The organism is Deinococcus sp. Leaf326 (assembly GCF_001424185.1).
Taxonomy (GTDB): domain Bacteria; phylum Deinococcota; class Deinococci; order Deinococcales; family Deinococcaceae; genus Deinococcus.
The window spans coordinates 1-53,864 of record NZ_LMOM01000002.1; the positions used below are offsets into that span (position 1 = coordinate 1).

The 53,864-nt window shown below is 65.4% G+C and carries 66 protein-coding genes (1 of these 66 running past the window's edge); 12 read left to right on the forward strand and 54 right to left on the reverse strand.

The genetic code is table 11. The features are described from left to right. From ASF71_RS24470 to ASF71_RS22280, 4 genes are all read left to right on the forward strand, one after another. Positions 1-237 (forward strand): hypothetical protein (locus ASF71_RS24470; RefSeq protein WP_162243075.1); only part of this gene is annotated, 237 nt, incomplete at its 5' end. Between the two features lie 285 nt (positions 238-522). Then, positions 523-819, forward strand: a complete 297-nt coding sequence (locus ASF71_RS22270) for a type II toxin-antitoxin system RelE/ParE family toxin (protein WP_082505493.1) — start codon at positions 523-525, stop codon at positions 817-819. Then, positions 819-1,928: a helix-turn-helix domain-containing protein gene (locus tag ASF71_RS22275; RefSeq protein WP_082505495.1), complete on the forward strand. Its 1,110-nt coding sequence runs from the start codon at positions 819-821 to the stop codon at positions 1,926-1,928. Before ASF71_RS22270 ends, ASF71_RS22275 begins: the two co-directional genes overlap by 1 nt. Positions 1,929-1,931: 3 nt before the next feature. Continuing rightward, positions 1,932-4,058, forward strand: a complete 2,127-nt coding sequence (locus ASF71_RS22280; RefSeq protein ID WP_082505521.1) for a DEAD/DEAH box helicase — start codon at positions 1,932-1,934, stop codon at positions 4,056-4,058. A 91-nt stretch (positions 4,059-4,149) separates the two neighbouring features. Here the strand turns inward: ASF71_RS22280 and ASF71_RS03805 are convergent, their stop codons facing one another. Beyond that, positions 4,150-4,881, reverse strand: a complete 732-nt coding sequence (locus ASF71_RS03805; RefSeq protein ID WP_056295250.1) for a transposase — start codon at positions 4,879-4,881, stop codon at positions 4,150-4,152. 394 nt (positions 4,882-5,275) lie between these two features. Between ASF71_RS03805 and ASF71_RS03810 the strand changes: the two genes are divergently transcribed. Then, positions 5,276-5,620, forward strand: a complete 345-nt coding sequence (locus ASF71_RS03810) for a hypothetical protein (protein WP_056295253.1) — start codon at positions 5,276-5,278, stop codon at positions 5,618-5,620. Between the two features lie 64 nt (positions 5,621-5,684). Here ASF71_RS03810 and ASF71_RS03815 read toward each other — a convergent pair whose 3' ends face one another. From ASF71_RS03815 to ASF71_RS03830, 4 genes are read right to left on the reverse strand one after another with little or no spacing between them, the layout of a single operon-like run. Continuing rightward, positions 5,685-5,981 carry an HU family DNA-binding protein gene (locus ASF71_RS03815; protein WP_082505497.1) on the reverse strand — a complete coding sequence of 99 codons (297 nt, stop codon included), beginning with the start codon at positions 5,979-5,981 and terminating at the stop codon, positions 5,685-5,687. A gap of 53 nt (positions 5,982-6,034) precedes the next feature. Continuing rightward, positions 6,035-6,382 carry a hypothetical protein gene (locus ASF71_RS03820; RefSeq protein WP_056295257.1) on the reverse strand — a complete coding sequence of 116 codons (348 nt, stop codon included), beginning with the start codon at positions 6,380-6,382 and terminating at the stop codon, positions 6,035-6,037. Between the two features lie 14 nt (positions 6,383-6,396). Continuing rightward, positions 6,397-6,702 carry a hypothetical protein gene (locus tag ASF71_RS03825; RefSeq protein WP_082505499.1) on the reverse strand — a complete coding sequence of 102 codons (306 nt, stop codon included), beginning with the start codon at positions 6,700-6,702 and terminating at the stop codon, positions 6,397-6,399. 11 nt (positions 6,703-6,713) lie between these two features. Continuing rightward, entirely contained in the window at positions 6,714-6,914 is a 201-nt protein-coding gene (locus tag ASF71_RS03830) for a hypothetical protein (protein ID WP_056295264.1), read from the reverse strand. Positions 6,915-6,931: 17 nt separating this feature from the next. Between ASF71_RS03830 and ASF71_RS03835 the strand changes: the two genes are divergently transcribed. Together ASF71_RS03835 and ASF71_RS03840 are read left to right on the forward strand one after the other, a co-directional pair. Next, positions 6,932-7,693: a ZIP family metal transporter gene (locus ASF71_RS03835; protein WP_056295266.1), complete on the forward strand. Its 762-nt coding sequence runs from the start codon at positions 6,932-6,934 to the stop codon at positions 7,691-7,693. Positions 7,694-7,805: 112 nt separating this feature from the next. Beyond that, entirely contained in the window at positions 7,806-8,075 is a 270-nt protein-coding gene (locus ASF71_RS03840) for a hypothetical protein (RefSeq protein WP_235514120.1), read from the forward strand. A gap of 63 nt (positions 8,076-8,138) precedes the next feature. On the opposite strand, the gene ASF71_RS03845 is transcribed toward ASF71_RS03840, so the two are convergent. The 3 genes from ASF71_RS03845 to ASF71_RS03855 form a co-directional block, all read right to left on the reverse strand. Next, complete coding sequence (locus ASF71_RS03845) at positions 8,139-9,071, reverse strand: NAD(P)/FAD-dependent oxidoreductase (RefSeq protein WP_056295272.1); 933 nt, start codon at positions 9,069-9,071, stop codon at positions 8,139-8,141. Positions 9,072-10,135: 1,064 nt separating this feature from the next. Continuing rightward, positions 10,136-10,588, reverse strand: a complete 453-nt coding sequence (locus tag ASF71_RS03850) for a hypothetical protein (RefSeq protein ID WP_056295276.1) — start codon at positions 10,586-10,588, stop codon at positions 10,136-10,138. Between the two features lie 109 nt (positions 10,589-10,697). Next, positions 10,698-10,946, reverse strand: a complete 249-nt coding sequence (locus ASF71_RS03855; RefSeq protein ID WP_162243076.1) for an FAD-dependent oxidoreductase — start codon at positions 10,944-10,946, stop codon at positions 10,698-10,700. 280 nt (positions 10,947-11,226) lie between these two features. On the opposite strand from ASF71_RS03855, the gene ASF71_RS23415 reads away from it, so the two are divergent. Continuing rightward, the gene (locus tag ASF71_RS23415; protein ID WP_156372588.1) at positions 11,227-12,066 is read left to right on the forward strand and encodes a hypothetical protein; all 840 of its coding nucleotides are present in this window, start codon (positions 11,227-11,229) and stop codon (positions 12,064-12,066) included. Positions 12,067-12,434: 368 nt separating this feature from the next. Here ASF71_RS23415 and ASF71_RS03860 read toward each other — a convergent pair whose 3' ends face one another. Continuing rightward, entirely contained in the window at positions 12,435-13,367 is a 933-nt protein-coding gene (locus ASF71_RS03860; RefSeq protein WP_056295284.1) for an NAD(P)/FAD-dependent oxidoreductase, read from the reverse strand. A gap of 111 nt (positions 13,368-13,478) precedes the next feature. Between ASF71_RS03860 and ASF71_RS25640 the strand changes: the two genes are divergently transcribed. Next, positions 13,479-13,658, forward strand: coding sequence for a type II toxin-antitoxin system HicA family toxin (locus ASF71_RS25640; protein ID WP_082505501.1), 180 nt, complete (start codon positions 13,479-13,481; stop codon positions 13,656-13,658). 64 nt (positions 13,659-13,722) lie between these two features. Continuing rightward, positions 13,723-14,502, forward strand: coding sequence for a helix-turn-helix domain-containing protein (locus tag ASF71_RS03865; protein WP_056295289.1), 780 nt, complete (start codon positions 13,723-13,725; stop codon positions 14,500-14,502). 114 nt (positions 14,503-14,616) lie between these two features. Here the strand turns inward: ASF71_RS03865 and ASF71_RS03870 are convergent, their stop codons facing one another. From ASF71_RS03870 to ASF71_RS03955, 19 genes are all read right to left on the reverse strand, one after another. Then, positions 14,617-14,928 carry a hypothetical protein gene (locus ASF71_RS03870; protein WP_056295292.1) on the reverse strand — a complete coding sequence of 104 codons (312 nt, stop codon included), beginning with the start codon at positions 14,926-14,928 and terminating at the stop codon, positions 14,617-14,619. A 48-nt stretch (positions 14,929-14,976) separates the two neighbouring features. Further along, complete coding sequence (locus ASF71_RS03875) at positions 14,977-15,531, reverse strand: hypothetical protein (RefSeq protein WP_056295293.1); 555 nt, start codon at positions 15,529-15,531, stop codon at positions 14,977-14,979. A gap of 188 nt (positions 15,532-15,719) precedes the next feature. Further along, positions 15,720-16,340 carry a hypothetical protein gene (locus ASF71_RS03880; RefSeq protein ID WP_056295297.1) on the reverse strand — a complete coding sequence of 207 codons (621 nt, stop codon included), beginning with the start codon at positions 16,338-16,340 and terminating at the stop codon, positions 15,720-15,722. Then, the gene (locus ASF71_RS03885; protein WP_056295301.1) at positions 16,341-17,087 is read right to left on the reverse strand and encodes a hypothetical protein; all 747 of its coding nucleotides are present in this window, start codon (positions 17,085-17,087) and stop codon (positions 16,341-16,343) included. Then, positions 17,084-17,383: a hypothetical protein gene (locus tag ASF71_RS03890; protein WP_056295306.1), complete on the reverse strand. Its 300-nt coding sequence runs from the start codon at positions 17,381-17,383 to the stop codon at positions 17,084-17,086. Before ASF71_RS03890 ends, ASF71_RS03885 begins: the two co-directional genes overlap by 4 nt. Then, the gene (locus ASF71_RS03895; RefSeq protein WP_056295310.1) at positions 17,373-17,888 is read right to left on the reverse strand and encodes a hypothetical protein; all 516 of its coding nucleotides are present in this window, start codon (positions 17,886-17,888) and stop codon (positions 17,373-17,375) included. Before ASF71_RS03895 ends, ASF71_RS03890 begins: the two co-directional genes overlap by 11 nt. Next, on the reverse strand, positions 17,875-18,285 hold the full coding sequence (locus ASF71_RS03900; protein WP_056295313.1) for a hypothetical protein: 411 nt from the start codon (positions 18,283-18,285) through the stop codon (positions 17,875-17,877). The genes ASF71_RS03895 and ASF71_RS03900 overlap by 14 nt, the downstream gene beginning before the upstream one ends. A gap of 96 nt (positions 18,286-18,381) precedes the next feature. Further along, entirely contained in the window at positions 18,382-18,579 is a 198-nt protein-coding gene (locus ASF71_RS23420; RefSeq protein ID WP_156372589.1) for a hypothetical protein, read from the reverse strand. Beyond that, on the reverse strand, positions 18,557-18,895 hold the full coding sequence (locus ASF71_RS03905; protein ID WP_162243077.1) for an XkdW family protein: 339 nt from the start codon (positions 18,893-18,895) through the stop codon (positions 18,557-18,559). Before ASF71_RS03905 ends, ASF71_RS23420 begins: the two co-directional genes overlap by 23 nt. An 11-nt stretch (positions 18,896-18,906) precedes the next feature. Beyond that, entirely contained in the window at positions 18,907-19,977 is a 1,071-nt protein-coding gene (locus ASF71_RS03910; protein WP_056295320.1) for a hypothetical protein, read from the reverse strand. Continuing rightward, positions 19,977-20,420, reverse strand: coding sequence for a hypothetical protein (locus ASF71_RS03915; protein ID WP_056295323.1), 444 nt, complete (start codon positions 20,418-20,420; stop codon positions 19,977-19,979). Before ASF71_RS03915 ends, ASF71_RS03910 begins: the two co-directional genes overlap by 1 nt. A 72-nt stretch (positions 20,421-20,492) precedes the next feature. Continuing rightward, positions 20,493-21,098: a hypothetical protein gene (locus ASF71_RS03920; protein ID WP_056295326.1), complete on the reverse strand. Its 606-nt coding sequence runs from the start codon at positions 21,096-21,098 to the stop codon at positions 20,493-20,495. 8 nt (positions 21,099-21,106) lie between these two features. Further along, the gene (locus tag ASF71_RS03925; RefSeq protein ID WP_056295329.1) at positions 21,107-23,014 is read right to left on the reverse strand and encodes a hypothetical protein; all 1,908 of its coding nucleotides are present in this window, start codon (positions 23,012-23,014) and stop codon (positions 21,107-21,109) included. Continuing rightward, the gene (locus ASF71_RS03930; RefSeq protein ID WP_156372590.1) at positions 23,011-23,262 is read right to left on the reverse strand and encodes a hypothetical protein; all 252 of its coding nucleotides are present in this window, start codon (positions 23,260-23,262) and stop codon (positions 23,011-23,013) included. Before ASF71_RS03930 ends, ASF71_RS03925 begins: the two co-directional genes overlap by 4 nt. Positions 23,263-23,324: 62 nt before the next feature. Continuing rightward, entirely contained in the window at positions 23,325-23,516 is a 192-nt protein-coding gene (locus ASF71_RS03935) for a hypothetical protein (protein ID WP_056295335.1), read from the reverse strand. Next, positions 23,509-25,737, reverse strand: coding sequence for a hypothetical protein (locus ASF71_RS03940; protein ID WP_056295336.1), 2,229 nt, complete (start codon positions 25,735-25,737; stop codon positions 23,509-23,511). Before ASF71_RS03940 ends, ASF71_RS03935 begins: the two co-directional genes overlap by 8 nt. A gap of 3 nt (positions 25,738-25,740) precedes the next feature. After that, on the reverse strand, positions 25,741-26,106 hold the full coding sequence (locus ASF71_RS03945; protein WP_056295339.1) for a hypothetical protein: 366 nt from the start codon (positions 26,104-26,106) through the stop codon (positions 25,741-25,743). Then, positions 26,106-26,501 carry a hypothetical protein gene (locus ASF71_RS03950; protein WP_056295344.1) on the reverse strand — a complete coding sequence of 132 codons (396 nt, stop codon included), beginning with the start codon at positions 26,499-26,501 and terminating at the stop codon, positions 26,106-26,108. The genes ASF71_RS03945 and ASF71_RS03950 overlap by 1 nt, the downstream gene beginning before the upstream one ends. Beyond that, entirely contained in the window at positions 26,501-32,914 is a 6,414-nt protein-coding gene (locus tag ASF71_RS03955) for a hypothetical protein (RefSeq protein ID WP_056295347.1), read from the reverse strand. The genes ASF71_RS03950 and ASF71_RS03955 overlap by 1 nt, the downstream gene beginning before the upstream one ends. 40 nt (positions 32,915-32,954) lie before the next feature. Here ASF71_RS03955 and ASF71_RS23425 point away from each other — a divergent pair, with 40 nt between their 5' ends. Next, positions 32,955-33,326, forward strand: a complete 372-nt coding sequence (locus ASF71_RS23425; protein ID WP_156372591.1) for a hypothetical protein — start codon at positions 32,955-32,957, stop codon at positions 33,324-33,326. Here the strand turns inward: ASF71_RS23425 and ASF71_RS03960 are convergent. From ASF71_RS03960 to ASF71_RS04055, 22 genes are all read right to left on the reverse strand, one after another. After that, the gene (locus ASF71_RS03960) at positions 33,323-33,799 is read right to left on the reverse strand and encodes an HK97 gp10 family phage protein (protein WP_156372592.1); all 477 of its coding nucleotides are present in this window, start codon (positions 33,797-33,799) and stop codon (positions 33,323-33,325) included. The genes ASF71_RS23425 and ASF71_RS03960 overlap by 4 nt on opposite strands. Before the next feature lie 8 nt (positions 33,800-33,807). Then, positions 33,808-34,032: a hypothetical protein gene (locus ASF71_RS23430; protein ID WP_156372593.1), complete on the reverse strand. Its 225-nt coding sequence runs from the start codon at positions 34,030-34,032 to the stop codon at positions 33,808-33,810. A gap of 116 nt (positions 34,033-34,148) precedes the next feature. Then, entirely contained in the window at positions 34,149-34,532 is a 384-nt protein-coding gene (locus ASF71_RS03965; protein WP_056295354.1) for a hypothetical protein, read from the reverse strand. A gap of 59 nt (positions 34,533-34,591) precedes the next feature. Next, positions 34,592-35,419, reverse strand: coding sequence for a hypothetical protein (locus ASF71_RS03970; RefSeq protein WP_056295357.1), 828 nt, complete (start codon positions 35,417-35,419; stop codon positions 34,592-34,594). A gap of 6 nt (positions 35,420-35,425) precedes the next feature. Then, the gene (locus tag ASF71_RS03975; protein ID WP_056295361.1) at positions 35,426-35,896 is read right to left on the reverse strand and encodes a hypothetical protein; all 471 of its coding nucleotides are present in this window, start codon (positions 35,894-35,896) and stop codon (positions 35,426-35,428) included. Continuing rightward, the gene (locus ASF71_RS23435) at positions 35,860-36,036 is read right to left on the reverse strand and encodes a hypothetical protein (RefSeq protein WP_156372595.1); all 177 of its coding nucleotides are present in this window, start codon (positions 36,034-36,036) and stop codon (positions 35,860-35,862) included. The genes ASF71_RS03975 and ASF71_RS23435 overlap by 37 nt, the downstream gene beginning before the upstream one ends. Beyond that, the gene (locus ASF71_RS03980) at positions 36,036-36,422 is read right to left on the reverse strand and encodes a hypothetical protein (protein WP_056295365.1); all 387 of its coding nucleotides are present in this window, start codon (positions 36,420-36,422) and stop codon (positions 36,036-36,038) included. Before ASF71_RS03980 ends, ASF71_RS23435 begins: the two co-directional genes overlap by 1 nt. Continuing rightward, positions 36,415-36,822: a hypothetical protein gene (locus ASF71_RS03985; RefSeq protein WP_056295367.1), complete on the reverse strand. Its 408-nt coding sequence runs from the start codon at positions 36,820-36,822 to the stop codon at positions 36,415-36,417. The genes ASF71_RS03980 and ASF71_RS03985 overlap by 8 nt, the downstream gene beginning before the upstream one ends. Before the next feature lie 6 nt (positions 36,823-36,828). Next, a complete protein-coding gene (locus ASF71_RS03990) occupies positions 36,829-37,629 on the reverse strand; it encodes a hypothetical protein (protein WP_056295370.1) in 801 nt (266 codons plus the stop codon). Between the two features lie 58 nt (positions 37,630-37,687). Further along, positions 37,688-38,917 carry a hypothetical protein gene (locus tag ASF71_RS03995; protein ID WP_056295372.1) on the reverse strand — a complete coding sequence of 410 codons (1,230 nt, stop codon included), beginning with the start codon at positions 38,915-38,917 and terminating at the stop codon, positions 37,688-37,690. Positions 38,918-38,990: 73 nt separating this feature from the next. Then, entirely contained in the window at positions 38,991-39,389 is a 399-nt protein-coding gene (locus ASF71_RS04000) for a hypothetical protein (protein WP_056295375.1), read from the reverse strand. 112 nt (positions 39,390-39,501) lie between these two features. Beyond that, positions 39,502-41,016, reverse strand: a complete 1,515-nt coding sequence (locus tag ASF71_RS04005; protein ID WP_056295377.1) for a hypothetical protein — start codon at positions 41,014-41,016, stop codon at positions 39,502-39,504. Positions 41,017-41,024: 8 nt separating this feature from the next. Beyond that, positions 41,025-42,182, reverse strand: coding sequence for a hypothetical protein (locus ASF71_RS04010; RefSeq protein WP_056295381.1), 1,158 nt, complete (start codon positions 42,180-42,182; stop codon positions 41,025-41,027). A 103-nt stretch (positions 42,183-42,285) separates the two neighbouring features. Continuing rightward, entirely contained in the window at positions 42,286-42,627 is a 342-nt protein-coding gene (locus ASF71_RS04015; RefSeq protein ID WP_056295384.1) for a hypothetical protein, read from the reverse strand. Next, on the reverse strand, positions 42,624-44,039 hold the full coding sequence (locus ASF71_RS04020; protein ID WP_056295388.1) for a hypothetical protein: 1,416 nt from the start codon (positions 44,037-44,039) through the stop codon (positions 42,624-42,626). Before ASF71_RS04020 ends, ASF71_RS04015 begins: the two co-directional genes overlap by 4 nt. Positions 44,040-44,132: 93 nt before the next feature. Beyond that, the gene (terL, locus tag ASF71_RS04025; protein ID WP_056295391.1) at positions 44,133-45,683 is read right to left on the reverse strand and encodes a phage terminase large subunit; all 1,551 of its coding nucleotides are present in this window, start codon (positions 45,681-45,683) and stop codon (positions 44,133-44,135) included. 13 nt (positions 45,684-45,696) lie between these two features. Continuing rightward, a complete protein-coding gene (locus tag ASF71_RS04030; protein ID WP_056295397.1) occupies positions 45,697-46,278 on the reverse strand; it encodes a hypothetical protein in 582 nt (193 codons plus the stop codon). Positions 46,279-46,402: 124 nt separating this feature from the next. After that, entirely contained in the window at positions 46,403-46,864 is a 462-nt protein-coding gene (locus ASF71_RS04035) for a hypothetical protein (protein WP_056295400.1), read from the reverse strand. A 256-nt stretch (positions 46,865-47,120) separates the two neighbouring features. Next, positions 47,121-47,504 (reverse strand): hypothetical protein, encoded by a 384-nt coding sequence (locus tag ASF71_RS04040; RefSeq protein WP_056295404.1) that lies wholly within the window; start codon positions 47,502-47,504, stop codon positions 47,121-47,123. A gap of 17 nt (positions 47,505-47,521) precedes the next feature. Then, on the reverse strand, positions 47,522-48,595 hold the full coding sequence (locus tag ASF71_RS04045; protein ID WP_082505505.1) for a DNA cytosine methyltransferase: 1,074 nt from the start codon (positions 48,593-48,595) through the stop codon (positions 47,522-47,524). After that, positions 48,592-49,170: a hypothetical protein gene (locus ASF71_RS04050; RefSeq protein ID WP_056295416.1), complete on the reverse strand. Its 579-nt coding sequence runs from the start codon at positions 49,168-49,170 to the stop codon at positions 48,592-48,594. The genes ASF71_RS04045 and ASF71_RS04050 overlap by 4 nt, the downstream gene beginning before the upstream one ends. Next, positions 49,167-50,555, reverse strand: a complete 1,389-nt coding sequence (locus tag ASF71_RS04055; protein ID WP_082505507.1) for a DNA modification methylase — start codon at positions 50,553-50,555, stop codon at positions 49,167-49,169. Before ASF71_RS04055 ends, ASF71_RS04050 begins: the two co-directional genes overlap by 4 nt. A gap of 216 nt (positions 50,556-50,771) precedes the next feature. Between ASF71_RS04055 and ASF71_RS04060 the strand changes: the two genes are divergently transcribed. Further along, positions 50,772-51,710 (forward strand): hypothetical protein, encoded by a 939-nt coding sequence (locus ASF71_RS04060; protein ID WP_156372596.1) that lies wholly within the window; start codon positions 50,772-50,774, stop codon positions 51,708-51,710. A 72-nt stretch (positions 51,711-51,782) separates the two neighbouring features. Here the strand turns inward: ASF71_RS04060 and ASF71_RS04065 are convergent, their stop codons facing one another. The 4 genes in view from ASF71_RS04065 to ASF71_RS04080 are tightly spaced (each overlapping or abutting the next) and all read right to left on the reverse strand, a layout consistent with a single transcriptional unit that may run on beyond the window. After that, on the reverse strand, positions 51,783-52,928 hold the full coding sequence (locus ASF71_RS04065; protein ID WP_056295425.1) for a hypothetical protein: 1,146 nt from the start codon (positions 52,926-52,928) through the stop codon (positions 51,783-51,785). Next, positions 52,925-53,446 carry a hypothetical protein gene (locus ASF71_RS04070; protein WP_056295428.1) on the reverse strand — a complete coding sequence of 174 codons (522 nt, stop codon included), beginning with the start codon at positions 53,444-53,446 and terminating at the stop codon, positions 52,925-52,927. The genes ASF71_RS04065 and ASF71_RS04070 overlap by 4 nt, the downstream gene beginning before the upstream one ends. Further along, the gene (locus tag ASF71_RS04075) at positions 53,446-53,685 is read right to left on the reverse strand and encodes a hypothetical protein (RefSeq protein WP_056295432.1); all 240 of its coding nucleotides are present in this window, start codon (positions 53,683-53,685) and stop codon (positions 53,446-53,448) included. The genes ASF71_RS04070 and ASF71_RS04075 overlap by 1 nt, the downstream gene beginning before the upstream one ends. Continuing rightward, positions 53,682-53,864, reverse strand: partial view of a hypothetical protein gene (locus tag ASF71_RS04080; RefSeq protein WP_156372597.1) — the 3' portion only. Its footprint extends 162 nt past the window's final position; 183 of the gene's 345 nt are visible here — the last part of the coding sequence; its start codon lies beyond the right edge, outside the window — the gene reads right to left on this strand; its stop codon occupies positions 53,682-53,684. The genes ASF71_RS04075 and ASF71_RS04080 overlap by 4 nt, the downstream gene beginning before the upstream one ends.

Consider the following 53,864-nt stretch of genomic DNA (forward strand, 5'->3'; position numbering starts at 1 on the left):
ACCCGCAGTCTCCATGACGTCTTCCCTGAGTGGGGCCCGGACCCGGAGGACCTGGCCGAGATTCGGGAGCTGCTCGATCTGGCCGCCGAGTGGCCGGTGGGGACCTCGRTGCGGATCGTGCACGGCAACTAYGAACTGGAGGGGCCTCGGGGCACCCGGTCGATGGCGGCCGGCCTGCTGGCCCCCGTGACGACGGCCATGCTGCGCGCCCTCGCGCCGGCCGAAGCCCTGGGCTGACCCCCACCGCCCCGCTGCCCCGCTCCGCTCTGCCGGGTGCGGGGTTTTTCCTGTCCTGTACACACAATCCGCATGTCTGAGACACACCTGTTTGCCCGCGAACAGAGCGAACATGAACACCAAGAAGGGTAACTTTTCTATGAGAAAAATTAAAAATTTAATCGGGGGAGCGGATGGGCTGCCTCGCATCAGATTAGTGGTAGGCTTTTCCTATCGGCGATTCACCCATAGTGTGAATTTATAACTTACAGAAGGGGCTATGCATGATCAAATGGAGGCAAGCAGGTGCATATTCAGTACCGCAGACCGAAGATCGAGGCGTTAGTGGAAACGCGTGCGGGAGCCGCAAAGTACCCTCCCGAAATAGTTGACCGCTTATTTGAAGTTCTGGACGTAATCGCAGCAGCTTCGGAGGAAAAGCAACTCTACCAGTTCAAAGGTCTCAGATATGAGCTACTCAGGGGCAAAAGGAAGGGTGAAGCATCAATGAGATTAAATGACCAGTGGCGTCTGATCGTTGCTGTTCACGAAGACTCAGAGGGATTTTTTGCAGAAATCATTGACATTGAGGACTATCACTGATGGATAAAATGAATAAAACTGTACCGACTAGAAAGCCGTCTATAGAAAGAGCAGTAGTCAATCATCCTGGGTCAATTATAGCTTTTGAGTTGGATGCCCGTGGGTGGACTCAAAAAGATCTTGCTGCCATTGTTCAGCGGCCCGCACAGGCAATAAACGAAATTATCAATGGAAAAAAGAGAATTACCGCCGAGACAGCCTACGCTTTAGCCAGTGCACTTGGAATTAATGAGGAGATTTGGCTAAGACTAGAGTCAAACTATCAACTCTATATAAGCCGACAGAATGTTAAGCAACATGAAATTGCAAGACGTAGCGCGCTGTTTTCTTTCGCTCCTATCTTAGAAATGATACGACGTGGTTGGCTAAAAAATATTGATAATAAAACAGAAACTTTGGAAAGCTCCATAGAAGAGTTCTATGGATCTAAGATTCCCCAACTCTCGCCATACCTGCCCCAACTAAGATTTAGACTTTCTGAAAATCGTACTCCAGAAGAGTACGCCAAACTCGCATGGGTAATCCAAGTTTACCATCTTGCGAAAAAGGACAAAGTTGCTCAATTTAATTTAAATAATTTGGATAAATTGATCGAAGATCTTCTCGAATTGACCAAACATCCAAAGCAAGTTACTATGGTTAAGCCTAAATTAGAGGAATATGGTATTCATTTCATTTTACTTGAACATCTTTCTAAAAGTTATATTGATGGAGCAACTTTCTATCTAGATGATAACCCAGTAGTTGCTTTGACCTTAAGATTTGATAGACTAGACTATTTTTGGTTTACATTGATGCATGAGTTAGCACACATAAAGCTTGGACACACAGAAGGTCATATTGATGATTCATTAGAGAGCAATGATACTACGAAGGACGAAATAGAAGCGAGTGAAGTTGCGGGCAACTGGCTCATCGAAGAATCAAAGCTTGAAAAATTCCTGACCGACAGTCGGAATTTAGATAAAGCAACTATTGATTTATTTGCTGAATCTATATTACGCCATCCTAGTATAGTTATTGGTAGATTACATAATAGAAAAATACTCTCCTATAGCAAAATGAGAGATCACATACCTAAGGTAAAACACTTTCTACCAATGGAGTAAGACATGGATACAGTTTCTGTTAACTCTAAGAATGAAGTAGCAGCGAATCATCTTAACGAGATTCTCTCTAAAATGGAAATATCCGGTACCTTATTTATAGGTCATCCTACTATTGAAAATGCCAATGATAGAATAGATTTTGATGCTGTACTAGTATCCATTGAATATGGAGTTATAGGTTTTGATTTTAATGATGATACTGCTCCAACGGCATATGACTTAGAGGAGAAACAGACTAAACTTCATCACTCCCTTAAGTCTCTACTCTACTCCAATAGATTACTTCTTGAACGTCGCGAACTTGCCATTCCGGTTAGTATTTTGACACTCACTGAAAGACAGTATGGAGACGCATACTTTGAAGATATAAATTTTTGTTCTCCAGATTTGCTGTCAGAGAAAATGGATAGTTTTTCATCCATGGATGAAAAATTTCTTGCACCCGCTCTAGCTACTTTGCAAAATACAACTACTCTGAAGCCGCCGAGAAGACGATTAGAAGCAAAAACTGAAGGATCAAGAGGATCTATATTAAAAGAAATTGAAAAAGCTATAACAAAGTTTGATCAGTGGCAGAATCGGGCCGCTCTAGAAACTCCGGGCAGTCCACAAAGAATCAGAGGACTAGCTGGTAGTGGGAAAACGGTAATTCTCGCAAATAAGGCTGCTCGTCTTCATTACTTACACCCTGAATGGAAAATTGCAATAACTTTTAATACACGGACGCTGTATCAGCAATTTAAAGATCTGGTGCGTCGATTCTACTATCAGCAAGCAAATGAAGAGCCTAATTGGGATAATATTCAGATTCGTCATGCATGGGGCGGAACAAAAAGACCAGGAATATATTACCAAACAGCTGAAAGACAAGGGGTATCTATACGTAATTTTGGCTATGCCGAACAAATGTTCGGTTCAAACCTAGCTTTTGATGGGGTATGTAAAGAGCTTCTTTCCGAAGTAAGCGATGAGCATTTTTCTAAAATTTATGATGTTATACTTATTGACGAAGCACAAGATTTACCTAAGTCTTTCTTTGAGTTAGTTTATCATATTACCAAAGACCCTAAGAGGATAGTATGGGCCTATGATGAGCTACAGAACTTAGTTGATTACACCATGCTTCCCCCAGAAGAGCTGTTTGGCACTCATTTGGATGGTAGCCCCAAGGTGGAGATTGGAAGCAACATCTCTCAATTAACACAGGATATGATTCTACCAGTCTGTTATAGAAATACCCCTTGGGCTTTGACTATCGCCCATGGACTTGGTTTCGGCACAGGTAGAATTGGGGGATTAGTACAATTTTTCGAGGACCCCTCTTTGTGGGACTCTATAGGTTACGAAGTTGTCAGTGGCTCCCTTGATCTAGGACAGAATGTAACATTAAGACGAAAATCAGACGCTTATCCAGCTATCTTTAAAGATAATTTATTGCCTATAGATGTTGTTAAAACAATGGTTTTCAATGATGATATCGAGCAAGCTAATTGGGTTGCTAATGAAATTATTAGTAATATCAAGGGAGATGAATTACAAACCGAAGATATAATGGTAATTATAGCAGATCCAAGAAAGCTTAGTAGCTTGGGAGGTAAACTCAAAGCCGCTCTCAAGCTATTAGGCCTTAATTCTCATAGCCCTGGAGTTGGCGAGAGCCAAGATGAATTTTTTATAAATGATAGTATCGTTGTGACCACTATACATAGGGCTAAGGGCAATGAGGCGGCCATGGTCTACCTTCTGGCAAGTGAGTATGGAAATGATAAGTTTGATCTTATAAAAAGACGTAATACTTTATTTACGGGAATCACAAGATCACGAGCTTGGGTTAGAGTTTGTGGCACAGGTAATGAAATGTCATCAATTAAGCAAGAGATTGATATAATAGTCGGAGATAATCATGAGCTGAAATTTAAAGTTCCCTCAGCTAATGAGCTAGAAAAAATGCGTAAAATACATCGCGATCGCTCTATTAAAGAAATTAAGAGACTAGAAAATATAATTAAGACAACAGAGGAATTTGCAGAGAAATTAGATAGTGGCGATCTATCCATAGAATCTCTTTCACAAAATGTTAGAAACAAGCTGCAAGATGCTTTAAATAGAGTTGATAGAAAAGATAGCTGATTAATTTTCTATTTCCACAATTCAAATAAATATAGGCAGAGTACGGAACAGTCCGTGCCCTGCCTATCCTAAATTCAATAGATTACGCCGTTTAGGGCCTAGTGAGGTTATGGGCGAGCACCGCCAGGACGACACGGAGCCGCAAGCCAGAGAGCGTTTTGACTTGGACCGAACGTACCTGACCTGCGACAAGTTGAGAGAAGACCGTTTCGATACGTTTACGGAGTTTGGGGTGGCGGGGGAAAGACGAAACCAACGCGGCATACCCCTTGTCCCCAATCACCTTCGGACCACCCCACGCGGCCCAGTGTCGGTTCAACTCGTAGGCCACCGTCACGTCGTGGAGATTGGCAGGTCGCAAGACGTACTGGACGACTTTCCCTGTCGTGGTGACCCAGGCATGCAACTTGTAGCCGTAGAAGTCACCCTGGGTCCCGTAGCCCCACCGAGCGCCTGGAAACGCGCAGCGTTTCGTCCGCTTGGGACGGCAGACTGGGAGAGGCATCGAGTCGATGATGACCTCTGCCAGGTGTTCAACCGAGTGAACGGCCGCTTCTAAACGTGCCAGAAGTCGGAGGCTACGCGTGTATGCCTGCGTGTACGAGGGAAGACCGTGCCGGTCTTCCCTGAGCAGGCTCCACCAGATCAAAGCGTAGGGCACCTTGAAGACGAACCTGCTGAGCAACAACGCAATCAGCCAGGCATCGGTGATTTTCTGGTGGGCGCAGGTGCTTCGGGTACTGAAGTGCCGCCGGGTCCAGCGGTAGAAGTGGCGGATAACCGCACGGCGGCCTAGACTATGACGGGGACGATATCTAGCCATATCGTCCCCCTTTTTATGTGCTCAGCAAGCTGTTTTTGCCCCACGGGCTCCAAGCCCTAAACGGCGTAGATTATCGGCCGACCGGGTCACGCCGAACGTCTGGACGCGGCGGGTGCTGGGTACGCGTGTGGGGGCCGGCTCCCCGGCCCTGCTGGCTCAGCGCTAGGCAGGCGCGGCTGGTCCCCACCGAGCCGGGGCCGCACTGCCCGCGCTGCGGCAGCGAGGCGTATGTTACGCTCTGGCACGATCCGACCGGGCAGCTCGAGGGCTACGAGTGCCGAGAGTGCGGCCTGGAGACCGGTCCGGACGGCCGCGCGGTGTAGCCGTCCAGCACACACAATGCGCACGTCTGCCGCACACCACCGGGGCGGCAGACAGAGCGAACATCACGACCATGACGACGCCCACGACCCTCCCCCAGCAGCTGCTCGCCCTGGCCTATGCCGCCACGCCCACGACGCTCGACGACGTGGCCCGCCACTGCGGCGCCGCGGACTGGCAGACCTTCACGACCGGGCTGGCTTTCACTGACCTGGACACCGGGGGCGGCTGCGCCATGCACGTCGCCCAGACTCACGGCGTCACGCTCGCCCTGACCGACGGGGACGCTGGGCTGCCCACGGGCAGCGGGTACTACTGGGTGGGCGTGATGGAGGACGTGTTCGGCGCCGAGCTGTACTGGGGGTTCTTCCGGGAGGCGGCGCTCGATGCTCAGGGCGGCGAGCTGCTGGACGCGTAGCAAGGCAAAGGGGGCGGCCCGGACCATCAGGTGTCCGGGCCGCCCCTTGCGTGAACCGTGCGGGTTAGAGGGTGCCCTTCAGGGTGCTGGCGACCTTGAAGGCGACTTTCTTGCCGGCCGGAATCTGGATCTTCTCACTCGTGCCGGGCTTCACGCCGGTGCGGGCGGCAGTGGTCTTGACGCTCATCGTGCCCAGACCGGGCAGGCCCACGGTCTTGCCGGCGCGCAGGGCCTCGACGGTGGCGTCCAGCAGAGCGCTGACGGCCTCGTCCGCCTGTTTCTTGGTCAGGCCGGTCTTGTCGGCGACCTGCTCGACGAGCTGAGTCTTGGCGATCTTGTTGCCCTCGGTCGTTTTCGTCATGCCCGCATCTTGGGCACAACGGGCCAGGGCAGATGTAACGCCACCTAACACTTTCAGGCCTTCTGGGTCACCCAGGCCTGTAGCTGGGCGGCGGCGTCCGGCCCGAGCGTCCAGTCTGCGCGCCCCGAGGCCTCGCCCGACCCCTCGGCGTGCACGGTCAGCACGCCCCCGGCACTGCTCAGGCCTGAGCGCCAGACGGTGGCCGTCATGGAGGCGTCCTCGCCCCGGGCTGCAGCCGCGACGACCCGGTCGAAGTCCACCGCGTAGGTCGGGGAAAGATCGAACCAGAAGACACTCTGGCCGGAGACCTCCCCGGTGAGGCGGTAGGTCGCGCCGTAGAGGGCCACGTCGAGCGTGGCATCGGCCGGAGCCACGGGGGTCAGGGTCAGGTGCTGGGGCATGGGTCCAGAGTAGGTCAGGGCTGGCGCGGGCCGGATGCGGGTTGCCCCTTCACCACTTCATACGCCTGGTCGAGGGCCGCGTCGATGGCCGGGCCTGCACTCAGGGCGTACCGGGTGCCGACGTGCCCCTTGCGGGGCGTCTGGGTCAGCAGTCCGGCCGCGAGCAGCTCGTCGAGCAGCTGCCGCACCCGGCTGGTGTTCAGGACCGCGCCCCGGTCGGCCATCCGGTTCGAGACTTCCTCGACCGACTGCGGCTCCAGAGTCAGCAGCAACAGGACCCGTGCTTGCCAGAACGTGAGAGGGGTCGGAGGTTGGGTCATGGGCACAGAGACTACTCGACTGGCACAGCCTCGTAGAAGTCGTAATCAAGCCAGCCGCCGGGTTCGCCGAGGTCGCGGCCGGTCAATTCCAACTCGGTGGCCCACAACGCCCAGGCGGCGGCGTGCAGCTCCTGGTGACACCCCAGGTAGTCCGCCAACTCGCGGTGCAGGTCACTCAGGGGTAAGCCCAAGTCGCGCGCCTTCAAGCTCATCTTGCTAGCATCCTCAGATGCACGGCATACCGATCTGGCTTCAGGCTGGCTTGTGGGGACTGGTTGCTGGTGGAGCACTGTTGATCGGTGCCGCCATTGGATATCTCTTCCGGGTTCCACAGCGCCTGATCGCATCCATCATGGCCTTCGGCAGTGGCGTGCTGATCTCTGCGCTCTCTTTCGAACTGATGGACGAAGCCTATAAGACCGGTGGATTCGACTCCACCTCTCTAGGCTTCTTAAGCGGCGCGGCCATCTTCACGGCCGCCAACTGGGCGTTGGCGCGGCAGGGGGCCAAGCACCGCAAGCGGTCCGGTGAGCAACAACCCTCGGAGGCCCAGGACTCGGGCAGTGGCGCGGCGATCGCGGTGGGCGCCCTCCTTGACGGCATCCCAGAGTCCATCGTGATTGGGCTGAGCATGCTTCAGGGCGGCGTGGTGAGTCTGGTAGCCGTGACCGCTATTTTCCTGTCGAACATTCCGGAGGGTCTCTCGAGCGCAGCGGGGATGAAGAAGGCTGGGCGCAAGGCGGGGTACATTTTTGGCGTCTGGGGGGGTATCGCGCTGGTGTCGGGCATCGCCGCGTTGATGGGCTATACCGTATTCCAAAACTTTTCGCCGGACGTTGTGGCGGCGACGACCGCCGTGGCTGCTGGAGCAATTCTAGCGATGTTGGTGGACACGATGATTCCTGAGGCGTTTGAGGTTGCCCACAACTCCGCAGGGTTGATCACGGTCCTAGGCTTCCTGGCTGCTTTCGCCCTCAGTAAGGCGGGCTAGTGATACGTGACGCCTGACCCCTGCATGGGCACGGAGCATCTGTAAAAGCCGCCATGATCATTGTGCGGGGGTTCGACATGATCCGCACGTGGGCAAGGAGAGGGGCCGCGGCATGACCTCCAGCCCCTCTCCTTACGCCATGTCCCGGATCTACGCCACGGCCACCCACATCCCCAGCGGCGAGGTGACGCGCACCCTCGGCCCCTTCGAGCCCCTGCACGCCGCCCGTGCGGCTGTGGTCGCGTCGGTCGGTCAGGTCCTGATCTGGGAGCGCCTGACCACCGGGGCCTTCAGCGCCGAGAAGTACCCGCTCCTCTGGGTGGTCGAGGAGCGGCTCGCACCAGGAGCGGGGTATCCGGGTGGCACGTGCCCGAAGTGCTGACCTGAACACGAGGCGCCCCCGACCTGGACTTCGGTCTCAGCCGGGGGCACCTCGTGTGTTGCCCTACGCCCGCGCGGCCGCCGGCAGATCGTCGTAGTAGATCTCGAAGGCCGCCTGCATCGCCGCCTTCCCGCCCCCGGCCACCGCGAAGGCCACCTGATTCCCGCTGCTCACGTCCCCGGCCGCGTACACGCCCGGCACCGTGGTCCGGTGGGTCAACGGGTCAATCTTGATCCCTGCCGCCGTCATCTCACAGCCCAGTGCCTCGGCTAGGTTGGCGCGCAGGCGCCGTTCTCCGTGCGAGTAAAGCACCGCCCGCTCCGCGCTCGTGCCGTCCGCAAAGTACAGCCGCACGCCTTCTGGCGTCCCTTCGACCTGTGCGAGCGCGCTGTCGATCAGCGTGGCCCCCAGATCCTCCAGCAGGTGCCGCTGCTCGGGCGTGAAGTCCAGCGGGCCGTCGCTGCACACCAGGAAGTCCGGCGACAACTTCTGGTGGTACAGGATCGTCTGCACCCCATTCCGCCCCGCGAGGCCCGGCTGATACAGCGCCAGCGGCTGGTCGCTGACCTCCCACCCATAACAGTAGGGGCAGTGCTGCACGCCCCGGCCCCACTCCTCCTGAAGACCAGGAATGTCCGGCAGGATGTCCTGCACGCCGGTCGCCAGGATGAGCTTCCGGGCCCGGATGGTGCCGCCGTCGGCGAGGTGCGCGGTGAAGGCATTGTTTTCGCCTGTGATGTTGACGACCTGGGCCTCGATCACCGGCAGATCGTACTCGGCGAGCTGCTCACGCGCCATCTGGAGCATCTCGGCGGGGTTGGCGCCATCTCGCGTCAGAAACCCGTGGGTGTGACGTGCCGCGGTATTGCGGCTGGGGCCAGCGGTGCACAGGACGCCACGTTTCATTCCGCGTGCGGTGTAGAGGGCGGCGCTCAGGCCGGCGAAGCCGCCGCCGATGATGAGCACGTCATAGGGGGCCGTGGGGTCGTGGGGCATAAGGGCAGCCTATCGGGTGCAGAGGCAGCGCGTGACCGCAAAAGAGGCCCACCCTGCCGAGGCCAGAGCCAGGACAGGGTGGGCGAGGTGGGTCAGTAGCAGCGGGCGCAGTCGTCGCGCTTCGGCTTCGGCGCGCGGGATCGGCCCTCAGCAGCCATAACAGGGGTCCCGCTGGATCATCTGCACGGTGTTCACTCTCCGGAGTTGGAAACGGTCAGCAGAAGTAGCAGGGGTCCCGGGGGGCGAGAGCGTAGCAGCCACCACAGGGGTCACGTCGAATCTGGCAGGGCGGGCAGGGACCTTGGTCGCTCATCCTCATAGCTTGAACCTCTACTGGTTGAATAGGGGAGGGGAGACTTCAGAAGCAGCGCGGGCAGTCCTCACGCTTCGGCGGGCGCACCAGGGTCAGCACCCGATGCAAGGCCGAACCTGGGCGCAGGGCGGACAGGGCTGGGGTAGGTCTCGGCACCCTAGGCAGGGATTGTCCGACGGCAGCGCGCAGCCGGGGCAGGGGCCGCCCTCAGCAGCCAGCACAGGGCCCTCCTTCCTGGCGAATTGGGGCGGGGCGGCGGCAATCGGGACAGGGGTCACGTCTGGTCATCGGCATAGGGTTCACGCTCCAGAGTTGGGGAGGGTCAGTAGCAGCGGACGCAGTCGTTGCGCCTGAGCGGCCGCACCGCGGTCAGCAGACGAGGCATGGCCGGACGTCGCGACAGGGCGGGCAGGGATCGTGTCGGCACCCGAAGCAGGGGTCACGCTTGATCATCGGCATAGGATCACGCTCCATGTCTGGGGACGGTCAGTAGCAGCGCGGGCAGTCTTCACGCTTGGAGGGGCCGGACTGGCGGTAACAGCCCAGGCAGGGATCACGCTTTAGGCGGATACGGCAGACATAGCAGGGGTCCTTGAGAGGGGAGCAGCCAAGGCAGGGATCGCGCAACATAGGGTCTCCTTTTAAGCGTGATGCGAAGTGCTCACCATAGAGCCTGCCGCTCGGGAGCGCACGCAAAAAAGCCTCACCCCCTCTCAGGCATGAAGCCGAGGCGGGGTGAGGCCTTGAGAACTCAGCGAATGCCGAACACGGTCACGCACGCGCTCGCCACGGTCGAATAGGCATTCGGCTCTTTCGGCCGATCCTGTAAATCCAAGACGTAGGTGTAGCGCGGTGTCATCTGGGCCGTGTACTGGCGGCTGAGCCACTGCCCTTCCGACCAGGGGAAGGGCACTTGGAAGCCTGCATTGGTGTATTCCAGGGCGCTGCGCTCAAGACTGGCGCTGGTCCGAGTACGGAAAGAGAAGGTCTTGACGTATTTCACCTTCGAGCCAGTCGTGCGCGGGAAGCCGAGCCGGGAGTTAGCCTCTGCCCGAGCCTTGCAGAACTCGTTGTCGTCCAGGGTCCAGTCGCGCTTCACGGCCAGCGCATTGACCAGGGTGGCGGGCGTTGCCTGATTGGCCACCGGCACGACAGGTACGGCTTGGCCGGTCAGCAGGAACACAGAGAGAAAGCTGGTGAGCATGGCCTGTTGTACTGCTCGGTATCTGGCGAAATTCTTCCAGCGCCCAACGAAAAAAGCCCCACCCTGCCCAGGCACGAAGCCGAGGCAGGGTGGGGCCTTGATCAGGGCCCTACACTCGGGCCAGCGTCGGCAGGCCGTCATAGAACAACTCGAAGGCCGCGAACATCGCCGCCCGCGCCTCACCGGCCACAGCAAAGGCCACCTGATTCCCCGTGCTTACGTCGCCCGCCGCGTACACCCCGGCCACCGTGGTCCGCTGATTCGCTGGGTCCACTTTGATCCCGGCCGTTGTCATCTCACAGCCCAGCGCCTCAGCCAGCCCGGCACGCAACCGACGCTCACTGTACGTGTACAGCACGGCCCGCGCCGCGCTCGCTCGTTCCCTCGACCCGCTCGAGCGCACTATCGACCAATGTCGCCCCCAGGTCCTGGAGGGTGGAATGCTCTAGATCTACGTCACTAAGAACTGCGCAGTAGCGGTCTGGGGGCACTCTAGAGTGCTCAGCCTCGCCGAAGTGACTCTCAGTGTTGCGAAGTAAGTCGAACTGCTGCGCAGAGTGTCTGCTTCAGTCTTGTTGTCTAGGCAAGATGGTCAAATAAGCCTCGCAGCTGCTTTGGTGGCAAGTAGGCTTCTGTCTGTGAAGAAGATGAGTAAGAGCTTAATTGTGATTGGCCTATCGACCTTGATGGTTCTGACTTCCTGCGGGCAGCCTGCCAATCTTCCAACTACTGATGCGGTCGCGATCGTACAGAAGTATCAGGCTAGCGTGCAAGACAAATCATTGGCAATTCAAAAGGCCAAAGGATTTGTCCAAACAGAACAACGATCCCTCAAGGCACAAGCACCTGCTCCTGGCGGAGTTATCGCAGGCCCAGATGGCCCGCGCATTGATCTTGCGCAACTGAACTGGGACCGTGCTGAAGTGATTCCTGAGAGTCTTTATGGGGAAGGAACTGAAGTGTTGTCAGTTCCAACGCTTGGCAGTGAATCGAGCGGACAGAATCGCCTATATGTGATCACCTCAGGCGAGCTGACAGGTGAAATGGCACAAGTTAATGTTGAAAAGGACTCTTCTACTGGTGATATTATCACCACAGTGATTGATATCGAGAACGGTGAGCGCGAGATCTGGCGTCGCAATGCTGATGACGGTTCACTTATTTCACATGGAATTTATGATGCTCAGGGCTCGGTTATTCCCGCTTTGCTAAATTCTCAAGGAAATAATCTGAATGCCCAAGCATATAATTGTGGTCAACTTAAGTCAACCCGGGACAGTGAAAAGCGTGCTCTTCGCAACGCTCTTCTAGGAGCTGGCGCAGGTTATATTGCCGTTATTGTTCTAATCTGTGCTATGGCTTTCTTGTCGGCTGGATTGGGAACGCTGGGAGTTCTTGCATTCATCCCGGAGATCTTTGAAGCTGGTATGAAGTACACGCGGGCTAGAAATGATTATGCCACTATGTGCAACCGATAATCACTTAAAGTACATCGGATATCTTTTAGTTTTTATCGCTGTATCGATATCTATATATACGCTTCTCTTTAAAAGAGATGAAAACCTTCTAATAAGCTTTATGACAATTCTCTTAGCTACAATTTCTATAAAAGAAATTAGAGATAAGAAGTATGGGGTCGCAAATTTTATCTCTTGTATATCTATATTATCTATACTTTTGTCCCTTTCGCCAATTTAGATGAGTGGTCAGTATAAATTACAAATGAACATTTCAAAGTGAAATTAAACAACTGTTCACCTCCTATAATTTGAACCCCTGACCCCAAGACGAAAAGGCCCCACCCTACCTCGGCTTCGCGCTTAGGCAGGGTGGGGCCTCTCTTGTCTTATGCCCGCGCGGCTGCCGGCAGATCGTCGTAGAAGATCTCGAAGGCCGCCTGCATCGCCGCCTTCCCGCCGCCGGCCACCGCGAAGGCCACCTGGTTGCCGCTGCTCACGTCCCCGGCCGCGTACACGCCCGGCACCGTGGTCCGGTGGTTCAGCGGGTCCACCTTGATCCCCATAGGCGTCATCTCGCAGCCCAGCGCTTCGGCCAGCCCGGCGCGGAGTCGGCGTTCCCCATGCGTGTAGAGTACGGCCCGCTCCGCGCTTGTGCCGTCTGCGAAGTGCAGGCGCACGCCGGCCTCTGTTCCCTCGACGCGCTCGAGCGCGCTGTCGATCAGTGTGGCGCCCAGGTCCTGGAGCAGGTGCCGCTGCTCGGGCGTGAAGTCCAGCGGCCCGTCGCTGCACACCAGGAAGTCCGGCGACAGCTTCTGGTGGTACAGGATCGTCTGCACCCCGTCCCTCCCCGCGAGCCCCGGCTGGTACAGCGCCAGCGGCTGGTCACTGACCTCCCACCCGTAACAGTAGGGACAATGCTGCACGCCCTGGCCCCACTCGTCCTGGAGGCCCGGAATCTCCGGCAGGATGTCCTGTACGCCGGTCGTCAGGATGATCTTGCGGGCCTTGACGGTGCGGCCGTCCGCAAGCCAGGCCGTAAAGGCGTTGTTCTCGCCCGTGATGTTGATGACCTGAGCCTCAATCACTGGCAGATCGTATTCGGCGAGCTGGTCGCGGGCCGCCTGGAGCAACTCGGCAGGGTTGGCACCGTCACGGGTCAGGAACCCGTGGGTGTGCCGGGCGGCGGCGTTGCGGCTCGGGCCTGCGGTGCAGAGCACGCCCCGGCGCATGCCCCGCGCGGTGTACAGGGCGGCGCTGAGGCCCGCGAAGCCCCCACCGATGATCAGGACGTCATAGGGCGCGGTCGGATCGTGGGGCATGACCCAGCCTAACGTCCGGCGATCAGGTCAGGGGACAAGGTTGCCGTCTCTGCCCTTCCCCTATTGACATTTTTTATCACGGATGATAAAACTTTAGGTAAGGGGAGGTGCATGAAATATAGAGCGATAAGAAAGCTTTTCCGGGAAGCAGGATGGGAAGTCGTAAGACAGAACGGAAGCCACGAACAATGGCAAAAGGATGGTGAGACAGAAACAATCGCAGGCAGCAACTCAGACGACGTATCAAAAGGTTTACTCCACGTCTATCTGAAACGGTTGGGCCTGAAATAGAGAACGGGGGGCGAAAGCCCCCACCCCATCCGCCCGAACTTCATGCACCTCAAGGAGAAACGTAATGGACTATCTGGCAATCATCGAACACGACGGCGCTGCCCACGGTGGACTCGTTCCGGAGCTGAACGTCTCCGTGACCGGTAAGAGCCCGGAGCAGGTGCGCGAGCGCCTAGAGCAGGGTGCCGCCTTCGCCATCCACTACCTGGAGCTGGAGGGCCGGACCGTCCCCGCAGGCATCTTCCAGAGCTTTACCGATCTGCCCGCCGAACTTCAGGAGGCCTTCTCGGCCGAACAGGTCACCCGCATCACGCCGGCCCCCATCAACCCTGAGAGCGTGGCGATCAGTGAGGCCATCGACCGCAGCGGCCTGACCGACACCGAGATCGCCCGGCGCATGGGCACCAGCCCGGCCGGTATCTCTCGCCTGAAGAATTTCTTTTACTGGAGCCACAACACGCAAACGCTGCGCAAGCTGAGCGAGGCCCTCGGAGTCCCCGTCACCAACTTTGACAAGAAAACCGCCCTTCAAGACCGCCTCCACGCCCTCTCGGAATCTGTCATCCCGCAAGAGGACCGCCAGCGCGCGGGTACGCTCAGCTACCACGGCCATCTCCGGGTGCAGCTCCGCGCCATCGCCAGCGACGGGACAGGCGTGAACTTCAGCAGCCGCGCTGATGATCTGAGCAGCCCGACCCCCCACAGTCCCGTGATTACGGTCCAGGGCACTGACGACCAGGGCCGCCCGGCGGCGCTGACCGGCCACGTCGACACCTTGCAGTTTACGGCCGTGTATCTGGGCTTCGAGCCGAAGAAGAATCCGGCCCCCCATCCCCACCTCTGACCCAAACGAAAAAAGCCCCACCCCGCCGAGGCCGAAGCCAGGGCAGGGTGGGGCAACTCGTTCAGGGCAACGCCGCACCGAACCGAGGGACACAGCATAAGCCTCGCCAGACAGTCAATTCAGAGAATGACTCTGGTCACTCTGGTTCCTCTGCTCCTCCCACTCCAGATGGTCCAGCATGGTATCGAGCCGCAGCAGCACCTCAGCACGTCGACGTTCCAGAAAGGCCGGCGAGGAACCCGTGTCGTTCCAATATCGATCCATCACATGCCGAGCGGCGGCCCGAAGCTCATCACTCGTGACATGCGCAGCAAGGGCGGCCTTAGCGATACGCTCCAACCGCACCAGACCTTCAACGACCGCGAAGGAACCGAAGACCTCATAGTCCTGTAGCTCCGTTAAAGCCTCGAGGAATGGCCCATCCATACCGGGGAATGCTGCCAGATTTCCAGGTCTGGTGCCTCTGGGTTTTTCTTAGGGCGTGGGCACCAGCTTCGGCGGCTTGATCACGGCCCGGTACAGATCCTCCAGGCCGCGCACCACGATCCCGTACACCACCGGCGCCAGCGGCCGCAGCCACACGGGCAGCCGGGGCACCACGTACCGGTTCCAGGCCACCCCGAACAGCAGCCCGACCAGGCGCTCAGCATTGCCGTCCTGCAGCAGCGGCGCCCCGGCCACCACCGCCTTCGAGACGATCCCCAGCAGCGTGGTGCCCAGCGCGCCCGCCTCGATCAGGGACAGCTTGCGGTCGGCCAGCGCCAGGCGGGTCTGCGCGAGGCCGTCCAGGATCAAGGGCCAGACCACGGCGCCGACCGCGAGCAGCTGCTCCTCGCTGATGGCCACGGTGGTGGGGAGGTAAACGGTCAGGGTTTGGGGAATGATGACGCTGCCCTCGCGGGGCGTGAACGGCTCGGGCTCGGCGATCCGATAGGTCTCCTGGGTCGGGATGCGGAGGCTGCTGCCCGAGCGGCGGTAGGCGGCCAGCAGGGCGGCGTTCAGTTCGGCGATGGTCGTGGTCTGGGTCATGGCAGGCTCCTGGATGTGCAGCGGCCCCACCATCAGAGGCAGGGCCGGGAGAACGTGTCGACGAATCGGCCGAAGAGCGAACATGACCGACTCGACGTGTTGCCGCAGCGAACATGACGGGCCAACTGTGGCGAAATTGCAGCGAGAACACCGCAATTTCCAGGGCTGGAAGTGCCGTTCCAGCCGGGCTAGACCCGCCCCGGCCCCGTGTCCAGTTCCGGTTCCGTGGCCGCTCCCAGCCACACCGGTGCTGGCCGCCCGAGCGGCACGTCCGGGAATACGCCCGTCATCCGGGCCAGATCCGCCTCGCTGGCCGGGCGCAGCTCCTGCATGGGGGCCGGGGTGAGCTGTGGCGTGGTCTGCGCGGCCGCCTCGCTCACCACCCCCGGCCCGGGCGGCAGTGGCCCCGCCGACGCCCCCGCTGACGCCGCGCCCACCGTGGCCCCCAGCAGGCCGCCCAACCCCACCCAGGACGCCACCGTCTTCAGGCCGTCCCGCCCAATGATGCTCATCAGCCCGGCCAGCAGCCCGAACGGCACCGCCCCCAGCCAGCCTTGCCCGAACGTTGCCCGCCCTGTGGTGGCGTGCAGCGCGAGACTGCCCCCCAGCCCCACCACGAAGGCCAGCACCCGCCAGGCATTCGGGGAGACCTCACGCACCTCCTGTTCGGCCGCCTTCGCCGCCGCCTGCTTCTGCTCGACGCTGCGCTTCACGCTCGCCACCAGCCCGAACACGAACAGCCCCAGCAGCACCGGATTCCCCGCCACCGCCTGCAGCCAGGCCAGCGCGTCTCCATTCATCAGGTCCATTTATCTCAACTCCTTCGCCCGATCGGCGGGCACCTCGAACACCACCGGCTCCTGCCCGTCGAGCTGGATGCTCACGTAGCGCCCGGTCAGTGCCTTGTCGACGGTGGGGTAGCGGGTGGGATACCAGCCCTTGGGCAGCACCAGTTGCGGCCTGGGCGCGGGCACCACGATGCGGGTCTCGTCATGCAGCATCTCGCTCGTGGGCGTGATCACCGTGGTGGGCGGCCCCAGCAGCTCGAGTGGCGTCAGGTACACGTGTGCCTTCAGGCCCAGCGGTAGCCTCGCCCCCTGCTGCTGTCGGCGGGCCGGAGCCCAGTCGCTGTTCTCCAGGACATGGAGCTTGCCGTTGATCACACCCGCGTTCATGGCTGTGTGGCCGTAGGCCTGGGGGATTCGCTTGCCCTTGACCGTGATGTACGCCGTGTACGGCCAGTAGAAGATGTCCCCGAGCCGCGACTCGGCGAACGTCTTGACGAGGCCCAGCTTGCGGGCGGCCTGCTCGTAATCCGATGCCCAGCGGTCCACGCCCTGGCGAGCCTTGCGGAACTCGTGGGCCAGGAGGGCGACCTCCCAGGAGTTTTCCTTCAGGTTGAGACAGCCCTCGACCGTCTCGCGCTGGAGTTGCGCGCAACGGCCCCCGACCGTGATGGTGTCGGGCGACCACCGCTTGATGGGGTAGCCGTCCTTCACCCGCTCGATCCCGTAGGCCAGCCATTCGCGGGCCGTCTGTGGTGCAGCGATATTCATGGGGTGTCCTCGTCTTCCGGTTCGTCCGGATCATTGGGCCACTTGCCAGGGTCGTAGCCGAGTTTCTCAGCCTCCCAGCGGGCGCGCTTGCACAGGTCCTGCCACTCCATCGCGTACTTCGCCCGCTCTCGCAGGCGCCTGTTCTCCTCCTGCAGGGCGCTGCGGATCTCCTTCTCCTGCCCGGTCACGCCCGTCAGCAGCCCCTTGAGGAACACCCCCACGGCGGCCAGAACACCCGTCCCGCCCAGCCACGTCGCGGCCGTGCTCAGGGCGTCCTTGGTCTGCTCATCCGCCATGACGGCCCACTTTCGGGACGGGCCGCTTCAGGACGTGCTCTCGAAACCAGGGCTGCGGTTCGAACCAGGCCCACAGCGCCCGCATCAGCAGCAGCCCTGACAGGGCGCCTGCACTGAAGTACAGGTTCACCGCGCTGATCGACCCCACCGCCTGCCAGAACAGCGCGGCGACGAAGTACAGGTACCCTGCACTGATGGTCGTGCTGAGGATGCCCCAGGGCACCCGGGGCGGCAGCAGCCAGAGGAGCAAGGCGATGCCCAACCCGATCAGGCCCCACCAGGTGAAGGGCACCACGTCGTCGAACGCGCTGTAACTGGTCAGGAGCAGCGGCGTGTTCGGCCGGTACAGCGCCGGCAGCGCGAACGACAGGTGCACCACGATCAGCACCATGCGCCCGAACCACGCCACGCCGTCCCAGAACTCCCCCCCCAGAGGAAGCCCGGCCCGCAGGGTGTACAGGGCGGCACGCTTGAGGCGCTCCGCGGCGGGTTTAAGGCGTGGCATTGAGCACCTCCGCAGCCGTCCAGCGGCCGAGTGCCTGGGTCCGGGGATTCCAGGCCTGGGCGTCCCACCATTCCCAGCGCCAGGTGTAGACGGTCCAGAGTTCGTTCTTCGGGACGGTGGACGTCTTCCCGAAGTTCCAGGCGCCTTGGGCAGGCTTGATGGGCTGGTAGGGGGCACCATCGCGGCGGACGTTCTGGGTGCTGCTCTTGCGCACCCGCAGGACGGTGCCATCCGTGCAGCCGGGGCTCAGGCGCAGGACGGCCTTATAGGTGACGGCCCAGGTGTAATCCGGAATGACCTGGAGGCGGCACCCGGGCGGGCTAGTGGCGACGACGACGGCAGCGGCTGGGATGAGCAGGGCCACGCCGAGGAGCAGCAGGGCGGGGTGTCGTTTCATGGCAGTTCCTTTCTGCCCGGCAGAAATGAAGACCGCCCCAGGCCGGGCGCTGGGGCGGGACAAAGAGCCGTGAGCTTATCTCTTTGGTGATTTCTCTCAGCTCTCGGCGGGGGCCTCGCTGGCCGGCGTCAACTCGACCACCTGGGGCGTGGCGGCCTGGGGCTGGATGGTGCCCGGGTCATCGCTCCAGCCGCAACCTCCAGTGATCGGGTCGCACAGCCAGTAGCCGGAGGGCTGCTTCGTGCAGCGTTCAGGGCAGAGGTCGCAGCGTCTAGGAAGGACTGGTCGTGGCACGGTCTCGGATCTCCTGTTGGTAGGCGAGCAGGCTGGCGGCCTCCTCTTCGATTTCCTGGGCGGTCTGGGCCTTCCGCAGGGCCAGCGCGCGGGCGTGCAAGCTGTACCGTTCGGCCAGCTCCGCCCCGACCTCGTCCATCTCTGCCTGGTCCGCCGCCCGGGCCTGGGCAGCAGGTAGGGCGGCCTCCAGCTCCTCCGGTGTGGGCTGGGGGGTGTCCAGGGTCCAGGCAACGATCTGTGGACCATCGCCCAGGCCTTCGTCGCCCAGCACGTAGTCGCGCAGCGGGTCGGCCTGTGGGTATAGGTACCGGAGCACCACCGAGAGGCTCACAGTCGCACCTGCCGCAGCATGATGCTGGGGTTGGGGTTCGGGAGGACCAGGATGTCGTCGCCGCCCGCCGCGAGGGTATAGAGCGAGAAGTACACCCGGTCGCCGGAGTTGACTGGGATGCGCTGCATGATCGGCACCAGGTCTTCACCGGCAACCGGAAAGAACTTGCCGCCACTCACGCCCCCCAGGCCGGCACACTGGATGCCGACGTACACGGTGCCTGGCTTGCCCACCTGGAGGCGGATAAAGCCTTCGACCTGTACCTCCCAGCGGTGGCCCTCCTGCGCCGGCAGCAGGGTGGGAACGATGTAGGTGGGCGTCATTTCGCCGTCCAGGCCTCGGGCAATCTTCCACGTCGTCGGCTCGAGGTTGACCACGAACGTTTCCCAGCCGTTGGTGCTGAGCGTGATGGGACTGTACCGCGCGTCCTCACTTGCCAGGGGCGTCAGGGTCCCGTCCAGCCGCTTGCGCACCAGCCGGGGCGGGTCGGTGCCGTTGTCCAGCAGCGCCGCCTGACCGGGCAGGAGTTGGTCGAGCGAGGTCACGACCGGGAAGTCCGAGGCATCCAGGGGGCCGTCCACGCTCTTGGGCATGTCGGCCCCCAGCGCCCAGCGCATCGCCGGGGCATAGTTGTTGGTGTTCGCCCCCACGAACTTCAGCGCGCCGCCCGCCACGGCCGCACCCGCCGGCAACGTATCCCGCTGCCCCACGTACACGTCGCCATCAGCGGTGCGGGTCAGCCGGACGCGCAGGGTTTTACCGGTCCCCACCGTCACCGGCGCGCTCAAGCTCAGCTGGGCGCCTGCGACCAGGACCCCTGACGCCACGACCACCCCATCTGTCAGGACCTCGATCTGCCGTCCCGCCATCTCCGGCGGCGACATCGTGAACTGATCGAAGACCAACGGGACGTTGACCAGAAAATCCCAGGTCTGCACGTTCGCGTCGAAGCCGCCGCTGTTGACCTGCCAGAACGCGAAGGTTTCCAGGGTTCGGGCGCGCACGTTGGACAGCCGGGGGCGGGTCGTCGGCGCAGCGGCCACCGGCTGCCTATTGATCGTGCCCATCAGCCCACCGTCCGGTATTCGATGTAGAGGGCGGCGTCACTGCTGCCGTCCCGGATCAGACGGTAGGCGCTCAACTCGTCACCCCGGATCTCCTCGCTGTCGCCCACGCCCAGGGCCGGGGTGGTGGCCGAGGGGATGCCCTCGATACTGCGCCGCACCGCCCCCGAGACCACATGCACCGTCGCGGCGTTGGCCCCGGCGGGCACGGTCAGGGACGCGACCGTGCTGCCCACGGTCAGGGCCTCGGGCGGATAGGTCTGCGTGACGGTCGGCGCGCTGCCTCCATCTCCAGAGCTGCCCCCCGTCTCGTCCCTGACAATCACAATCGGCAGGGGATCATCGGACGTGACTGGCACCGCCTTGGTCAGATCAGTCCGGCTCCGCGTGGTCAGCATCACGCTGCTGTAGTTGAAGAGGTTTGCCAGATCTCGGAGCAGATTCATTGTCACCTCGCCCGGCCAGGAATGCGAGCGCCCCCACCGGACCGGGTCGATGGAGGCAGGAGTGGGGCAGGGTTACCAGCTCGCGGTTAGGGTCACGGGGGCGGGCGCATTGGTCCCGCTCAGCGTCACATACCAGCGCCCCGGCCCGAGGGGCACGCTCAGCGTCAGCGGGTCCTGCCCCGCACTTGCGAACGCCACCGGGTCTATCGTGGGCGGCCAGTTGGCCTCGACGGACATGTAGACGTCCGTGCTGCCCGTTACCGACAGCGCCAGCTCCGCCGCCGCTTCCAGCTCGACGCGGTAGATCGCCGGGGCGGTGACGGGGCTCGCCACTGGGGCGGTCAGGTTCACCGGGACGTCACTGAGTAGCTCGGGGTAAGGGCTGGGGCCGGTGTCACCGCCGGGCGTGGGCGGGGCCTCCACCGGGGCGAGGGCGCGCAGCGTGGTCAGCACGGGGCCGCTGTCGGTGCGGGTCAGCCGGAGCTGCTCGCCGGGAGCCAGGGTGTAGGGGTAGACCAGCTCGGCCCAGGTCACGCCGCTGTCGGCGCTCAGCTCGGCCGTGCCGGGGCCGTCCAGGCCCAGCAGCTGATACCCGCTCAGGCCGCCGCGTCCGGCCAGCACAGGCAGGACGAAGCCGCCCGTTGGCGTCACGTCGAGCAGGATGGGATTGGGGATCATGTGTCTCCTTAGCCGGCGTCATCGCCGCCGGTCTGGGGTGTCCAGCCCCGCACGCACAGCAGGGCGCGCGAGCAGCGCCCCCGGAACGTCAGGGTGTAGGTGGGGGCGACTGGCACCGGCACCACGTAGGGGTGCCAGCCGCGCGCCGTGTCCGCGTTGTGGCCGAGTTTCGAGAGGAGGATGGGTTGGCCGTTGACCGTGAGGGTGTCTACCCCTGACTGCAGCTTGAGTCGCAGCAGCAACGCCGCGCCGCGCACCTGCCCAGGGAGGAGTGGGGGCAGGGCAAAGGTCAGCGCGAGGGGGCCGCCTGTGGCGGCCCGGTCGTCCAGCTCCTCGGGCCACTGCGCAGGCGGGTAGAGGACGCGTTTGGCGACCGCTCGGCGCACATCGCGCCCGCCCACCGTCGCCGTGACTGGCAGCAGCAGCGGCGGGGCGGGGCGGGCCAGGGGTTCGTCGTGCAGCACGGGTGCCGCTATGTCGGCCAGGGTGAGGCGCAGTGGGGCAGTGGGTGCGCTGGGGGGCAGGGTGGCCGGGCGTTTGCCGGGCCGCTCCCGCCACGTCCAGTGGTCCGGGCTGCCGGGTGGGGCGCCCTTCTTGTAGCTGTCGCGCCACGCCTCATGCATCACCAGGGCGCGCCCCTCCCCGGCGCAGCGGGCCCAGGCCCAGTGGGCGGGCCAGGAATTCGAGAAGCTACCAACCGGCGAGAAGCCCCGGAAGGCCCCCAGCTCTGTCCGCAGCACCTCGGCCTCGAACACGGTCAGCGGGCAGGTCTGCGCGCTCCCGTCCTGCCGCACCGCGGTCACCGTGTCGGCACTGGCGTGGAGCACGAGCACCGTGTCCCAGTTCGTGACGGCGCCCTGAGCATCACGGGTGGGCACGTCCCGTAAGGCCGCCCAGGTGCCGCCGCTGAACGTCTGCCCGAAGGCCGTCAGGATGTCCCCCTGGCCGAGCCGCTGCGGGCTGTCGGTGCGCGGTCCCTCCACCCGCACCTGCCCCCCGGCGGCCACGAAGCGCGGGCCCGGTTCTGGCGGCGCCTCGGGCCACTCCGGGCGGACCGTGTCCCGCAGGAGCAGGGCCCCGTCGCCGAGTTGCCGGGTGACGTAGTACCGCACCGCGCCGCGCAGCAGGACCGGCACGGCGTCCTCGGGGCGTCTGGCCTGAGCCTGACGCTCCAGGGTGGCGATGGGCACCCAGAGGTCCACCCAGGTGTATTGCACCTGCCCGCCCGTGACCTCCTGCCGGCGCACCTGGAACACCTCGGTGCGGTAGTCGTCCCCGGTGTTGCGCCAGCCCACGCCCACGTCCCCGTCCAGGCGCACGTCCTCGTACAGCGCCATGATCACGGTGTCCACGAGGGTGAACAGGTCGTCCGGGTCGGTGTTCCAGCGGCGCAGGACGGCACGCCGGTATGCGACCCCAGTGCGGGTCATCGGCGCGTCCACCGTGCCCAGGTTGGTCTGCCAGCGCCAATCGGAGGCGGTGACGGGGCGAGTGTCGGTGCGCAGGTCGGCCTCGCTCCGGGTGCCGTCGTAGTGCCGGACCTCCTCGTAATGCCGCCGGGTATCCTGCCCGGCGGCGCGCTCGTCCACTTCCACCGCGCCGCCGTTGGTGTAGATCCAGTCGGTCACGACCAGCTCGCTGCCGTCCGGTTGGGGATAGCGGGTGACCGGGGGACGCTCACGGCGCCGGGCCGCCGTGTGCTCCAGCGCCAGCGCGGGCGGGTCCAGGTCGGGGGCCAGGGTGTCGGAGAGCTGGAGGCGGCGCAGGGTGCGCGCGTCGTGGTCAATGGCCCAGAGACCACTGAGGTCCTGCGGCCGGCCGTCGTCGAGGACCACGGTGGTCTGGGCGGCCGGGGCTGGGCCGGACTCGCCGCCGAACACGCCGCCGGTGTCGGTGCGGGGGAGGTGCAGGCTCACGACTCACCGCCCCCACTGGTGATTAGGCCCCAGAAACCGGGGCGCTGGGGGGAGTCGAAGGAGGGCACAGGCACGGCCAACGGGTCGTCATCGGTGGGCCGGATCTCGCTGCGGGCCTGCCGGGTGGCCCCGGTGCTGACCCCGCTCGCCGTCACCACGATGGCCTGCCCGGGTCGGGGGTGGTGCCCTGGGCGCAGGCGCACCGGTCCCTGGGCGGTCAGGGCGGTGCGTCCGGCGAGTCCGGTCACCCGGCGCTCTTCCCAGCCTTCGGTCTGACACCCGCAGTCGCAGCACCGCCCCAGCAGGCGCATCAGACAATTCGCCATGCGCCCCCCTGGACCTGCACCACGGTCACCACGCTGCCCCGTGAGGCCCGGCCGGTGCGGTCCTGGGCCACCACCGGCCCGATGCTGGGCACACTGACCTGAAACGTCCTGCCGCTGAGCTGTCCGGTCACGCGGCCGTCACGCGCGGCCGGCTCTTTCGTGTCGCTCTTACACACTGCTCGCCTCCTCCACCGTGATGGTGGCCCGCACGCTGCCTGCCGAGCCGGACAAGTTGAAGTCCTTGACCCGCGTGCCCACCTCGACGCGGGGCGGCGCGGCCACCTCGTACCGGGTGCGCTGGGCGGGCTGCGCGCGGCGGATGCTCGACACGATGTTGTCCAGCCAGCTCAGCTCCAGGCTCGTCGCCCAGGGCGCGCTACGCGTTACCGCCACTGCCCGGCCACCCGGTGAGAACTCGGCGCTGATCGCCTCATCGTAGGGCTCGCCGGGTTCCACGTCGTTATCCTCGCCGTCCTCGTCGTCGGGCAACTCCTCGGGCTCAGGGGCGCGCTCCGGACCCTGTTCGGTCAGCTCGTCCACCAGCGTCTCGGTCTTGCGCCGCCGCTCCGGGTCAGCCGGCTCGCCGTCCTCGTACATTGGCCACAGGCTCTGGCGTGAGCGGGTGACGGTGCGTTTCCACTGCTCCGCGCCAATGTTCGTCCACTCCTCGACCTCAACCTCCTGCACGCGCGTCACCCACACGTCGATGCTCCGGCCGTCCTCACTCTGCGAGGTGTGCCACTCGCCCAGCTTGTCCGAGGTCGTGACCTTGCGGCGCAGCCAGCCCTCGGCGTGCCACTCCTGGGTGATGCGGGTGACCTCGGCGTCGGCCAGCACCCGGCGCACCGGCTCGGCGTAGGCACTGGCCCGCGTGATCTGTTCAGTGAGTGCCTGCGGGTACAGGCCGTCTCCGTAGGTGTAACTGGTCGCGCGTTCCTCGGTGAGTTGCCAGACCTCGGCGACATAGCCGAACTGCCCGCCGGAGTAGATCAGGTCCCCGGTTGGCACCATCGCATGCGTGGTGGATTCCTCGCGCCGGAGCAGGCCGTCTTCCTTGACCTTCTTCCAGGTCGTGCGGCTCTCTAGACGCTGCCGCCCATCGGCGCCGTACCCCTGCACGGTGGTTTCGCCACTGAACGTGGCGTCCCGCAAGGCCCCGAAGTCTGAAGGGTCGGTGACGTTGCCGTCCTCGTCGCGCTCGGGCGGCAGTGGCGCGAGGCGTTTGCGGGTGCTGGCCCCAGTCAGCGTCACCTTGCGCGGCAACTGGCGGTTGCCGTTGCCGGTCGCCGCCTCCGGGTTGACCTGCTCGATGCTCAGCCCCGTCAGCAGGTCGCTGGGCAGCTCCAGCAGGCCAGGCGTCTTGGTGGCCTCCTCGAGCGCCTCGCCCGGCCCGATGTAGGCCCGCCCGAACTTGATGACGACCTGCCAGCCGATGGGGCTGAGCAGCTCGTCGAGGACCTGGACCGGGGTTTTCCCCTTGACCTGAAACGAGGTGCCGACCAGGATGCCGCCGTTGAACGGTACGCCCGTGTCGTCGCTCGCCCAGAAGAAGTCGCCGCTGTAGGGCAGTGGGCCGCCCAGGACGAACGGCAGGCCCAGGGCGCCTAGCGCGAGCTGGATCACCGACTGCACCGGCACATGCCGGCGGTCAGGTGGGGGCTTGACCTGCCGCTGGAGCCCGCGCAATTGGCGCCGCAGGATCTTGCGGGTGGCCGGATCTTTCGTGGCGTCGAGGCGCTTCTGTACGGCCTTTTCCGCCGCAGCCTGGCGCTGCCGGGCCTCCCGCTGGGCGAGCGCATCATTTCTGGCCTTGATCGCGCGCTGCTCGTTGGTCAGATCGTTTTCTCTCTCCCAGAGGAGATATTCCTCGGTGAATGGGTCGGCTAGGGTGCCGTCCTCCTCGGTGTCGGCCGCGCTCAGGTCCGCCGAAGTGGCCTGGGTCGTCCAGCCAGTTGGCGTCTTGGTGTAGGTATAGGCCAGCGCCCCGAACGGCCCATAGGTCTGCCGGTAGACTTGCTCGCCCTTGCGCACCGCCACGGTCAGCAGTAGCTCGCCGGAGAGGCCCACCCGACCGCGCAGGGTGGCGTCCAGACGGGCAGCGGCCTCAGCCTCGCGCAGATTCACCGAGTAGTTCGCCGCCTCCTGCGGTAGGCCCAGGTGCGTCACCACGTAGGCCGCGCTGCCCACGCCGTCCGGCAGGGGCGGTAGGGGGATGGTGTTGGGGTCGAGCGTGGTCGCCGAGACGTAGACGCCGCTAAAGGCCCGGACGCGCGCCGTGGTGGCCGTGACGACCGGCCCGGAAAAAGCCCGCTGCACCGTGGCGGTGACGACCGGGCCGCTGAAGACGCGGGTCTTGGGCGCCCTGCGGCCCCGGCCGCCCAGGATCAGCACGGGCATGGGTCACGCCTCCAGGTCGTAGGCGATACCGGGCTGGGCCATCAGGGGGCGGCTGCTCAGTTCGGCGTCTGGGGGCACGGCCAGGGTCAGGGTCACGGTGCCCTCGGCGCCGGGCGCGAGATCGCCCAGGGAGAGCGGGGCGGCGCGGCTGAAGCTCTGGCTCCCGGTCATGCCGCTGATCCAGTCTTCGAGATCCACTGCCCCAACGGGTCTGACCGTCAGCACAGCGTCCTCGGCTGGCGCGTCGCCGACGTTGCGGTAAACCCAGGTGAGGCTTTTCTGCGCGCCCGGCTTGACGTTCCCGAAGGGCACCTGCCCAGACAGCAGTGTCACGCCGTCCGGGGCGTACCAGTTGATTTGTGCGGCCATCAGGGCTCCTCCTGCATGAGCTTGAGCGAATAGGTGTAGAGCAGTCGGCCGGTGCCGGGCACCTCCACGAACACCGGCCGCTCGGTGAGCACCCCGGTCCAGACCCGCTCGGCCTCGGGATCGCTGAGGGTCTCGCGGATCGTCACGGGCTGCCGGGCCGCATACGCCGCCTCCACCGCTTTTTTGATGGTCAGAGGCACGGCGTAGGTGTCCGGTGGCGCGAGTTCGACACGCCACCCACCACGCTGATCGGCCTGATAACGGCGGGTGGCGCCACTCAGCAAGACGACCTCCTCCTCGGCCCAGATCGGATCGAGGGTCAGGCTGCTGCCGGGGGGAACGGTCTCAGGGGCGAGAGCGATGCCCTGAATACTCAGGGCTTCGTCGAGAATCATCAGCAGTCACCTGTCCCAATGAGGTCGCCGCGCCGCTGGGCTTCGGCCATGATGTCGTCGTAGAGCGCGCGGGCGTCCTGCCCCGGCTGCGTCGTGATGTTGATGCCGCCCCAGCTGTGGTTGACCGTGACGTGCTTGCTGTTGTCCACCTTCTGCGCAGGCGGCGGCGTGGTGGTCGGTGCCTGATAGGGCCGCAGCGCTTCCTGGGTGGCCACGCGCACCGCTTCGACCAGTCCAGCGCCGTACCTCTGCGCGAGCTGCGTCTCCAGGGCCTGCTGCTGCGCTTCGGAGCGTGGGGCGATCCGGGGGTCGGTGCTCCCACCGGTCGCCTCCCGGACGGCCTTGCTGTACTGATTGCCCGCTTCGGCCAGAGACTGTTTGACAGCCCCCTTCAGGCCCGCCGTTGCCTGCGCCAGTTCGTCGCGGGCGGCCTGGCGGCGTGCGCGCTCCTCTGGACTCAGGCTCGACTCGGCAGCGCCCTTCAGACCACCCAGCAGATCGTCGACCTTCTGGCCGAAGAGTTGAACACCGCCCACGAAGGTCACCGTCGCCTCGGCCTCGGCCTTCGCGGCGTCCGCCCTCTGCTGGATTCGGTCAACCTCACGGTCCCCCTCGATCCCCAGCCGGTCCACCTGATCGGCCAGACTGCGGACGGTCGGCTCATCGCGCAGGTTCACCGTGACGCCGTTCTTGCCGAGCAATTCGGCCTGCTTCTTATAACGTTCCTCCTGCTCGGCAAGGGTCCGGGTCGCCGTGGCAATGGCGGCCACATCCCCCGAGCGCAGCGCGTCCTGCAAGCCGGCGATGGCGGTCTGTCGCCGCCGCTCGATGGCATAAAACCGGTCGAGTTCGAGGTTCGGATTGATTCGCGCGCCCTCTCCCTCTCCGTCCACCGCCTTGCGCAGGCTCGCGCCCGCGTCCTGCACGGACTTCATCTTGTTGATGACGTCCTGGTAGGCGTCGCTGATCTTCTGGATGGCCGACCGCTGCCCAGCGAGCGCCGAGGTCAGGCCCTCGGTCGCCGATTTCACGGCGCCGGGGTTGCCGCGCGCCACGGCGTCGGCGTACTCACGCTCGGCCTGAGCGACCCGGAGCCTCGCGGCCGCGAGAGCGTCCTGCGCCGAGACCAGGGACCGCGCCTCGGCCGAGCCGCCCGCCATCTCGGCGCGCAACCCGCTCTGGGCCACGGTGAGGTCTTCGAGCACGGTGCGCCGGGCACGCTGGGCCGCCTCGACCTGGCGCTCCCCCTCGGCGACTTCACCCAGCAGCTCGATCTGCTGACTCAGCAACCCGGCACGGTCCTCCGGACTGGCGCCCGACGAGGACTGAAGCAGGCTCCGGGTGAGTTCGAGGCGCTCCTGGCTGGCACTCAGGGCACGCTCGGCGCTGGCCACTTCGTCGTCGGCCAGATCGCCGATAACGGCCTCGACGTCGCGCTGCTTCTGGGTGGCGCCGAGTAGATCCTGCGCCGCTTTGATCTGCGCGCGGGCGTACTCGCGCTGGGCGCTCCGGAGGCTTTCGAGCTGCCCCAGAACTTCCTTTTGCGATGACGCACTGGCCTTCTGGGCAGAGACGTTGGCTTGGAGCACCGCCGTCTCTGCCGACACCAGCGCCACGCGGGCGTTGGCCTGACCCGTCAGGGCCTCCTCGACCTGCGCGCGGCCACTGGCCACCGACAGGGCCGCATTGGCCACCACGAGTTCGCGCTGGGCCGTCTCCAGTTTGAGCTGGGCCTGGGCTTGCTCGTCCTCGCCCAGCCCCATCAGGGCCAGCGACGCCGCCCCCTGGGCCTGGAGCAGTTGCAGGCGCGTGCGCTCCTGCGTGATCGGCGCCTGGATCAGCCGGTTGCGGGCTTCGAGCACCGCCACCTGCGCGCGGATCGCCTCGGTCTCGGCCTGCCGCTGCTCCGAAGGATTGCCCTCCTGGCGCATGACCGCGAGCCGCTGCCGGGCGATGTCTTCGGCTTCCTGCGCCAGTCGCAGGCCCTCCTGGGCCTGGACCGTCTCCTCCTGGCTCAGGCCCAGCAGCGTGGTCCGGAGCTGGCGCTGGGCCGCCTGGAGGCCGAACCGTTCCTGCTCAATACTCAGGGGCGCCAGTGCGGCGGCCACCTCCAGGTCATGGATCTGACTCAGGAGGTTGGCGCGCTCGGCCAGCAACTTGTTGTACTCCTCCTCAGATTTGACATTGGACACCTGCCCATCGAGCGCAGATAGGCGCCCATAGGCGTTCTCGATACCCCGCTGGCGGGCCTGGGCGGCAGCGGCATCACTCCTGGCCACCTTCTCGGCCAGTTTGCTCTCCGCGTCCACCCGGTCGAGGACGCTCTGGGTCAGCGCGCGGGCGTGCTCCAGTTCCTCGCGCTGGCGGGTCGCCAGATCCTTCTGGAGGACAGCACGCTCGCGGCGCAGGTCTAGGATCTGGCGCTCGTGTCCCCCCTGGGCCGCGAGGGAGGCGATCTCACTGCTGAGGTCCGCGACCCGCTGCCGGTCGCTGGTGTTGAGCAGTTCCAGCGACCGGGCGCGGTCCCGGTCGGAGGCCGCCAGTTCGAGCCCGCTCTGGAGTTCCTCGCGTGAGAAGGAGGCGGCCTCCTTCTCGTAGGCCCGGCGCTCGCCCGCCAGGCGCAGCAGCTCGTCCTCGTTCTCGCGGAGGTGCTGGGCGGCAGCCTCCTGCTCCTCACTGCCCTCGGCGGCGTTGTGCCTGCGGGCCTCCCAGTAGACGCCATCCGCCGCCAGAACGCGCTCGTAGCCGTCCAGGGTCAGTCGCCCCAAGTCCAGCTCGCGTTTGCTCAGGCTCAGGTGGGCTGACTGCGCCTTGTCCGCACGCTCGCGGTAGTACCGCGTCTCGGCAGCGGTCTGGGCCTGGGTACGCTGTGCCGTCGCTCGGGTCACGAGGTCGGTCAGTTCCCCCTGCCTGCGGGTGAAATCAGCCGTGTCCTCGGTGGTCGGGGTGGCCACCTTCCCGTAGGCCTTCCGCAGGTCGGTGAGCTGCTTCTGGGCGCCCTTGATGACGGTATCGAACGGTCCCGCCGCGCTCTTCCGGGCCGCTTCGAGCGGGGTCTGGGCGATCTCGGCGAGCTGGGTCCGGAGATCGGTCGCCTGGACCCGCGACTCGCTCAGGCGGTCGCGGAAGTCGCGGGCGTTCTCGACCATCTGGCCGGTCACACCTTCGATGGCCTTGTCGAGCGCGTCGGCCAGCGGGGCGTTCCCATCCGCGAGGGCCAGCGCCCGGCGAGCTTCGAGGCGGGCCTTGATGCTCGTCAGCTCGGCGCCCGTCGCCTTCCCGATGTTGGCCAGCACGCGGTCGAGGCCACGCTGTTCCAATCGGGCGACGGCCTCGTTTTCGCGTTCCTTCTGGCCGATCACGGCGTCGGAGACCTGGGTCCGGGTCTCGATCTCCAGCGCCCGGAGAGCCGCGCCGTACTTCTCGCGGGCAGCGAGTTCGAGGGCACCCCGCTGGTTTCCGCTCTCGCGTGATGCACGCATTTCCTCGGCGTAGTCCTGGGCGAGCTGGGAGGTTTTGATCCTGCTGCTCGCCTCGGCGATTTCGCGCTGCTGCTCGACGATCTGGTCACCGTAGCGGCGCTCGGCGGCGAGGCGGCCCGCGTTCCCGTCCGCACGGTTCAGGGCCGCGTTCCGGGACTGAACGAGCGCGGCCAGCCCCGCTTCCGCGACCTGCACCTGGGTCTGCGAAGCGGCGATCTCTGCGTCCAGCACGCGTTTGTGGCGCTCGCGCTCCAGCTCTTCGAGGTCGTCGTTCGCCTTTCTGCGGGCCAGCTCGATCTTGTCGTCACGCTCCCCTTCCAGACGGACGACCTCGTCGTTCAGGGCCTTCCGCTGGGTGGGGTTCAGGCCCGAAGCGTCGGCGTTCTGCTGCGCCTCGGCGATGCGGCGGGCGTATTCGTCCTTCAGGCGCGTGGTTTCGAGGGTCAACTCGGCCTCGCGCCGCTTCCTTCCCTCCTTGATGAGCGCGTTCTGCCCATCCTGGATCTCGCGCTGGCCCTGGAGAGCAGTCCGCTTGTTTTCCTCGACTTGGCGGGTCACGAGGTCGGGAACCACTCGACCCTCGGCCGTGTCGAGGGCCGAGGTCAGCAGCTTGCCCTGAGCAGCGGTGATTTCGCCCTTCTTGACGGCCTTTGCGATGTCCTTCTCGAACTTTTCGAAGCCTTTGCGGGCCTGCTCCAATTGGCGTTGGAACTCGGTGGTCTTGGTTTCGCCGAACTGCTGCCCCAGCTCGCGCAGGCTGGCCTGGAGGCTTGCGTAAGCCTCGTCCTGATCCTGGGTGCTCTTCACGTCGCCGCTCTTGGCGGCCTTCGCCTTCAGGATCGCGGCAGCCTGGGCATTCATGGACGCGATGACCCGGTTGTTCATGTCGACCTGGCGCTGGAGATTGGCCAGTTCCTGGGGGTCGGTCGTCGTTTTGCGCTTCTCGACGATCCGGGCATTGCTCTGGATCGCGTTGTCACGGATGCGGAGCAGCCCGGCATATTTCTCGCCGCCCTGAGCCAGGGCAGTGGCGTACTTCTCCTCGGCCTTTTTCGTGATGCCCGAGAGATCGTTGGCGAGCTGGGTCGAGGCTTCCTCAGCCGTCTCCTTGCTGATCCCCAGGATGGCGCGCATGATTTTGCCGTCCAGATCGTTGGTTTTGGCCTGATTGAGGAAGGCGAGCTGAATGTTCTCGCCGATGGTCCCCTTGCCCTCGCCGAGATCCACTGCGTTGATCTGGAGCCCGATGGTCACGCCGATGGCCGCCGCCCCGAGGATGTTGAGTCCGGCCTTCAGGGCGCCCACCTGCGCGAGCGCCGTGGCCGCGTTCTGCTTCAGGAACACGAGCTGGGCGTTGTAAACCGCCATGCCGCCCGCCCCGGCGGTACCCGCAGCAGCCGTGCCGAACAGCTGGGCGTTGACCCCCATGACGTTGGCCCGCACCAGCAGCAATCCCTTGACCAAGAAGAACGCCGAGCCCCCGACGATGAGCAACTTCGCGCTGATGTCCTTGAGGGGGGTCGGGAGCTGGTTGAACACGTCCAGGGCGCCCGTGAAGCCCCTGACGAGCTGCGCGAGCGGCCCGATGAACGCCTTGCCGAACGCGATCTGGAAGCGCTGGGCTTCGATGCTCAGGTCGCTGAAGCCCCCGCCCAGGCCCGCCTGGAGGGTAGGCAGGTTGGCCAGTTCTTCCTCGGTCTCGGCGATCACGAGGTTCGTGGCCGCCTGAGCCTTCTGGTACTTGTCGAGCTTGTTCGCGCTGACGTCGATGGTTTTGCCGTACTGGTAGTAGAAATCCGAGAGGTTCCCGGCGATACCAATGGAATTTAGAAAGGCGCTGTTCTGGCTCTGGATGGCGTCGGCGAAGATCTGGACCCCGTCCGCCGAGCTGCGACCACGGGCGATAGCCGAGGCCCCGGCACGCTCCAACACCGTGTAGGCCTGTTCCAAGTTGAAGCCGTTGCGCAGCAGCACCTGGATGGACTCCTGGGCCTGCGAGGGCATGATCTTGAGCCGCTCCACCAGCCGGTTGACGACCTTCGCGCCCTCGTCCATCGTGATGTTCTGCCGGCGCAGCTGCGACTCGAACAGCAGGCTGCTCACCCGCGCCGCGTCGCTGAATTTCGCCATCTGGGCGAGCCCGTTGACCGGTCCCTGAAACGCGCGGAACTCGTCGAGCGCGCCGCCGACGCCGAGCTTGACCTGCGAGGCCAGCCCGAGCCTGCTCATCTGCCCGTTGGCACCCGCGATGGTGCGCTCGGCCTGCGCGGCCGCGAGGGAGAGCTGCCGCAGTTCCTTGCTGCCCGCCGGCAGCCCCTGGGCCAGCAGCTGCGCCTGGTTTTTCAGCGCGGCCATCTTGGTGGTCAGGGCCACGACCTCGGCCTGGGTGGCCGGGCCAGTCCCGGAGATGAACTGGGCGCGCACCGTCGTGATCTGGTTGCCGATGTCCTTGATCTGCTCACGCAGCCGGCGCAGGCTTTCGGGATCTCCGGCCAGACGCGGACCCTGTGACATCTGATCGAGGGCCGTGCGGACACGGTCGGTGGTGCCGCTCAGGCCGGTCAGGATGCCTGACAGGCGGGCGCCGGCCCGGCTGCTCTGGTCGAGGCCGGGGGCCAGCGCGTTGGCCTGGGTGGTCAGGCGGGCGAGGCGTGTGGCGTAGGCGTCGAGCTGCTGCTGCGAGGCGCCGTCGCCCAGACGGTTCATCTCCTGCTGGACCACTTTCAGGCGGTTGGAGATGCGGTCCATCTGCGTCTCGGCCGGCGTGCGGCCGCTGCCACTGCCCGAGCCGCTGCCGGTGGGCAGGGAGGGCACGGGGCTGGGCAGCTTGCCCCGGCTGCGCCAGATCTTGTCCAGGGCCTTGTCGACCTGATCGAGCGCGGTGAGGGTCTGGGAAACTTCGAGCACCAGCTCGTCGCGTAGCTGCGCCATCGTGTGCACCTCCTGTCAGGGCGAGTGGATAGGGTGAGGCATGACCGGACAACCCGCGCCAACCGGCCCTGCGATTGGAAAAGGCACCTGGGCCTTTATCCTGATTACGCTCGGTCCCATCGTTGGGATTATTCTTTTTGCTATGACCACGCCCAATAAACCTTCCAAGCCGCCGATTCCTACACTCGCGGAGATTTCTCGTGCTCGCCTGGAAGAAGTGTGCGTCTTCAGCATCTATCAGAAGACAGGCAAAGAACCCAGGAGCGCACTCAGTGGATCTCCCGTGTTCAACGAGGACAGGTGGACCTGGGACAGCATGACCGTCCTCTCGGACAACAAACCTGTCGCGTTTCGTTGTGTGGTAACCGGCACGAACGCGTTCGATGCTTCTGCGGCCCTCGCTCTCTATTAAGTCCAGAGCTTCTGCATGAACGCCTGCACTCGCTCATGCGTCTTGAACTGGGCGAAGCGCAGGCCTGGGCCGATGTAGGGGCCGGGCAGTAGGTAGGCCCGGCCAGAGCGCCCAAATTGCAGCAGGCCGCCCGGCGGCAACACCTTGAGGTAAGCCTCCAGTTGCGCGGGCGACAGCTCATAGGGACCGGTCCCATACTCGATGTGTGAGGCGTAGGCGGCCCGGTCGCCCAGCTCGACGGTGAGCGACCCTGAGCCGGCCGTGCCCGCGGCGTAAAGCTGCCTGAGCAGTTGGCCGGTGCGTTGATACCGCAGGCCGGGAGCGGTCGCGTATACGTTGGCGGACAGGCCCCGCTGCGCCTGACTCAGCCCGTCCTGCGCCGCCGCCGCCGCGAGTCTGGGGAGCTCGCGGGAGAGCGCCTTGCCCCGCTTCGCATACACCCCCTTGCTTCCCCGCTTGACCTTAGGGTTCACGTTTCACCTCACTTCAACAGTTCGTTGGCCAGGCGCTGGGTCTCATGGGCCTGACGCTTCTGCCGCTCCTCGGGCAGTTCCTCAGGAGGCAGGCCTTGGCCCAGGCGTTCCAGATGCCGAACGTGGCGCTCGTAGGGGCGGTCGAGGATCTTGTAGGTGCTTTTCATCGGCGGAAGCGTCCCCACGACCTCCTGCCCACGGTTGATCTCGTTGGAGGCTGCTCGGTCGCGCATAGTCTCGGCACGCTCGCGCGATCGGCGGCGGGCTAGGGCTTCGAGCCGAGCTGCCAGTACTTGCGGCGGCGTGACCTTTACCTCAGCCCAGGGCATGTATTCCAGCGCCTGGTCAATCAGGCTGAGCCGAGGTGTTCCGCTAGCAGCGCCTGTCTCACCTTGTCCGCTTCCAGGCGCAGGCGCAGGGCTTTTTTTGCCAGATCACCGAGGCCATTCACTTCCCAGATGGCTTCGAGGAGGTCGGGGAAGTCGCAGGCCTTGACAAGGACAGCGTCCTCTGGGCGGGTCAGGCTGAGCTGGATTGAGCGGGTGAGCAGCGCCATGCTGTCCTGACTGGGCATCGGCGGGGGCACATCGCGCAGGCTGGCGGTCAGCGCGTCAAGCACCGCCTGAAAATCGGTGGCGTGGGCAGCAACGTCGGCCAGGCCCCAGGCGCTGACCGTGACCGTCACGCCGCTGCTGAGAGTCACGGGGCGGGTGTAGTCCGGCAATTTGGTCATCTCGTGTTGTGAGGGGCACAGCCCGCCCCAAGCGGAGCGGGCTGGTGAGGAGCCTGGGCTCAGGCCTCGATGTAGGTGGCAAGTGAGGTGGCCAGCAGGTTCACGGCTTCCTCGACCCGGTCGTTAGGGACGTCGTAGATCACGCCGTCCGGTCGCGCACTGGCGAAGTCGCCCAGGATCACGGGCGGCGCCCAGGCCCGGTTGCTCAGGGCGGTCATCACGAACTGGTAGCCGTCGTATTCCTGGATGGTCGGTTCGTCGTCGCCGGTGATCGACCCGTTCGGGAACACGCGGATGATGCTGCGCGCGCCGTCCGATTCCTCGGTGCTGGCGATAACGATGAAGGCACCCTCGCCGATGTTGGCGTCGTTGCTGTAGGCGCGCACCGCGTTCTCGTCCACCGTGCCGGCGTCCACGAAGGTCACGGTGCCACTCTCGACCGTTAGACCCTTTTCAGTGGGCCATGTCGGCTCGGCGGCGTCCGTGGTGCCGGCCTTCGCCACGCGGTAAACGCGACCACTGTGCTCGATCAGGGCACCCAGCACCAGCGCCGTGCTGGCAGCGAAGGCATTGGCGGCTGCCGGAGTCACGATGGCCTTGCTGCCCAGGAACCACTCGCGCACGGTCAGGTCGCCGGTCGCGCTGGTCTGGAAGGTCAGGCTAAAGGTGCTGTCGGCGATGGCCTTTTTGTAGGTCTTTCCCCGACCCTTACGGTTGCCAGTCAGGTTGCGTTCGGTGTTCTCGCGGGCCGGGGTGGCGCTCTCGATCACGCCGAAGTCGGTGAATTTGCCGCCGTCGCCCTTGCGGATGCCGTAAACCTGGCGGCCGGCGGTCGTGATGTTGGAGGCGTCGAGAACGTTAGGGTTGCGCAGGAGTGCGTTCTGCATAGTGTTTTACCTCGGGTGCGCGGTGCGCACGGAGAACTGAATAGAGATGCGGACGCTGCCCGGCTCGCGGGTGATGCGGGGCGGCGTGGTGACCTTGGTGCGGCCCCCAGTGCGGGGGGTGCCGCCGAGCGTGCGGCGCACCAGTACTAGAAGGGCGTCGGCGGCCGCGTCGGTAGCTGCAATGGCGTCTACGGTCGCCCAGTGCTCGTCGTACATGCCAGAAGTGGTCATGATCGGCTGTGGGTCGTAGACCTGCACGTACCCTTGTGGGTGCTGCTGGAGGTAGAGCCCCAGGCCGCGCTCGCCCTTGCCGACGGCGGGTCGCCCCTGGACGTCGAGAGGCGCGGCGTCGAGTGGCACGTTGAACTGCTCAGGCAACAGCACCGGCACCTGCGGGGGCAGGGCGGCGCGCAGCCGGTCGTGCAGGTCCTGAGCAATGCTCACGGCGGCCGCACCACTGCCGCGCGGGTCCGGCACGCCAGCTCGTAGGCCCGCGCGTCCTGGCCCTGCGCAGCCACCATCAGGCGGTCCAGTTCGGCCGCCGTGTCGGCCACGCTGCTCATCCCCGCGATGTAGAGGTTTCGGACGCTGCGGACCTGTGCGTAGAGGTCGGTCATCAGGGCCTCCGGAGCACAGCAGTGCCAGTGCGCAGATCGGTGAAGTCCGAAGCCTGCGACCAGTCCAGCACCTCCAGCGTGCCGTCGTCCCACGGTGACGTGGCCCCTGGAAAGGGCATGGTGTCCTCGGGATGGACCTTGAGCACCCGCAGGTCCCGGTAGGACACACCGTCCAACTCGGCAGCAGTCGCCTGGAGGCGGGCCACCGCGTCAGGCCTGAGCTTCTGAGGGTCCTGCACGCTGCACCGCACCTCCCAGGTGTGCTCACCCCGGCTGAAGGTCAGCGTATGGCGGAACATCTCGGGCGAGTACTGGGCGACCGCCCTGGAAGCCTGCTTGCGCAGCCGCTCCAGCTGGGGACTGCGCCGGAGGGTCGAGTCAGCCATCAGCCAGCCCCCAGGTCCCGAACTCCGGCGCCGGGTTGGCCGAGACCTGCCCGGTCAGCGCCGGGATCAGCCCCGCCACGGCCTCGGCCGCCTTGAGCCAGGCTTCGACCTGCTTCACGCGCGCCATCACGTCCTTCTCCACCGTGATGTCCCCCTCGGCGCGGAACTTGTCCGCATCCAGCATCAGCTGCGCCTGCCAAGCACGCAGGGCCAGCACCTCGGTGTGCGCCGTCCGCTGCTCGGCCGAGACGCCAGTGCGCTGGGCCGCCAGCCGCTCCCATAGCCCCACGCGCCGGGTGAAGACCGCCTCGTCCAGGGCCAGGCCCTCGGCGGTGAGACCGTAGCTGCCCTCCAGGTGGTCGGCGGTGCTCATCACCTCGGGATTTTCCGAGTCGGGCACGCCGGCTCACCCCCCCTGGGTGGGGTCGCCCGGCTCGCCAGGAGGCGGCTGGTGGCCCTCCGGCAGGGTCTCCCCCGGTGCCGGTGCCGGGGCGCCCGCCTGGGGCTCCCCAGCGGGCTGTCCCGCCTGCTTCGTGGTCCAGGCCTCGACCAGAGACACGATCTTCACCGCGTTCTCCTTCTCGATCCCCTCGACCGCGTCCAGCTGCTCCGCTGTCTTGCCCTGCAGGGACTCATAGGTGCCCAGACCCGCCTTCACCAGCGGCCCCCGGCGCAGGAAGCTCGTCGGCAGATCCGTGCCAGGGGCAGCGGGGTGCAGTGCTCGGAAGGTGGTGAGTTCCTTCCGCGTGAGCGCCAGCGTCTGCCGGTCGGACAGCAGGCTGCGCAGGGTCGCCGGCAGATCCTCCACGGGCAGCGGCGCGTCCTTCGTCCCCAGCAGGGCCAGCGCTCCGGTCAGGGCCAGCGACTCGCCCTGCAGCATCTTGATCGCCACCCGGGCGTGGGTCACCGTCGCCGGCACGCCCTCCTCGGTGGCGAACTGCCCGAGCAGCAGCTCGAAGTCGGCCTGCGCCTCCTCCAGCTCGCGGACCCTGTCCTGGGCCTGGGCCAGTTCGGCCTGCGCCTCGTGCGCCTGCGGGTTCTCACGCTTGGTCAGGTCGCGGTCGCTCAGCAGGTACGTCCCGGTGTACCGGGTGACCAGCTCGGCGGACACGTCAGTCCCAGCCGGGGGAAACTTCGCACCCGGGTGGTACCACTGCCCACCATAGAAGAACGATTCGATGACGTTGAGGGGCTTTCCATTGGTCATGACAACTCCTTGAAATCCCCCCACAGACCTTGTGGGGGGATGGGGTGAACGGTTGGGCTCAGACCGTGTTCTTGCCGCTGACCAGCAGGATCGCGGTCTTGTCCTTGACCTCGGCCCCGGCCACGTCGCTGACCTTGGTCTCAATCACGTGCTCGCTGAACGAACCCATGTTGTCCAGCTCCACGATGTTCGGCAGGCGGGTCAGGATGCGCGGGCCAGCCGCGAACAGGCTGTGCACCGCGAACTCGACCGGCTTCTTGTTCGGGTCGGCCGCGATCCAGTCGAGGTTGCTCTGGTTGGGGAAGTCGCCGGCGTCCACCGGCAGCTCGCCCATGATCTCCTCGACGTTGATGTTGGTGTTCGCCGCCGGGTTGTTCGGGTTCATGCGCTGCACGTCGCCCGACGCCCCACCCACGATGACCACGGTCGCCGTGCCCACCGCGCGGTTCGCGGTCGCGCGCCAGTAGCCGGGCGTGTAGATGTCGGTGAGGGTGCGCGAGTAGGTCGCGCCGTCCACGGTCTGCTGGCCGAGGTAGGCCGATGCCGCCTCGATGTTGTCCATGTTCGGCCCGAGACCGCCGTCGGGCAGCCGGATGAAGTTCGCGCTACGGCGCACGGCGTCCACGATCAGCCACGCGCGGGTGCGGGCGGCGTTCTGCCCCAGCTCGTAGATGAAGTCGCCGTACTCGTCGAACTGGTCGTTCAGGATGGCTTCCCAGGTCAGCTGGCCGCCCTGCTCGAGGTTCATCATCGAGTAGTTGGTCCCGCGCGCGATCCAGCTCGTCTGGAGGTTGGTGGTGTTCTCCGAACGCACCCGCAGCAGGCGCTCGGCGAGCTGGATGCCGCTGCGCGTCTGGATCGACTTGAGATCGTCGCGAGTCCGCCGGTTGGTCAGGTCGTACAGGCTGGTCTGGAACGCCGGACGGTTGTCGAGCAGCTCGGCGTCGCGCAGCGTGCCGACCGCGTAGGCCAGGTCGCTGCTCACCAGCGTCTCGGCGATGCGCACCGTGTTCAGGCCCATCGCGCGCAGCTCACCGTGGTGCCCGGCGAAGCCGTCCACTGCGCGGTTGTAGGCCTCGCGGTCGCGGCGGCGCAGGTCGGCGCCCTCGCGCAGCGCCTTGCGCACCCGCTCCGTGCCGAAGTAGCCCTCGTAGAACCGGGTCTGAAGGTTCAGTGCGAGGGTGGTGACGGTCAGGCGGTCAGGGTTGACGTCCTTGAGCTGCGGATTGGTCCGCACCTGCTCACGGAAGTAGTTCTTCAGGCGCTCGATCTGGTAACTGTTGCTCATGCTCGCCTCCTGGGCGGGACAGAAAAAGGGGAACGGCCGGCAGGGGCTCTGCCGGCCGCGCCAGGGTGGGGGATCAGTTGCCGAGGATGCCGACGCCGAAACCGCGCACCGGCTCCGGCAGGGGGATGACGAAGCCGATGTGCTGCACGTCGGTTCCCGCCGAGGCCAGCGCGCCGTTCACGCGGTAGACCTTCTGGCCGGGCGTCGCGCCGTCGAAGAGCACGCCCAGCTCGGTGCCCGGGCCGGTCGCCAGCAGGTGGGTCAGGCCGGGAATGTCGCAGCTCGCCTCGCCGTTGCGCAGGCCCTGGGGCACGCCGGTGGTCTGCCGGAGCGCCGCCGTGGCCCGCGGAGTGGTGGGGAGAACGAGCAGGTCGCCCACGCGGGTGGGCACGCCCTCCAGGGTGCCCTCGGGCACCGGCAGCTTGAGCTTCAGGCCGCGGCCGTCCGGGGCATAGGTCAGCAGGTTCTTCATGTGGGTTGCCTCCAATGGCAAGAAGGAAGTCCCCTGCGCGCAGCAGGGGACCAGGGTGGTGCAGGGGACCAGGGTGGTGCAGGGAACTGAGGTGGGAGAGGGAGCGAGTGGTTCAGCCGCGCATGCGCAGGATGTACGGATTGGCGGTCAGACTGGCCGCCGACTCCTGGCTGAACTCCAGGGGGGGCGTCGCACCGTTGTCGCCGATCGGCAGCTTCGGTCCCTGGGTGGGGGTACGGGGCGGAAGCACGCCATTCACACCTTCGCCGGCCAGCTCGTGCGCGCGGATGGCGATCTGCTGGGTGAGCAGCGCCGTGGCCGCCTCGTCGCTGTCGGCTGCGATGGCCGCGGCCACCAGGCCCTCGCGGAACTTGGCGTTCAGGTCCACGGTCTCGCCGCCCACTTCCAGCGGGGGCAGCTTGGGCAGCGCAGCAGCGTTCAGGGCCGCGTCGACCATCGCGGTACGCGACTCGGTGACGCGATTGCCTTCGCTCAGGCGCAGCGCCGCCTGGGTCTGCGCCAGCTGGGTCTGAGCGGTCACCAGCTGACTCTGCGCCGTGGCGAGCTGGGTGGCCGCTTCCTGGTTGGCGTGCCCGTCGCGGGCGGCCTCTTCCAAGGCGATCAGGTACTCGGCGGGGTGGTCGGTCTTGACCTGTTCGAGCGTCTTGCCGAAGCGTTCGAGGAGCGCTTTGATCTTGGGGTGCATGTAGGACTCCTTGCCCGGTACCGGGACCGGGGGGGTAGGGGGCGTGATGGGCGTCGGGGTTGGGGTCGGCGTCGGGGCGGCTGGGGCACGCTGAGGCGGGGGGCCATAGCCGCCCGACTCGGCGTAGACCTGGCCGCCGCTGTTGGCGGGAAGGGCTACAAAGTCGATGGTCAGGAAGGCGAGGTCGTCGCCCGTCACCGGGATCTCCAGCTCCGGGTCGATCATGCCGCTCGGATCGGGGATGCCCAGCTCCCCGAACGGCACCCACTCCACGCTGGAGTAGCCGTTCGTGCTGATGCCGACGAACACGCCGTCCTCGTTCAGGGTCTGGATCAACTCGCCCGAGGCGGTGCGGGTGTAGACGCCCTCGCCCCACACCACGGGCTTGCGGACCCGGATACCGGAGTCGGGTGGAAACTCGACATCCTTCTCCTCGATACCCAGGGCAGTCCAGCGGGCGGCCACGGCGTCCAGCCGCCCCTTCCAGCCGTCGTCCCAGCCGGGGTGTTCGAGCAGGCCGGTGAGCTTGCCCTGTTCCATCCAGGGCGTAGCGCGCGCGATGGCCGCCTCGTAGGCCGATCTGGGGTAGAAGCGGTAGTTGAGGTTGATGATGTCGCAGATGGCGATGTCGGCGCGGAACTTCACCAGTTCGCGCTGGTCGTCGCCGGTCCCGACCGTCTCGCGGCCGATGACCTGCACGCCGCTCAGGCGTAGCGGCGCCTCGTGCAGGCTGACGTTGCGGTCTACCTGGTGGGCGTGGACGCCGCTCTCGCGCAGCGCCTCGGGCGTGGGCCGGGGCGGGGGCTCGGTGCGGCTCTCCTGCAGCGCCGTCATGCCGGGCGGCACGACGAGGTGGGGCAGCGGGTCGCACAGCAGGCCGAGGGACAGCAGGTGGAGGCAGGGGCTTCGGTTCATGGGCATGGGTTCTCCTACTCGGTGGCGATGAAGGCGATGGCGTCGGTGTAGGGCACGTCCTGGTCGTCGGCCCGCAGCAGCAGGGTGTCCGCCTCTGGCGCCACGGCCTGGAGCCGGGTGTAGTACCCGCTGAGGGCGTACATCTGGCCGCTGCGGGTGCCGATGCTGAGCCGGGGCCGGTCCACCGCGCCTTCTGGACGGTGAACCCCGAGGGTGACCCGTTGGCCCCGGGTGACCGGCAGCAGCCAGCCATGCCCCAGGCCGCCGCTGGAGATCACGACCTCACCCGGGTGGGTCAGGACCGCGATCATCCGGGTGACGGTGACCTCGGCCTCGGCGTCCGCGCTCAGCTCCAGCCGGTAGAGGCCGCCGGTCGCCTCGGCGACGACCAGGGTCTGCCGGCCGGTGACCGCTTCCCCGCCCGCGTGGTCGCCGCCCGGCCCACTCAGCAACGCCCGGCACGGGTCGCTGGCCTCGACCTGCACTTCGAGGTACGCCCCGGCCGGCACGGTGAGGTGGTAGCGCAGCGGCGCGGTCGGCGTGACCACCCCGTCGGTCTCGCCCTCCCCCAGCACCAGGGCGTCCACCTGGGCAGGCGAGCCAGGAGGCGCGGGACCGACCCCGACCCGGCTGAGGGTGACCGGCCCACGCAGAGGCGTGAGGAGGTAGAAGCCGGGCTCCTGCAGGGCCAGGGGCGGTCCCTCACCCACGGTGCCCAGCGAGGTGCCGTCGCGGTAGAGCGAGGCCAGACCCTGGACGGCCAGGAGGGTGGACTGCCCAGGCCCGAGCGTGAAGGTGGCGCGCTGCCGGAGCTGGAGGGTAAGAGGGACGCCTCCTTCCGGGAGGGGTTGAGCGCCGTCCATTCCGGTGTAGAAGGACGCGCTGATCTCCAGACCGGTGGCCCACCCGGTCAGGGTCACGCGCGCACTCAGCGGCAGAGGACCAGGCAGGGTAATGGCCAGCGGGTGGCCCAGGCCCTGGACCTGCCCAAGTCGCTGGGCGCCGTCGAAGAGTTCCAGCAGCGGGGGGTTCTGGGATTCTCCGCGCAGTTCGAGGACCACCCCGAGCGCGCCGGGGGTCATGGGGGTGTTCAGCGTGACGTTGCGGACGACCGGCTGGGCGCTGGGGCCGGTGCCGCCGAGGTCGATGGTCAGATCGGTGAGACGTCTCACGCACCCTCCAACAGGAGGCAGGGACTGCGGCTCGTGTTCATCGGGCCTCCGGAACGGTTGCGGCCCCCAGCATGTCTACCGGGGGCCAGGGGAGAGGGTGGGTCTACTCGCGCAGCAGCGCCACGCCGAGGCTGCCCCGCATCACAGCCGCCTGCTGCCAGCCCACCGTGAACACCTCGGGGGCGCTGGCATGCGGCTGGACCCGGTAGCCCTGTCCGGAAAGGACACGGGACACCGAGAGCAGCTGGTCGGGCGTGAGATCGAAGCGGCGGAAGACGATGTCTACGGCGGTCAGACCGCTCTCGCTGCCTGCTGCCGTCCGGATCTCGCCGTACGCGTGGGCCAGGGCAGGGGCGATGGCCTCGCGGTTGCGTTCCTGCTGGGCCTTCTGCTGCTGGGTTGCTAGTGCAGCCGCCTGCGCGGCGCTAAGAGGTTCGTTGCTCACTGCGCTGCTCCTTCGCCCGTCTGGGGTGGTGGGGTCTTGTTCGGTTTGCCGGGGGCCGGATCGGCCGCCTCACCCTCGCGCCGCTCCTTTTCCAGGGCCGGGTCGTAGCCGAGATCGGCGGTTGCCGTTTCTTCACTGACCAGACCGTTCTTCAAGGCCACAGAGACGCGGCTGACGATTTCGGTCATCGTCTCCTCGCGGATCTCGGGGAAGACCCAGGGCAGCTCGATCCGGTCGATGGGCAGGCGCTTGCGGCTGCCCTTGACCGTGCGGAACTTCGCGTCCGGCCCGGCGCGGCGCTTAATCTCGGTGCGGAAGATCCGGGTCATCAGGGCTCCGAGCGCGGCCTGCCGCTTATTACTCAGGCGCACGCTGGGCAGGCCCATGCTGGCCGCCGTGGTGCGCGTGGCGTTGCCGCCCTCGCCCAGGTAATGCTCAGGCAGGCCGCCGATGGTCAGGCCCACCATGCGCAGGATCAGGCGCATGTCACTGGCCGCGTCCGCCGCACCCTGGCCGGGCCGCAGGAAGTCGATGGACTCGGCCACCTCGTCGTAGCGGTTGCCGGTCGCCGCGTCGGTGTAGCCGGGCCGCACCATGACGGGCAGCACGCCGCCCCGCTCCGGGAACTGGGACAGGCCACGGGTCTTGCGGCGCCACTCGTACACGCCGCCGTCCGGGTTGCCATTCGCGTCCACGCCGTTCGGGTCAATCATGGCCTGATAGACGGCCAGCACACGCTGCTGCACGTGGTGGACGTTGAGGCGCATGTTCATCAGGGCGATGTACGCCGTGGCGAGGTCGGCAGCCGGGAAGGCGACCGACCAGCCACGCGGGTCGTTCCATAGCCCGCCGAGGTGCGCCGCCCAGGCGAAGCTGCCCTCCTCCCAGCGCATCTCCGAACCCGTGGGGCGGTTCCAGCGGACCCGCTGCACCATCGCTCCGGCCGTGGCCCCGCGCGCCGTACTGGCGTCGACCGCGAAGCCGCTGAGTCCCACGTCGAGCATCCCGAAGAGGGCCGGCTCATCGCGGCCGGGCAGGCGGTCGCCGTTCAGCTCGGAGGGGAACACGGCGGCGATCTCGCCGTCGAGGAACCACTCGGTGATCAGGCGCTCGCTGACGAGTTCGGCGAAGCTGTTGGCTTCCCAGAAGTCCTCGACGATGGCCTGCAGGCCAGGATCGGCGAAGCGGCCATAGGTGAGGTTGTCCCCCACCAGGAAGGCCCCGGCGATATCGACCACGGCGCGGAACAGGCCGTTGGTGAAGTACAGGGCGCGGGACTGGTCCCGGCTCTGCGCGCGGCTCATGCCGAAGCGCCCGGCCACGGTGGGACTGTCGGCGTAGGTGCCTTCGTACCAGCCGGGGTCGAGTTGATCGAGGGCGGAGGCAGGCTTGCGCCCACCCCGGATCTGCACGGCCGCCTCGGTCTGATGGGTCGGAAGGGTGGAAGGCAGCGGGCGGCCGTACTTGTCGACGAGTTGCAGGGTGAATCACCTCCTCGTGGGGGTCTAGTAGGGGTCGTCGAATTCGCCGTCGTCCCCCAGCACGTCGCCGGGACCGACCTGCGCTGCTCCCCGGTTGGCCGAGGGCTTGGCGACATTGGCGTTGGCGTACTGGAGGTACTGACTGAGCGTGTCGATCTCGTCGGTGTCCGCAGCCGGGAAAGCCGCGAGCCGGATCTGGAGGCCGCCCATCCAGGCGTAGACCTTGGGGTGGGGCAGGAACACGTCCCCGGCCGCGACCAGGGGCGTAATGGCGCGGGCGCGCAGCTCCTTGCCCCCGTGGGGCATGACCGGGAGCATCCCGCCCAGCTTGCCCCGCAGGGTCTGCATGATGGCTGCGCCGAAGGCCTTGGCCTCAATCAACTTGCCGGCGATATGCGGCCAGCGGGTCGTCATCGCCTGGACCTGCACGATGCTCTCCGGCATGTCGTACAGGCCCCGGTCCTGGTCAAGCAGGTAGTGGCGCGCACCGATGCTGCCCCAGACCTGCCCCACCACTTTGGACGCGGACTTCGACTTGCTGCCGAAGGTCATATCCCAGGACTGCGCGGACAGGGTGAAGAGGCCAGGGGTCTGCCGCAGCTCCTCGAGCGTCCAGGGGAGGATCTCCACCGGGCACTCGTAGTACTCGTCATCGACCTTAACCATGATTGGCTGCTGCGCGAGCTCGGGCATGTCGCGCGGCGCCCAGTAGCGCCACCAGCGCGGCTTGAACACGTTCCCGTCCGCCGGTACCGGGTCCTGCTGGTGCTGACCCGAGTAGTCACTGAGCAGGGTTTTCTTCGCCTGCTCGATGACCTGGCGGGGGAACAGCTTCGGGAAGAGCAGCTCGCCCACCTCGGTGCGCGGGTCAGTCCACCCGATGCTGGTGGCGTGGCGGTTCTTGCCGTCGTACTCGCTAGGGAGACAGACGTGATCGTAGCCGCCCTCGGCGTGCTCGGTCCCGACGTTCGCCAGGACGTGGCCGCTGAGGTCCTGCTCGTGCAGGCGCTGCATGATGATCACGAAGGCGCCGTGCGCGAGGTTGTTCAGGCGGCTGCTCATCGCCTTGTCCCACCAGTTGATCACGTCCGCCCGGTACCCGGGGTTGGTGGCGTTGATCGCGCTGATGGGATCGTCCACCACCACCACGTCCCCGCGGTGGCCGGTGCTGGCGCCGCCCACGGTGAGCGAGATCCGGAAGCCGTTCTCCGTGTTGAAGTAGTAGGACTTCTCGTTCTGGTCGGCCTTGAGCTTCCACTTCACGCCGAAGCCCTGGTACCACTGCGAGGTGATCAGGTCGCGGCATTTCACCGAGTCGCGCACCACGAGGGCGCTGTCGTAACTCGTGAAGATGGCGCGCCACCAGGGGCGTTCCAGCCACGTCCAGGCGGGCCAGAAGACGTTGATGATGAGCGACTTCATATGCCCGGGCGGGATGTTCACCAGGAGGCGCTTGATGCCGTCGGGGGTGCCGGCGCCCCGGCTGATGGCCTCAAGGTGCTCACAGATCACGTCGATGTGCCAGTTGTGGATGTACGGGGTGCTGGGCTCCAGGATGGGCCAGCCCTGGCGCACGAACTCCGCGAGGCTACGTTTTGCTGCCCGCCGGAGTTTCTCCGCCCGCACTTCCGCCAGACTGGGCAGTTCCGCCTGCTGCGCTGGCGAGGATCGCTTCGAGCGAGTCGAGCGCGTCATCGTCTAGCTGCTCCAGCAGGCTGCCGGTGCGCTGGACCTGCACGGGGCCGGTGCCGTCCGCGCCGGTGAGGCCCACGGTGCGGCCGTATTCCTTGCGGTTGCGGCGTTCCAGGAACCACATGGCCGCGCGGGCGTCGGGGAGGGTGGTCTCCACGATGGTGGTGACGTCCTCTTCGAGCATGACCCGGTCGGTCTCCATGATCCGCCGCTCGTCCTCGTTGCCGGGACCGTAGTCGGGGTCGGGTTCCTGCTGCACCAGGTACTTGCGTTTGGTGGTCGTTTTGGTGGTTTTCTGCCCTCCTGCGGCGGCGTCCATGACGACCCGGAGGGCTTTTTCCTCCGCTCGGGCCTGAGCCTCCTTGCACCCCTGCGAAAATGCGGAATAGGGGGTGTCGGTCTCGGCGTCGAGATCGTCCTCGCCGCGCGCAATCCAGTCGTAGTAGGTCCGTTCGCCGATCCCGACCAGGCTGCACACGACACTGACCGGGTTGCCGCGCCGCAGCAGGCCGACGATCTTGGTATGGAGCTTCGGGTCGAGCTTGCTGGGCCGACCCGGCCCGTCTTGCTTCCTGGCAATGGGAAATCACCTCCTGGGTGACCTAGTGGGTGGGCCGGGCGGCGGTGCGCGCCACGATCCCTTCGAGGGCCTCGAGCTCGTCGTCGTCCAGCTGGGTGAGATCCAGCCGGGGCGGAGGCGGGTTGAGGGGCGCACCGTCCTTGCCGGTGACCTCCAGGCGTTTCTTACCCCAGCGCTCCGGGTGGCTGCGCTCAAGGAAGAAGATGTCGGCCTTGAGGTTGCCCTTGCTGCCCGCGAGGCGGATGCGGGCGACGCTCTCGATCTCGGCCGTGGCCTTCGCGGTCTTCACCGCGCGGGCGAACTCGACGTAGATCTGGTTCCGGGCACCGCCCTCCTCGGCGCGGTTCATCCACTCGTAGTACGTGTCGGGGTGGATGCCGACGTAATCACAGCTCGTCTCAATCCAGTTGCCCGCACGCAGGGCCTGGATGAAGCGGGCCTGCAGCTCGGGGGTCAGTTTCGTCTTGCGGCCGGGGCCGGCCATGATGCACCTCCTGATGGGGAGGCGCGGGGCCTCACCTCGGAAAATGGGGGAAAAGGAAAGGGGCGGATATGGGGGTAGCCGCTGGAATTGAACCAGCGCGGAACGCTCCATGACGCAGGGCGTTCCGGACCTTGCCACCACGCTGGCCGCCGCGCTCAGGTCCCGGAAAAGCGCAGCGGCCGGGGTGCGACAGACCCAGCGCCCGGCACGCGCACCCTGTCGCGGGGCGGCGTCCTGGGGGCGCTGGGCAGAGAGCTCAGGGGGTAGGCGCGACGAACGGCGGAGCGACCCGGCGCTCGAACTCAGCTTTCAGTGCCTCGAAGACAGCGGGTTCAGAGGCGGGGTCTTCAGTGACCACGACAGCGAGCTGTTCGGCCAGGACCATCGGGAGCGCCTGGATGGACAACTCGCTGTTCAGCCAGATCTCGGGAGCCTTTTCGAACGGGAACAAGGCAATCCCCGCGGAAGGACGATCCGCAGCGCCAGCAGGAAGGTCAGCACCACGTCTCCCCGCAAGCTGGCGCGGCGTGAACATGTGCTTGTCGGGCATGTACTCCACAACCACGTCGATGGTGGGGTGGAGGTCAGCAAATACGGTCAGCATCAGGGCGACAGGATCATTCAGCACGCTCGTCGTCATGGGGGTCTCCTAGGCGCTCAGGCCCGGTCGAGGATGGTGGCGCGGATGTGCCGGGCAATGGCACGCGTCATGAGGGGAGGCACGCTGTTGCCGACCCTCGCCCAGGCATTGCTGAAGTCCTTGACGGCGTCCCCCGACTCGGCGAACTGATAGGCGTCCGGGAAGCTGCCGATCCGCTTGAGTTCGGGAATCGTGAGCAGGCGCGGGTACCGCCAGTGGTACAGGCCGTTGTTGGCCTGCCCGTCGCGCTGCACGCCTACGGTTTTCAGGATCGTGGGCGAGGCCTTGTCCGGATGGATCTTCGTGTGACTGAACATGTGGCCCTTGACGTGCAGGTCACTGAAGTCACGGCCGGGGAGGGTCCGGCCCCAGGCGGTCAGGAAGTTCGCGTGGATCTGGAACCCGGTCGGGCCACTGTCCAGACCGCGCAGCGCCTCACGCACCGTCGGGGGGCACATCTCAGGCGCGGGCAGGGTGGGCGTGATGCCCAGGTCCTCGCGGACGCCGATGACGATGAGGCGTTCACGCAGCTGGGGCACCCCGAAGTACCCGGAGTTCAGGATGCCGGACACCGTGCGGTAGCCAGGGCCAGCGCCGCGCAGGGCGGTCATAGCCTCGTGGTACACGGCCTTCATCTTGCCCAGCGTCATGCCCTTCACGTTCTCCATCACGAACGTCTTGGGCGCCAGGCCGTCGAGCAGCCGCACGTACTCGCGGAACAGTCCATTGCGCGGATCATCAAGCGCGCGGCCGCCCATCAAAGAGAACCCTTGGCAAGGCGGGGAGCCGTCTAGGAGGGATAATTCCCCTTTTTTTAGACCGGCTTTACTGAGCACCTCGTCCACGCTCATGGCGGCGATATCGCCGTGGTAGATGTCGAGGTGCGGGTAGTTCAGGCCCAGCGTGTCGACCGCGTGGTCATCCCACTCCACCGCCTTCACTTCCCGAAATCCGGCCATGTGGTAGCCCGTCGACGAGCCGCCGCCTCCAGCAAAGGTACTGACGCACGTCGGCGCGTCCGGCGCGCGCTCGGCCTGGGCATCGGCCCAGTAGGCGTCCACGCGCTGGACGTACGTGTTGACCGGCCTCAAGGCACGAACGACTGCCCGCAGTGGGGGCAGGTCACGGCTTTGCTGCCCCCGCCCTCACCCTCCGGAGGGGCATCTGGCGCCAGTTCCGTGAACGAGGCGGGCAGCTCACCGTCAGACTTGGCGATCAGGGCCGCGAGTTCCTCGTCCGACCACCCCAGGCCAGCGAGGCCGAGGTCGGTGTTCGCCTGGATGTCGCGCAGACTCTCGATCAACCGGCGCTCGTCCCACGACCCCAGCTCGCGAGTGCGGACTGAAGAAAGCGAGTAGGCCTCGGCCTCCCCAGGTGCCAGGCGGACGTGCAGCACCGGCACCACCCACTGATCGTCCTGGATCGTCACCCGTTCGGGCGCGTCCAGCCCATCCTCCTGGGCGATGAGCAGGGCGGCCAGCACGCCGTGCCCAGCGACCAGCTGCCCGCTCGTGTCGTCGATGGCGAGCGGCTCGACGTACCCGAAGCGCACCACGCTGTCGCGGATGGATTCGAGGTCGTGCCGGCGAGGGTTGCCCTGCCAGACGATGGCCTGGAGATCGACCAGCGTGTGTGGCCGCAGCTCATGCGAAAGCGTTGGGGTCATGCGTTCATTCCTTTCTCGGCGCGCAACGCGTCGAAGCCCTGACCGTCCTGCCGCACGGCCTTCAAGCCGGTGAACTGCTGGAGGCGGTCCACGATGCGGTCCACGTACTTCGGGTCCAGATCGTTCAGGCACGCGGCCCGGTTGGTCTTGTGCGCCGCCACGCCGGTCGTCCCGCTGCCCGCGCAGGGGTCGTACACGAGCTGCCCGGGCAGGCTGGACGCGATCAGGAAGCGCTGCACCAGCCGCACCGGCTTCATGGTCGGGTGCAGATCGTTCCTGTTGGGCTTGTCCTCGTACACCACCGTGGTGGCCAGAGCGTCGCGCTGCCCCTCGAGGAGGGTGACCAGCTCGTCCCTGCTCATCTTCTTGTAGTTCGGCGTCTCGTCCAGCACGGTGGTCTGGGTAAAGTCGCGGTTGAAGAAGTGGCCGGCGCCAGGCTTCCAGCCGTACAGGATGGGCTCGTGACGCCAGTTGTAGTCCTGGCGGCCCATGACGGCGGCATTCTTCACCCAGATCATGGTCTGCGAGTACTTCCACCCCGCCGCGCGCAGTTGGCCGTGGAAGTTCTGCGCTTCGACCTCGGCGTAGGCGACGTAGATGCACGCGCCGGGCGCCGTCACGTCCAGGGTCGTCTTGAACAGCGCCCCCAGGAAGGCCTGGAACTGCTCGGGCGTCATGGCGTCGTTGGCGATCTTGAGCCGGTCCTTGGTCTTGCCCTCGTAGTCGACGTTGTACGGAGGGTCGGTCCACACCAGTTTGGCGAGCGCGCCGTTCATCAGCCGGGCCACATGCTCGGCGCTCGTGCTGCTGCCGCAGCCGACGCGGTGGGGGCCGACCTGCCAGACGTCGCCCTCACGGCTGACGACCTGCTCATCCTCGGGCAGCGCGGGCACCTCGTCCTCGTCGATGAGGCCGTCCTGGAACACGCCGTCTCCGAGTTCGGCCACGAACTGGGCGAGGTCGAGTTCGGTGTACCCGGTGCCCTCGAGGCCGCCGGGCGCCTGCTGGAGTTCGGTGAGCAGCTCCGCGAGGGTCGCCACATCGGTGCTGGCGATGTCGCTCAGGCGGTTGTCGGCCAGCAGGATGCGTTTGGCGTGGGAGGCATCGTCGGTCTGGATGTACGAGACCGGGATCTCGGGCATGGCCGGTTCACGGGCAGCCTTGACCCGGTGGTTGCCGGCGAGGACCTGGCCGGTGGCGCGGTCGACGATGACGGTGCCCCAGAAGCCGTTGGTGCGGAAGGACTTGACGAGTTCCTGCACGTTGCCGCGCCGGGGGTTGCGGTCGGCGAGGGTCAGGCTAGCGGGGTTGATCAGAGCAGTGTCAACGTTGAGGATGCGCACCGGCTCAGGGGCGGGCGCAGGAGCAGTGGTCAGGGGGCTCACCTCCAGGGCAGGCCAAAAAAACCGCCCCTACCGGAAGGGCAGGGGCGAGTGGAAGTTCAACGTTAGACTAAGGCGCGATTATACGTGTCAAGATAGGAAATCTGGACTTTGGTGTCAAGCTGGCTTACGGCCACACAGGTCCCCGACTTCATCGGGTAGGGGAAGCCCCGTCAAATACGTGAGCGGCAAATGAAGCTCGCCTGTACGATGGTGAGCATGAAGAAAATTTTGATAGGCGTGATCGCATTGACAGCGCTTGGCTTGACGGCCTGTGGGGGCGGCACCACCCCGCCTACCCCCGAGACCCCGGTGGTCACGCCGTCCTTCACTCTCTCTGACCAAGCAGTAACCGTGGTCAACAACGGGGCAGCGGTCGCTACAGGCATCAATGTCACCCGCACGGGCGGGAATACCGAGGCACTCAACTTCACCGTCACAGGGATGCCGGCTGGATTGGGCGTTGTGTTCGACAAGAGTCCCATCAGCGGCTCCGAAGCCCTCGCCGGACTCAAAGTCAGTGCGGTCAACGTGCCGGCCGGAGAGTACAAACTCACTGTCACTGGGCGAAGCCAGACCGTTACGGCCACGGCCAGACTCACCGTGACCGTAACCGGAGGTTCGACCAGCCCCACGCCTGTTCCCACTCCTGTGGCAGACGTCACCTACGTCTCTGCCGCTGCCAACAGCACGAGCATCTCGGTCATCTGGTCATCCGTCACCGGGGCCACTGGATACAAGCTCGACCGCAAGACGGAGTCCGGCACCTACAGCGAAATCACGACTTCGACCACAACCAGTTACACGGACACTAACGTAACCTCTGGTACCCGGTACATCTACAGGGTCCGTACGGTCACACCCAATGGCATCTCTGCGGGGAAGGAAGCGCCGATCGTGACCTTCACGGGTACTCCTGGTGGTGGCGGCACGACGTGCTGCAAGATCTGCCGGAACAGCAAGCCCTGTGGTGACACCTGTATCTCCTATGACAAGACCTGCCACACGCCGGGCGGCTGCGCCTGCTCTGGCCGGTCCATCATGTTCGTCAAAATCAAGGACTGCCCGGTCGTCACGGTCAACGCCCTGGGCGAGGAAGTCAAGATCGGGACGGTCGAGAGCTGGCTGAAGGATCGGACCTTGCTGGGCACGAAGTAACCGAGAGCCCCATGCAGGAGAGAGGCCGTCCAGGCGAATCCGGACGGCCTTTTCCGTGGAAACTCTTTCCCATTACAGTGGGCGGCGGCGCTGCCGTCTGGATACTGGATTAGCCGGGACTTCGTCCAGCAGATCGGCCACCCAGTCTGGCTCGGTTTCGAAGACCAGGGGCAACTGCTGGGGCGGAGGGGGGAGGGGAGAGAGGGTGCGACGCAGCGCCTCAAGGGCCTGCACGGCGCGCGGATAACGATCCCGCACCGGGTCGCGCAACAACAGACTCGCCCCATGTACCCGGTAGATCAGGTGGTAGATGTCTACCTTCGGACCACGCTTATTGGGCCGCTCCTCGTTGACGGTCTCGCTCCGGAGGTACACCAGCAACGCCATCAGGGCTCGCCAGCTATCCTCCCCCACCTGCAGGCCTGCGCGCCGTTCGATCTCCTCGGCGCCGTCCACATCCCACCGGGCTTCCTGCTCGTTCCATAGGGCCAGGAAGTGCAGCACCAGGCGCAAGCTGAAGCCGGGCTGTCCGGGATGCTTCGGGTCCGGGGTGTGAACGTCGATCCAGAACTCCTCCGCGTTCTGCCAACGCCCTTCGCGCAGGTCGAGTCGATGCTCGCGGCGATAAGCGCGACGGTGCAGGCTATGCGCGTAATCGGCGGCGTTGGCCTGCTCGGCGAGTTCGCGCGCGCGCTGCGGGTGCCCGGCCAGCACCTGAGCCACCACCTGAAGGGCGAGGCTGTGCGAGGCGCGGAAGGCCTGATCCATCTCGGCACTGGTGAGGTGGGGGGCCGTGTTGACCGGGCGGCGCCGGGCGTGGTCGCGACGGCCGTGGCCAGTCACTAGGGCATAGGCCAGCAGGTTGATCTCATCGCGCTCATCGCGCGTGGGCTTGTGCGCGCGCAGCGTCCAACCCTTGCGCTCCGTTCGGCCGACCGTGAGCAGCGCGCGGCGGGGGCAGGGGCAGACGTAGGGCTGGTAGGCCCGCGACGGTTCGATCACCAGCTCGCGTGCGGCGCAGCCGATGGCGGGTCCCGCAGCCTCCTCACGCAGGGTGGTCCCGCACCCCTGGACCGGGCAAGCCGCGAGGTTCCGCAGGGGAGCCGCTGCGCGCGCCTCGGGCGCCGGGGCAGGTGGGTCGTCAGGCAGCCACTTCGGCGCATCGGTCGCCAGCCCATCGACCTGCCGCGCCTCGGGCCTGTAGGGGTCAGGTCTCACGCCGGCTCCCCGAAAGTCCGGCGCCGGAGGTCGGGCGCCTCGCCGAAGGCCAGGATCTGCCGCGTGATCTTGTCGAGTTTCTCCGAGCAGCTCAGCACTTCCTCCATCGCGCGCCACGCGTTCTCGCCCCGGCCCATCGCCTCCAGGGTGACCTGCAGGCGGACCCACTGGCCGGTGCTCAAGCGGTGTGCCGGGTGGTCCGCGGGCAACCCGGCACGGTCGGGGGGTGGGGCACTGCCGAGCTGCTCGAGCAGGTCCTCGACCGCCTGATCGGTGGGCGGCAGGGTCGGGACGGCCTCCTCGGGATTCAGTTGGTCGACGCGCACCAGCTCACGGGCGAAGGTGGGCAGCAGGGCGGCCTCCTGGGCGGGCATGGGCTGCGGCGCCACTGGCTCAGTCGCCGGCGCGGGCTTGGGCTTCTGGGAGGCCTGCCTTTCCCCGCGGCGGGCACGCCGCTCCCGGTTCGTGTCCGACAGCGGCTTGGCGGGCTTTCTCTGGGGGGTTCTGTTGCGGCTCATCAGGTCCTCTGGTCGCGCAGTGCGGCGCGGTAGACGGCCCAGGACGGATAACCGGCCGCCTGGGCGAGGGCTTCATAGATCACGGGCAGGGCACGCTTGCGGCCCTCGGCGCGGGCCACGTCGCGCTGCCGCTTGGCCTCGCGCTTTACGGCGCTGATCGTGAGGCAGGGCGGCTGTGGCGAAGGGACAGGCTCGGCCTCCACGTCCCAGGTTCGGAGCCAGGGGCGGGGGTCCGTCACGGCTCCTCGCGCTCCAGATCCGGCCGGCGTACCCAGCCGAAGCGGCCGAGCTTCTCGTACCAGGTCTCGCTGCCCTTGACGGACTCCCGGTACGTCGCCGTGTCGGTTTCCGGGTCATAGCCCTCAAGGGTTAGCTCACGCCGGTTGATCTGCTGATAGTCGCCCTGGTAGGTGACGTG

What these genes read in the sequence shown, in the direction of transcription:
- ASF71_RS03965 (WP_056295354.1), bottom strand. Translation starts at nt 34,532, where the DNA reads ATGACCAAATTGCCGGACTACACCCGCCCCGTGACTCTCAGCAGCGGC.
- ASF71_RS03970 (WP_056295357.1), bottom strand. Translation starts at nt 35,419, where the DNA reads ATGCAGAACGCACTCCTGCGCAACCCTAACGTTCTCGACGCCTCCAAC.
- ASF71_RS23425 (WP_156372591.1), top strand. Translation starts at nt 32,955, where the DNA reads ATGACCGGACAACCCGCGCCAACCGGCCCTGCGATTGGAAAAGGCACC.
- ASF71_RS03920 (WP_056295326.1), bottom strand. Translation starts at nt 21,098, where the DNA reads ATGATCCCCAATCCCATCCTGCTCGACGTGACGCCAACGGGCGGCTTC.
- ASF71_RS03980 (WP_056295365.1), bottom strand. Translation starts at nt 36,422, where the DNA reads ATGGCTGACTCGACCCTCCGGCGCAGTCCCCAGCTGGAGCGGCTGCGC.
- ASF71_RS04070 (WP_056295428.1), bottom strand. Translation starts at nt 53,446, where the DNA reads ATGAGCCGCAACAGAACCCCCCAGAGAAAGCCCGCCAAGCCGCTGTCG.
- ASF71_RS03815 (WP_082505497.1), bottom strand. Translation starts at nt 5,981, where the DNA reads ATGACGAAAACGACCGAGGGCAACAAGATCGCCAAGACTCAGCTCGTC.
- ASF71_RS03875 (WP_056295293.1), bottom strand. Translation starts at nt 15,531, where the DNA reads ATGACCCAGACCACGACCATCGCCGAACTGAACGCCGCCCTGCTGGCC.
- ASF71_RS03945 (WP_056295339.1), bottom strand. Translation starts at nt 26,106, where the DNA reads ATGGCCGCACAAATCAACTGGTACGCCCCGGACGGCGTGACACTGCTG.
- ASF71_RS23435 (WP_156372595.1), bottom strand. Translation starts at nt 36,036, where the DNA reads ATGACCGACCTCTACGCACAGGTCCGCAGCGTCCGAAACCTCTACATC.
- ASF71_RS03835 (WP_056295266.1), top strand. Translation starts at nt 6,932, where the DNA reads ATGCACGGCATACCGATCTGGCTTCAGGCTGGCTTGTGGGGACTGGTT.
- ASF71_RS04035 (WP_056295400.1), bottom strand. Translation starts at nt 46,864, where the DNA reads ATGGCCGGCCCCGGCCGCAAGACGAAACTGACCCCCGAGCTGCAGGCC.
- ASF71_RS03900 (WP_056295313.1), bottom strand. Translation starts at nt 18,285, where the DNA reads ATGAAACGACACCCCGCCCTGCTGCTCCTCGGCGTGGCCCTGCTCATC.
- ASF71_RS22280 (WP_082505521.1), top strand. Translation starts at nt 1,932, where the DNA reads ATGGATACAGTTTCTGTTAACTCTAAGAATGAAGTAGCAGCGAATCAT.
- ASF71_RS03895 (WP_056295310.1), bottom strand. Translation starts at nt 17,888, where the DNA reads ATGCCACGCCTTAAACCCGCCGCGGAGCGCCTCAAGCGTGCCGCCCTG.
- ASF71_RS03995 (WP_056295372.1), bottom strand. Translation starts at nt 38,917, where the DNA reads ATGAGCAACAGTTACCAGATCGAGCGCCTGAAGAACTACTTCCGTGAG.
- ASF71_RS03820 (WP_056295257.1), bottom strand. Translation starts at nt 6,382, where the DNA reads ATGCCCCAGCACCTGACCCTGACCCCCGTGGCTCCGGCCGATGCCACG.
- ASF71_RS03880 (WP_056295297.1), bottom strand. Translation starts at nt 16,340, where the DNA reads ATGGACCTGATGAATGGAGACGCGCTGGCCTGGCTGCAGGCGGTGGCG.
- ASF71_RS23430 (WP_156372593.1), bottom strand. Translation starts at nt 34,032, where the DNA reads ATGCGCGACCGAGCAGCCTCCAACGAGATCAACCGTGGGCAGGAGGTC.
- ASF71_RS03885 (WP_056295301.1), bottom strand. Translation starts at nt 17,087, where the DNA reads ATGAATATCGCTGCACCACAGACGGCCCGCGAATGGCTGGCCTACGGG.
- ASF71_RS03840 (WP_235514120.1), top strand. Translation starts at nt 7,806, where the DNA reads ATGACCTCCAGCCCCTCTCCTTACGCCATGTCCCGGATCTACGCCACG.
- ASF71_RS03825 (WP_082505499.1), bottom strand. Translation starts at nt 6,702, where the DNA reads ATGACCCAACCTCCGACCCCTCTCACGTTCTGGCAAGCACGGGTCCTG.
- ASF71_RS04005 (WP_056295377.1), bottom strand. Translation starts at nt 41,016, where the DNA reads ATGCCCATGAACCGAAGCCCCTGCCTCCACCTGCTGTCCCTCGGCCTG.
- ASF71_RS03910 (WP_056295320.1), bottom strand. Translation starts at nt 19,977, where the DNA reads ATGGGCACGATCAATAGGCAGCCGGTGGCCGCTGCGCCGACGACCCGC.
- ASF71_RS22275 (WP_082505495.1), top strand. Translation starts at nt 819, where the DNA reads ATGGATAAAATGAATAAAACTGTACCGACTAGAAAGCCGTCTATAGAA.
- ASF71_RS04040 (WP_056295404.1), bottom strand. Translation starts at nt 47,504, where the DNA reads ATGACGACGAGCGTGCTGAATGATCCTGTCGCCCTGATGCTGACCGTA.
- ASF71_RS25640 (WP_082505501.1), top strand. Translation starts at nt 13,479, where the DNA reads ATGAAATATAGAGCGATAAGAAAGCTTTTCCGGGAAGCAGGATGGGAA.
- ASF71_RS04050 (WP_056295416.1), bottom strand. Translation starts at nt 49,170, where the DNA reads ATGACCCCAACGCTTTCGCATGAGCTGCGGCCACACACGCTGGTCGAT.
- ASF71_RS03805 (WP_056295250.1), bottom strand. Translation starts at nt 4,881, where the DNA reads ATGGCTAGATATCGTCCCCGTCATAGTCTAGGCCGCCGTGCGGTTATC.
- ASF71_RS03950 (WP_056295344.1), bottom strand. Translation starts at nt 26,501, where the DNA reads ATGATTCTCGACGAAGCCCTGAGTATTCAGGGCATCGCTCTCGCCCCT.
- ASF71_RS03955 (WP_056295347.1), bottom strand. Translation starts at nt 32,914, where the DNA reads ATGGCGCAGCTACGCGACGAGCTGGTGCTCGAAGTTTCCCAGACCCTC.
- ASF71_RS03940 (WP_056295336.1), bottom strand. Translation starts at nt 25,737, where the DNA reads ATGCCCGTGCTGATCCTGGGCGGCCGGGGCCGCAGGGCGCCCAAGACC.
- ASF71_RS04000 (WP_056295375.1), bottom strand. Translation starts at nt 39,389, where the DNA reads ATGAAGAACCTGCTGACCTATGCCCCGGACGGCCGCGGCCTGAAGCTC.
- ASF71_RS03830 (WP_056295264.1), bottom strand. Translation starts at nt 6,914, where the DNA reads ATGAGCTTGAAGGCGCGCGACTTGGGCTTACCCCTGAGTGACCTGCAC.
- ASF71_RS03890 (WP_056295306.1), bottom strand. Translation starts at nt 17,383, where the DNA reads ATGGCGGATGAGCAGACCAAGGACGCCCTGAGCACGGCCGCGACGTGG.
- ASF71_RS03850 (WP_056295276.1), bottom strand. Translation starts at nt 10,588, where the DNA reads ATGCTCACCAGCTTTCTCTCTGTGTTCCTGCTGACCGGCCAAGCCGTA.
- ASF71_RS03865 (WP_056295289.1), top strand. Translation starts at nt 13,723, where the DNA reads ATGGACTATCTGGCAATCATCGAACACGACGGCGCTGCCCACGGTGGA.
- ASF71_RS03915 (WP_056295323.1), bottom strand. Translation starts at nt 20,420, where the DNA reads ATGAATCTGCTCCGAGATCTGGCAAACCTCTTCAACTACAGCAGCGTG.
- ASF71_RS03810 (WP_056295253.1), top strand. Translation starts at nt 5,276, where the DNA reads ATGACGACGCCCACGACCCTCCCCCAGCAGCTGCTCGCCCTGGCCTAT.
- ASF71_RS03845 (WP_056295272.1), bottom strand. Translation starts at nt 9,071, where the DNA reads ATGCCCCACGACCCCACGGCCCCCTATGACGTGCTCATCATCGGCGGC.
- ASF71_RS03860 (WP_056295284.1), bottom strand. Translation starts at nt 13,367, where the DNA reads ATGCCCCACGATCCGACCGCGCCCTATGACGTCCTGATCATCGGTGGG.
- ASF71_RS04060 (WP_156372596.1), top strand. Translation starts at nt 50,772, where the DNA reads ATGAAGAAAATTTTGATAGGCGTGATCGCATTGACAGCGCTTGGCTTG.
- ASF71_RS03870 (WP_056295292.1), bottom strand. Translation starts at nt 14,928, where the DNA reads ATGGATGGGCCATTCCTCGAGGCTTTAACGGAGCTACAGGACTATGAG.
- ASF71_RS03990 (WP_056295370.1), bottom strand. Translation starts at nt 37,629, where the DNA reads ATGACCAATGGAAAGCCCCTCAACGTCATCGAATCGTTCTTCTATGGT.